Raw genomic sequence first — 55833 nt, 5'->3', positions numbered from 1 at the left:
CAGCAGCGCCAGCGTTCCGTCGGCGATGAAGAGCCGCGTCGGCAGACGCGGAAGCACGCGGATCTCCTCGCCGAGAGGCATGACCGCCCTCGCCTGGTCGAGGAATCCGGGCCGCTCGAGCACGGCGCCCTCGACGATGACGCGGTAGCGCACGCCGCGGGCGAGGGCGAGGTCCTCCTCGTCGTTCTCGCTGCCGTCGACCAGCGCGACCTCGCGCAGCACGAAGGCATCGACCCGCTGCTCCGCGGATGCCTGCAGCTGGCCCAGCCGCTGGCGCACCGCGTCGGGCCCGAGCACGACGTCGACGACCTCCGGCACGTCCCGCTGCACCGCGCCACGTCGGTAGAGCTCGCTCAGCTGCACCAGCACCTCGTGCGCCTCGGTCAGACTCCGTTCGCGCTCGAGCAGCATGGGCCGCAGGGCGAGGGCCGGGGGCGAGGCGACCACGCGATCCGGCGCGGACGCCTGCCGCGCGAGCAGGCCCCGTCGCTCCAGCTCATCGACGATGGCGGCGATGCGCGCAGCCGGAAGCGGCACCGCGCGGGCGATCTCCGGAACGTCGGCGGACGGCGTGGCGAGCAGCACGCGGTAGACCGCTGTGTGCTCGTCATCGAGTCCGATCGCCTCGAGCACGGGCATTCCCATCCGGCGTGCCATGGCGAGTCGCGGCCATTGGCACTTCTTCGCCACCACGATATCGAACCGATGTGAAACCGTGCTGGGTAAGCCCACGTCTTCCGAGAGGTTCCCCCGTGCCCGAAATCCCCCGCACCCCGCTGCTCAGCGGGACCCACATCAGCAGTACCAGCGTGCAGCGCCGTACGCGTACGATCGTCGCCGCCATCGGCGGTCTGGCGATCGGGGTGGCAGGCGTCGGTCCCGCCACGGCCCCGGCGTCGGCGTATCCCGCCACCGCCACCGGCGCTCCCCCCACCGCATCGGCGGCCGTCCCCGCGCCCGTGCACGGGGGAGCACGCACCGTCACCCTGATCACCGGCGACAAGGTCGAGGTCACCGAGCTGGCAGACGGCAGCAGGGCCGTCGAGATCGACACCGCCGTCGAGGGCTCGGTGGTGGAGACGGCGACTATGGGCGGCGAACTGCACGTGCTGCCCCGCGCCGCCATGCCCTACCTCGCCGCCGGCCTGCTCGATGACGACCTCTTCAACGTGTCGCGGCTTCTCGAGTACGGCTACGACGACGCCTCCGTGGATGCAACCCCCCTGATCGTCGAATACACCGACGGTCCCGCTCCCTTCGGCGCCCCGCTCCCGGGCGTCGAGGTCGGCATCCCGCTCGAGAGCGTCGGCGGCGCCGCGGCGACGGCCGACCACGCTTCCGCGGCCACCACCTGGAGCGCCCTGACGAAGACGTCGGGTGCCGCGCCGTTCGGTTCCGCGGTCGCCCTCGGCGGTGGTCTCCAGGCGATCCATCTCGACGGCAAGGTGCAGTCCACCCTCGACTCGAGCGTGCCCTGGATCGGCGCATCAGAGGCCTGGGAGCGCGGACTCGCGGGCGAGGGAGTCACCGTCGCGGTTCTCGACACCGGCTACGACGACACGCACCCTGACCTCGCCGGCCGCGTGCTTCCCGGATCGAAGAGCTTCGTCCCCGGCGAGGCGGTCTCCGACGACGTCAACGGGCACGGAACGCACGTCGCCTCGACCATCGCAGGAACGGGTGCGGCGAGTGGCGGGACCCACCGCGGGGTCGCTGACGGCGCCGACCTGCTGATCGGCAAGGCCCTCGACTCGAACGGCTCCGGCCAGGACTCGTGGATCATCGACGCCATGGAGTGGGCGGGTCAGAACGCCGACATCGTGTCGATGAGCCTCGGGTCCTCGCAGGCCGACGACGGCGATTCACCGATGTCCCAGGCGCTGAACGCGATCTCCGAGCAGACCGGGGCTCTCTTCGTCGTCGCGGCGGGCAACAATTACGCCCCCGAGACGATCGGATCACCCGGCTCCGCTGCGCGAGCACTGACGGTGGGCTCGGTCTACGACCCGACCGGCGCGCTGTCGGAGTTCTCGAGCCAGGGTCCGCTCGCCTTCTCCGGGGCGCTCAAGCCCGAGATCGCCGGACCGGGCAGCGACATCACCGCGGCCCGGTCCGCCGACAGCCCCGGCGAGGGCAGCTACGTCGGGATGAGCGGCACCTCGATGGCCACTCCGCACGTGGCGGGCGCCGCCGCGATCCTCAAGCAGCGGCATCCAGAGCTCACGGGCGAGCAGTTGCGCGCGGCCCTCATGAGCTCGGCCGCCGACACGGGCCTCACCTCGTACCAGGCGGGCACGGGTGTCGTCGACGTGGAGAACGCCATCGACGCACGGGTGGTGGCATCCGGTTCGGGCGATTTCGGCATGCTCTCGTGGGGCGAGGCGGCCGACCCGGTCATCCGTCCCGTCGAGTACACGAACCTCGGCCCTGACGACGTCGTGCTCCAGCTGAGCGCCACACTGCACGGCGCCGCCGACGGCGTCCTCTCCGTCGACGTCGACGAGGTCGCCATCCCGGCGGGCGAGACCCGCACGGTGACGATGACGGCCGACCCCGCCGCGGTCCCCGCGGGTTCCCAGTTCTCCGGCGCGCTGGTCGCTTCGGTCGACGGGACTCCCGTGGCCCGCACCGCACTCGGGATCATCGCCGAGGCGGAGCGGTACGACGTCACCGTCAAGGCGACCGGCTTCAACGGTCAGCCGATCTCGGCGTTCGGCATGATGTACCACCCCGAAAGCGAGTACTTCGAGCCGTTCATGGTCGACGGAGAGCTCACCATGCGGCTTCCCGCCGGGCGCTACTCCTTCATGTCCTACCTCGAGACCGACCTCGAAGCGGACAGCAAGGTGACGGCGCTCGTCGGCGACCCCGACCTGGTGCTCGAGGGCGACACCGAGGTGGCATTCGACGCGCGTGCGGCCAAGCCCGTGACGGTGGACGTGGGTGAGGATGGCCTGGAAGCGGCCTTCACGAAGATGTCGTACCGCGCCGACGGGTTCACCGGCAGCATCTTCGGGGCGCCGTGGAGCGACGCCCTCTACGCGCAGCCGCTCGAGGCGCCGAATGCCGACGAGTTCGGTTTCACGACCCGCTGGCGGCTGCAGCAGCCCATGCTCGCCCTCACTGCCGGCAAGGAGCGGCTCGACCTGCTGGTGCAGGCCGGATCGACCTTCCTCGACGGCGAGATCAGGACGAGCGCGGTGGATGCCGGGACCGGCAGCGCCGAGGACTTCGCGGCGCTCGGCACGACCGTGAAGGGCAAGGTCGCCGTCGTGACGCGTTCGAGCGAGGTCTCGCCGAACCAGCAGGCGGTGAACGCCCTCGCGGCCGGCGTGCAGGGCGCACGGCTCCTCGGCTCGATCGCGGCGCAGAAGGTCACGATCAAGGGCGTCGGCGAACCCACCGCTCGCGAGGTCTTCGACATCGCGAACAACACCGAGGGGTCCATTCCTGCGGACCTGCACTTCGCGCCGACGGACCTGGCGCGCATCGATACGACCTACCGGGGCGATGCGGGCGCCCTCGTCGGCGAGTTCCGCTACGACTACGCTCCCGGCGTGCAGTTCGGCGAGGGTCTGGCGATGCGCACGGAGCGCGGCCTGACGCGCACGGAGTGGGTGAACACCGGGGAGGTCGAGTGGTACCAGTACGCCATGGCGATGGCTCCGGGCTGGGAGGTCCGCGACGTACGCCGCGCCTACGAGCCGGGTTCGGTCTCCGAGGAGAGCTGGTTCGGTGCGATCGTGCGCCCCTACGCGGGTCCCGGGTACTGGGCCTCCGCTCGTCACGGCGGCTTCGCACAGCTGAACATCCCGTCGTGGAGCGATGGCGGGAGCCCCACGCACACCGGGGCGTACGACCTTTTCGGTGGGCAGACGAATCGCTCGCAGCTCACCGAAGTATGGGTCGACGGACAGCTGAAGGCGTCGTCGGTCTGGCAGGCGCCGGGGGTTTCGGACCTGCCGGAGGGTGAGAGCGCCTGGCGCGTGCGCAACACCGCAACGCACGACGGGGCCAGCCTCGACTCCTCCCCGAGCACGCTGACCGAGTGGACGTTCTCCTCCACCGGGTCCGTGGACGATCAGCATTCGCAGCTTCTGCCCCTGCTGCAGGCGTACTACGACGTTGAGCTCGACGACGCCGGCACCGTAGGAGCCGGGCGAAAGAAGGGCAGCGGCATCCCCCTCCGTCTGGAGGTCGGACACATCGCGGGCACCGTCGGCAGCGCAGAGGTCACGGAGGTCACCCTCGAGGCTCGCGTCGCGGGCGGCGCCTGGAAGCCGATCACTCTGGCGGCCGGCAGCACCGACGCCCCCTCCGGGCCCGTCGACCCCGGAGAGGATGACTTCGTGGAGTCACGCGCGTTCGTATCCGCCTTCGAGACGTCGCTGAAGGTGCCGGACGGCGGCGCCTGGATCGACCTGCGGCTGAGCGCCGAGGATGCCGCGGGCAGCACGTTCTTCCAGGAGATCGAGCGAGCCTTCCAGGCCGCTCCCGCGAAGAAGGGCGGCAAGCCGGGCGGTGGGCACTGACAGCGGCGCACCGGTTCGCGGGGTGACCGTGGCCGGCCGATCACGACGATCGGCCGGCCCCGCCCATCCTCGCGGCACCACCGGAGGGTGTCCCTCCACCCGCGGCTAGACTGGGGGAATCCCCTGTTCCGATCCAGGATCCGCCATGCCCACCGCCCCCGAAGCACCCGCGCGCTTCGCCGCACACCACGTGCAGCTGCTCCGCGCCGTATTCGCGGCCCTTGCGGCGGTCATGATCACGTTCTCGCCCGACCACTCCGCGGCCGTCGGCCTCTCGGTGTTCAGCGGCTTCGCCATCGCGACGGGCCTCGTCTGGCTCATCTCCGCATGGCTCATCGCTCCCGCCGGAACGCGCTGGATGCCGATCACCATGGGGGTGCTGACCATCGTCGCGGGAATGATCGGCGGGATCGTTCCCCTGCGATCGCCCGAGCTCTTCTTCGCCGTCGTGATCGCCTGGGCGCTCACCACCGGCTCCGTCGAGACGGTCGCGGGATGGCGGGCGCCTCGCGCGCTCCGCAACGACGGCGTAAGACCGGCGGATGCCGACCCAACGGTCGCGGGTCGCGCCGCCGCGCGCGACGCACTCACGGTCGGCATTCTCACCGTCGTGCTCGGGATCGCGCTTCTCGTCGTCCCCGGCCAGTACGTGCTGGACTACTACATTCCCGACGCCGACCAGACCTTCACGCTCACCGGCATCGCCATCGCGGTCGGCGTCTTCGGCGCCTACGCGGCTATCGTCGCCGTCTATCTCGCGATCGCGGGCTTGTCGCCCCGGCGGGATGCGCCGGTCATGGACCAAGCGCCCGCGGCGACATCTGCTCCTCGCCCCGAGGAGGGTGCATGAACGACAAGCCGAACCGGCGCGACCTGCTCCGGCCGCTGCACCTGCTCGCGATCGCCTTCGGGTGCGCGGCGTTCGCCGGCATCGTCACGGCCGTGACCACCGGCGCGGTCCAGGGCAAGGACGTGGGACCCCTCGCACTCATCGTCGCGGGCATCACGTTCATCGTCGTGCTGCTGGGCCTCGCGATGCTGATGCTCGCCGTAGACCCGGCTCAGGTGCAGAGGCCGGTGGATCGACCGGTGCTGATGCCCGAAGAAGACAAGCCGGACGACGGCAAGCCCGACCAGAAGGTCTGACGCCGGGGTCATCGCCGCGCCACCGCGGCGCCGGCCCCTCGCAGGCTTTGCGGCTCAGTCGCGCATTGCGAGCGTCGACGCCAATCCGGTGTACGTCGCGGGCTTCAGCGCGAGCAGGCGCTGCTTCGCCGCGTCCCCGATCTCGAGGCCCCCGATGAACTCCGCGAGCTCGGCCGCCCCGACGCGCCGGCCCCGGGTCAGCTCCTTGAGCAGCGCGTAGGGGTCGCTGATGCTCGAGCGCCCCGCGACGACCTCGGCGCGCACGACTGTCTGGATCGCCTCACCGAGCACCTCCCAGTTGGCATCGAGGTCGGCCAGCAGCACGTCTTCGGCAAGCGAGATCTCGCCGAGCCCGCGGTGCAGGTTGTCGAGCGCGAGCAGCGAATGACCGAATGCGACGCCGATGTTGCGCTGGGTCGTCGAGTCCGTGAGATCGCGCTGAAGGCGGCTGGTCACGAGGGTCGCGCTGAGCGAGGCGAACAGCGCGCCGGAGAGCTCCAGATTGGCCTCGGCGTTCTCGAATCGGATCGGATTGATCTTGTGCGGCATGGTCGATGATCCTGTGGCGCCCGCGACGGGGATCTGCGCGAAGTAGCCGAGCGAGATGTAGGTCCAGACATCCGTCGCGAGGTTGTGCAGGATGCCGCCGGCGTGGCGCACACGATCGTAGAGCTCGACCTGCCAGTCGTGCGACTCGATCTGGGTGGTGAGGGGGTTGAAGGCGAGGCCGAGCGACTCGACGAACTCCCGCGAGAGCTGGGGCCAATCGGCATCCGGCGCCGCCACGACGTGAGCAGACCACGTTCCGGTTGCACCGGAGAACTTGCCGAGGTACTCGGATGCCGCCAGCTGCGCCGCGACGCGCTCCAGGCGCCACGCGAACACCGCGATCTCCTTGCCCATGGTCGTCGGCGTCGCCGGCTGTCCGTGCGTGCGGGAGAGCATCGCGGCATCCGCGTGCTGCTCGGCGATCGCCCGCAGCGCTCCGGTGACGGCGACCAGCTTCGGCAGCCACACCCGCTCCACGGCGCGCTTGACCGTGAGCGCGTAGGCGAGGGAGTTGATGTCCTCACTGGTGCAGGCGAAGTGCGTCAGCTCGGCGACGGCGTCGAGCCCCAGGGTCGAGAGGCGGTCGCGCACGAGGTACTCGACCGCCTTCACGTCGTGGCGCGTCACGGCCTCGCGCTCGGCGAGCCAGTCGATCTCGGCCTGGCCGAAGTCGACGTAGGCCGCGCGCAGGCGAGCCTTGTCGGCCTCGGCGAGGGGTGCGGTGCCGAACAGCGAGCGATCGGTCAGGGCGATCAGCCACTCCACCTCGACCTCGACGCGCGCGCGATTGAGCCCCGCCTCGGAGAGGTAGTCGGCGAGCGGCGCCACCGCGGCGCGATAGCGCCCGTCGAGGGGGCTGAGCGGCTGAGGGGGCAGAGAAGTCACGGGGGTCCTCCGGGTCGGGCGGCGGACGGCCGGATCGCGGGTTCGAGCTGCCGGAAGAGGCCCCGGCTGGCGCTCTCGATCATACCGAGCACCATGTCGAACATCGCGGCGTCGGCGTAGTAGGGGTCCGGGACGTCGAGCGCCCCGTCGGCGGTGGCGTCGAAGTCCAGCAGGAGGGCGATCTTGTCGGCTTCCGCCTCGTCGCGCGCCCAGCTGCGCAGGATGCGGGAATGGCTCCGATCGAGGGCGATGACGAGGTCGTTGGCGGCGAAGGTGACGGAGTCGAACTGCTTCGCGCGGTGGCGCGTGCCGTCGTAGCCTCGGCGATCGAGGGCGGCGATCGTGCGGGCGTCGGCGCGTTCCCCGACGTGCCAGTCTCCTGTGCCCGCGCTGCTCGAGACGATGCGGTCGCCGAGGCCCGCGGAATCCGCGAACCGGCGGAAGACGACCTCGGCCATGGGCGAGCGGCAAATGTTTCCGGTGCACACGAAGACGACGCGGAACAGGGCGTCGTCGGGCACGGTCATCACTCCATTGTGCCGGGGCGGGACCTGATCGTCTCCTGCACAGTGTGACGCAGCCCTCCGACATCGCACAGGTGACGTCGGCGATCCCAGACGCGAGGCGGTGGCGAGCAGACTCGTCCGGTGTCTTCCCTGGTCCATCCCCTGCTGCTCGACGCCGAAGTCGGGGTCGCGCTCCTGCGCAATTCGCGCGACGAGCTGGAGTCGTGCGCACGGCTGGCTCGTACGCTGGCCGCCGACGTGAACTGGCAATCCGGTGCCGTCCGACACGTGTACGAGCGGATGGACGGCATCGAGCGGCGGCTCGAGCAGCTTGCGGCGGGGGCGGATGCCGCCATCGCCGACATTCACGCCGAGCGGCGGAGATACGTCGCCGGCCTCGCGCTGCTCGGCGCATGAGCGACGACATCGACATCCGCGCCGGTGGCGTCGTCGCGGTCGACACGGAGACGCTTCGTGCCGTCGCGGCGCGGCTGGACGGCCTCGCCGAGAACGTCGAGAGCACGGCGGAGGCCTTCCGGCGGGCGACCCGATGCGCGGTGGAGGCGGCCGGCATCGCGAACGACATCCATGTGCTCGGAGTCGGGGCCGACACTGCGGCCACCGAGTGCCGCGACCTGGCGACAGCGGTCCGCTCGTCGGCGGACGTCTACGAGGTCGTCGAGCTGACCGCGTTGCAGAGCGCCGCCGCCGCAGCGGGGGACGAGACGGCGGCGGCACGACACGAGGCCGCCATCGACGCGATCGGCTGGCGCAATCCGGATGCGGTCCGGCAGGGCAGGCTCGACATCTTCTGGAGGGGCCTCACCTGGGCGTCGGCGCTCACGCTGCAGGCAGCCGGCGTGACCACGGCAACAGGGCAACCAGGGTTCGCCGCGCTCGGGCTGCTGGCCGGTCCCCTCGTCGGCGGCCTGGCCGCGGCCCGCTCGGGCACCGTCCGCGCGGGTTCGCAGCTCGCGGGGCCGCCCCCCGCGGTCACGGTGCGCGCGCTGCCCCCCACGGCTTCGGCCGCCGGTCAGCCGCCCGCCGCGCCGAAGGGCCTGGCCGACGCGGCCGCTCGGATCCCGGGTGGCAGGCAGGCCCGCGTGCGGGTCGAGAAGTACACGATGCCGGGCGGCACCCGCCAGTTCGCCGTTTACGTCGCGGGCACCCGATCGCGGGCCCTCGGCGGCGCCGACCCCTTCGACAACCTGTCGAATGCCCAGGCCTACACCGGCGAGCGATCGGCGTCCTACCAGGCGGTGCAGCAGGCGCTGCGGGCCTCGGGCGCCACGGACGGCGATGTGGTGCACGCCTTCGGGCACTCGCAGGGCGCGATGATCGCCGGACTGACGGCGGTGGAGGGCGGCTTCGACGTCCAGACGCTGGTGTCGTTCGGGTCCCCCGTCGAGGCCGAGGTGCCGGCGTCCACCCTCAACGTGTCGTTCCGGCACGTCGATGATCCGGTTTCCGCGCTCGCCGGCGGCGGGTCAGGCGCCGGCACGGGGGCGGTCGGCAGCTTCACCGTGGAGCGCATGGGCGACCCGCTTCTCGGGATGCGGGATCTCGAAGCGCCGGCGCATGCCATGGACGGCTACATCGAGACGGCAGCGTTGGTGGACGCCTCGGCCGACCCCCGCGTGGATGGGGTGCGGGATGTGCTCAGGGAGCTCGGCGGAGCGGCATCCGTCGAGGTCGTGGAGTACGCGGCCGAGCGCTCGTAGGCACTCAGTCGTCGTCGCGCTGCGGACGGAGGATGATCCCGAAGATCCAGTTGATGATCGTGATGAGCAGCGCGGCGAGCACTCCCCACCAGAAGTCGCCGATCGTCAGTCCCCAACCCCAGAAGCTCGTGATCCACGCGGTCAGCCACAGCAGGAAGCCGTTGATCACCAGTGAGATGAGGCCGAGCGTGAGGATGTACAGCGGGATCGCGATGATCTTGACGATCGTCCCGATGAACGTGTTTATGATCGCGAAGACGGCGGCAACGATCAGCAGCGTGAGCACGTACTGGAGCGTCTCGCCCGGCGGGAAGGCCGTGACGGTGACCGTCAGCGCGGGGAGGAGGGTGCAGACCCAGATGGCGAACGCGTTGATGACGACCCGGATGAGGAAGCGCATGGGCGTCATCCTCCCACGACGCTGGAGTCGAAAAGGAAAGAGGCTCCTAGACTCGGACGGTGAGCACGCCCGAGCCCGTTCTTCCCCGCATCCGCCCGGAGATCGCCGCGCTGCCCGCCTACAAGCAGGGCCGGCAGGCGGAGGGGGACGCGTTCAAGCTCTCCAGCAACGAGAACCCGTTCGACCCGCTGCCGTCGGTGCTCGAGGCGCTCCGCACCTCCACCTCCATCAACCGCTATCCGGATGCCTCGGCGGGCCGGCTGCGCGCCCGCCTGGCCGCCCGCTACTCCGTCGAACCGGACGGCGTACATGTGGCCGCGGGCAGCGTGTCCATCCTGCAGCAGCTCGCGCTCGCCACATCGTCGCCCGGCGACGAGCTGATCTACGCGTGGCGCTCCTTCGAGGCGTACCCCAGCCTCGCGCTGGTCGCCGGTGCCACTCAGGTTCAGGTGCCGCTGACTCCGGACTCGCAGCACGACCTGCCGGCCATGGCGGCTGCGGTCACCGAACGCACGTCCTGCATCATCGTCTGCACCCCGAACAATCCGACCGGGCCGATCGTTCCGCAGGGCGAGTTCGAGCAGTTCCTCCGGGAGGTGCCGCCGACGGTGCTGGTGATCCTCGATGAGGCCTATGCCGAATTCGTCACGGACCCGCACGCGGTCGACGGCCTCGGCACCCGGCTCTTCGAGAAGCATCCGAACGTGGTCGTGCTGCGCACCTTCTCCAAGGCGTTCGGGCTCGCGGGCCTCCGCATCGGCTACGCCATCGGGCACCCGCGCGTGCTCGACGCGGCACGCAGCACCGGCATCCCCCTCTCGGTCACGGCGCAGGCGGAAGACGCTGCGATCGCGAGCCTCGACGCCGAGTCCGAGCTGCGGGAACGCGTCGCCGCCATCGCGGAGCGTCGCGATCGCCTCGCCGCGGGCCTCAGAGAGGCGGGTTGGCGGGTGCCGGAGGCACAGGGCAACTTCGTGTGGCTGCCGGCCGGTGACCAGACGCTCGAGATCGGCCAGGCCTTCGATCAGGCGGGGCTGATCGTTCGCCCCTTCGCCGGCGACGGGATCCGCATATCCGTCGGGGAGCATGAGTCTGTGGAGAGGGTCCTACGGATTGCGGCATCCGTTGTCCGCAACCTCCCGGAGGCTCATCCCGGGCGCGCGTTAGCGTAGGAAAATGACGTCCCCGGCCGACTCCGACCTCGTTCGCGTGCTCGCGGCCGACGGCACGCTCGCCCCGACCGCCGCCGCAGAGCCCTATCTCGACATCATCGAGGCCCTCCCCGAGAGTGCGCTCGAGCGCTTCTACCGCGACATGGTGAACGTCCGCGCCTTCGATCGGGAGGCGACAAACCTGCAGCGGCAGGGCCAGCTTGCCCTCTGGCCGCCGAGCTACGGGCAGGAGGCGGCTCAGGTGGGGTCCGGCCGGGCGGCCAAGCCCCAAGACCATCTCTTCCCGTCGTACCGGGAGCACGTCGTGTGCATGATCCGCGGCGTCGACCCGGTGGACATCATCCGGCTCATGCGCGGGCTGACCCACGGAGGCTGGGATCCCACCGAACCCAAGAACGGCAACACGCACATCTACACGCTCGTGCTCGGCTCGCAGACGCTGCACGCCACGGGGCTGGCGATGGGCTTCGCGTTCGACGGCAAGAGCGGCGCGGGCGATCCGGAGAAGGACGCCGCGGTCATCGTCTACTACGGCGACGGCGCATCCAGCCAGGGCGACGTGCATGAAGCGATGGTCTTCGCAGCCAGCTACCAGACGCCCCAGGTGTTCTTCCTGCAGAACAACCACTGGGCCATCTCCGTGCCCGTAGCGACGCAGTCGCGCACCCCGCTGTACGAGCGGTCGAAGGGCTACGGCATCCCGACCCTGCGCGTCGACGGCAACGACGTGCTCGCCAGCTACGCCGTCTCTCGCGTGGCCCTCGACGAGGCGCGCGCCGGCGGCGGTCCGCGGGCGATCGAGGCGCTGACGTACCGGATGGGCGCCCACACCACGAGCGATGACCCGACCAAGTACCGCACCGACGTCGAGGAGCGATCGTGGGCCGAGCGCGACCCGATCCTCCGGATGCGCGCGTATCTCGAGGCTCGTGGGGCGTCCGCCGCGTTCTTCGAAGAGTCGGAGGCCGAGGCCCGCTCCATCGCGGACGACGCCAGGGCCCGCACGATGAAGCTCGAGACGATCGACCGCTCGCTGATCTTCGATCACGTGTACAGCGAGCCGCACCCGCGCATCGATGAGCAGCGAGCGTGGCTCGACGGCTACGAGGCCTCGTTCGGGGGAGACGCCTCGTGACGACCTCCATGCCGATCAGCCGCGCGCTCAACGCGGGCCTTCGCCGTGCGCTCGCCGAGAACGACCGCGTGCTGCTCATGGGCGAGGACATCGGCCCGCTCGGCGGAGTCTTCCGCGTGACCGAGGGGCTCCAGGCGGACTTCGGGGATCGCCGCGTGCTCGACACCCCGCTCGCGGAGTCCGGCATCGTCGGCACAGCGATCGGGCTCGCGATGGCGGGATTCCGTCCGGTGTGCGAGATCCAGTTCGACGGCTTCGTCTTCCCGGCCTTCGACCAGATCACCTCGCAGCTCGCCAAGATCACCAACCGGCACGAGGGCGCGCTCCGCATGCCCATCGTCATCCGGATCCCGTACGGCGGGCACATCGGCGCGGTCGAGCACCACCAGGAGAGCCCCGAGGCGTACTTCGCGCACACGCCGGGACTTCGGGTCGTCAGCCCGTCGACGGCGAACGACGCGTACTGGATGATCCAGGATGCGATCGCGAGCGATGATCCCGTCATCTTCCTCGAGCCCAAGAGCCGGTACTGGCAGAAGGGCGACGTCGACGAATCGGCCCGCGCCGTGCCGCTGCACGCCAGCCGCATCGTCCGCCGCGGCACCGACGTGACGCTGGTCGGTCACGGGGCGATCGTGACGACGCTGCTGCAGGCCGCCGCGCTCGCCGAGTCGGAGGGCACCAGCTGCGAGGTCATCGACATCCGCTCGCTCTCGCCCGTCGACTTCGGGCCGATCCTCGACTCCGTGCGCCAGACTGGCCGCATGGTGTACGTGCAGGAGGCGCCCCAGTTCGCCAGCCTCGGCAGCGAAGTGGCCGCCACTGTGATGGAGAAGGCGTTCTTCTCGCTCGAGGCGCCCGTGCTGCGTGTGTCGGCCTTCGACGCCCCGTTCCCGCCCGCGAAGCTGGAGGGTGCCTTCCTGCCCGACGCCGACCGGGTGCTCGAGGCCGTCGACCGCGCCCTGGCGTACTGAGCGACACTTCACCGCAGGCGCCATGCGTCGCACCACCGGAAAGGAAACCCGGATGAGCACCCAGACCTTCCATCTGCCCGACGTCGGCGAGGGACTCACCGAGGCCGAGATCGTGTCATGGCACGTGTCGCCCGGCGACACGGTCGCGGTGAACGACGTGCTCGTCGAGATCGAGACCGCGAAGTCGCTGGTCGAGCTGCCGTCGCCGTTCGAGGGTGTCGTCGGGGATCTGCTGTTCGGTGAGGGAGACACGGTGGATGTCGGGGCCGCCATCATCACGATCGAGGATGCCGGGTCGCCGGCCCCCGCGGACATCCCGGTGCACGGCAAATCGGACATCGAGGGCGGCGGCGCGGTGCTCGTCGGCTACGGCACGGGGGGTGCGGTGCAGTCTCGGCGACGCAAGCCGGATGCCGCCGCTCAGACCGCCACAGTGAAGGCGTCCGTCGGGGTCGTGGCGAAGCCCCCGATCCGCAAGCTCGCCCGTGATCTGGGGGTCGACCTCGCCGCCGTGCAGCCCAGCGGCCCCGCGGGAGAGGTCACCCGCGACGATGTCGTCAAGCACGCGTCGCAGGCGAGCGTCTTCCGCAACATCGAGACGCCGGAGTGGGGCCAGGTGCGCGAGGAGAAGATCCCCGTCCCGCCGGTGCCGCGCCAGGCGCCGCCCGCCGCGCCGGCGGCTCCCGCGGCATCCGTTTCCGCGCCTCCGGCCGGCTCGACCGCCGGTGAGAACCCTCGCGAAGAGGCGATCCCCGTGCGCGGCGTTCGCAAGGCCGTGGCATCCGGAATGGTGCAGAGCGCCTACTCGGCACCCCACGTGACCGTCTGGGTCGACGTCGATGCGACGCGCACGATGGAGCTCGTCAAGCGACTCAAGGCGTCCCCGGACTTCGCGGATGTGCGGGTCTCGCCGCTGCTGATCATGGCGCGTGCCGTGATCTGGGCGGTGCGCCGCACCCCGCACGTGAACGCCGCCTGGGTCGACACCGACAACGGCGCCGAGATCGTCCTGCGTCACTACGTCAATCTGGGAATCGCGGCGGCGACGCCCCGCGGTCTGCTGGTGCCGAACATCAAGGACGCGCAGGACCTGAACCTCCGCGGGCTCGCGAAGGCACTGGAGAAGCTCACGCTCACGGCGCGCGAGGGCAAGTCCACGCCCGCCGACCAGTCGGGCGGCACGATCACGATCACGAACATCGGCGTGTTCGGGATGGATGCCGGAACGCCGATCATCAACCCCGGCGAGGCCGGGATCGTGGCCCTCGGGACGATCCGCCAGAAGCCGTGGGTCGTCGACGGCGAGGTGCGCCCGCGCTTCGTCACCACGGTCGCGGGCTCGTTCGACCACCGCGTTGTCGACGGCGACGGAATGTCGCGCTTCATCGCTGACGTCGCCTCGGTGCTCGAGGAGCCGGCGCTGCTGCTCGATTGAGCGCACGAGATCGGTGGGCCGTTGGCCGGCGCCCGGCGTGTCGGGGGGGCACCGATGCTCTCTCTGAACGTTCTCAAGTCTGCGTGTGTCCAAGCGCAGACTTGAGTACGCGAATCGTCGACAGCTGCGCTCCGGAAACGGGCGGACGGTTCCGTCCGGCATACAGGCTCGCGCGATTTGAGAACGATTATCAATAGACATACGCTGGAGGAATGAACTTCCGACCGCTGATCGCTCTTTCCGCCGTCGCCGCTTCCGGACTGGTGCTGGCCGGATGCGCGACGGGCGACGCGGGCGCTGCGGAAGCCGACGGTGCGGTCGAGGTCGTCGCGTCCACCGACGTCTACGGCCAGATCGCCGAGGAGATCGGCGGCGGTCTCGTCGACGTCACCTCGATCATCTACTCCGCCTCGCAGGATCCGCACTCGTTCGAGCCGAGCGCTCAGGACCAGCTTCTCGTGACCACCGCCGACCTCATCATCGAGAACGGCGGCGGCTATGACGCGTTCGTCGATGCGCTCATCGAATCGAGCGGCAGCGACGCGCAGGTGATCACCGCCGCGGAGTTCTCGCACGACTACCCCGGCAATGACGGCCACACCGAGGACGCCGCCGCTGAAACGGCGGAGACCCACGACGCCCACGCCGAAGAAGACGGCGCCGAAAACGTGCACGAACACGAGCACATCGAGGGCTTCAACGAGCACGTGTGGTACGACCCGCACACCATCGAGCAGGTAGCCGAGGCCATCGCCGCCGAGCTGTCGGGACTGCTGCCGGAGGAGGCATCGACCTTCGAGGAGAACGCCGCGGCCTTCGTCGCTGAGATCGCGGATCTCGAGGCATCGCTGAAGGAGGTCGGTGCCGTCGCGGGCGGCGCGCAGGTCTTCGCGACCGAGCCCGTTCCGGCCGCCCTCCTCGCGGCCGCCGGGCTCGAGAACGTCACGCCGCACGAATTCAGCGAGGCGGTGGAGGAGGGCCAAGACGTTCCGCCCGCGACCCTGCTCGCCTCGCTCGACCTGGTCAACGGCGGCGATGTGCGCGTCGTGATCGCGAACACCCAGACCGGTGGGGCCGAGACGACCCAGATCTTGGGCGCCGCCGACGCGCGAGGCATCCCCGTGCTCACGTTCTCCGAAACGCTTCCGGACGGGCAGACTTACATCTCGTGGATGCAGGAGAACGTCGAGGCGCTGGCGGGCGCCCTGCAGGAGTGACGCCCAGCGTGCCCGCGCTCGAGCGTCCCGCTCTCGAGATCACGGATGCGGCCCTGCGACGCGACGACCGCGAGCTGTGGTCGGGCCTTGACCTGCAGGTGCAACCCGGTGAACTGGTCGCGGTGCTCGGCCCGAGCGGCTCGGGAAAGACCACCCTGCTGCGCGCGATCCTCGGCCTCGAGCCGCTCAGCGCCGGCTCGATCTCCGTACTCGGCGACCCCGTCCGCTCGCAGGGCAGCCGCCGCGTCGGCTATGTGCCGCAGTCCCGGCCGCTGCCCCGGGACACGGCGCTTCGCGGCCGCGATCTGGTCGCCCTCGGTGTCGACGGCCACCGCTTCGGGCTGCCGTTTCCTCGTCGAGGCGACGCCGCGCGCGTAGAGGCGCTGATCGACGCGGTCGGGGCGCGGGGGTATGCCGATCGGCCCGTCGGCCTGCTGTCGGGAGGCGAGCAGCAGAGGCTGCGAATCGGACAGGCGCTCGCCGACGAACCCGGTCTGCTGCTGTGCGACGAGCCCCTGACGAGCCTCGACCTGGCCAACCAGCAGGCGGTCGTGGGACTCATCGACCGGCACCGCCGCGAGCGGAACGCGGCTGTTCTGCTGGTCACCCACGACATCAATCCCGTGCTGAGCAAGGTCGACCGCATCCTCTACCTCGCCCACGGCGCGTTCACGCTCGGCACCCCGGATGAGGTGCTCAACTCCCGCGTCCTGTCGGAGCTGTACGGCGCACCCGTGTTCGTGCTGCGTGCCGGCGACCGGCTGGTCGTGGTCGGTGCACCGGATGCCGAGGAGTCGCACCACCATCACGACGAGGTGCACGAATGAACCCGAACGACGTGTGGGACGCGATGTTCGGCGGCCTGCCCGTCTACGGCCAGATCCTCGCGCTGGTCTCGAACTCGGTGTGGGCGGGCGCCGTGCTGGGCCTCGTCGGGGGTCTCGTCGGGGTGCTGGTGATGCAGCGCGACATGGCGTTCGCCGTGCACGGCATCAGCGAACTGTCCTTCGCCGGGGCGGCCGCGGCCCTGCTGATCGGCGTCGACGTCGTCACAGGATCGATCGTCGGGTCCCTGATCGCGGCCGCGCTGATCGGGTGGCTGGGCGCGCGCGCCCGGGACCGTAACTCGATCATCGGCGTGCTCATGCCGTTCGGCCTCGGCCTCGGCATCCTGTTCCTCTCGCTCTACAGCGGGCGCAGCTCGAACCGCTTCAGCCTGCTCACCGGGCAGATCGTGTCGGTGCAGACCGGGCAGCTCGGCTGGCTGATCGGCATCAGCGCGCTCGTGCTGCTCGGGTTGCTGGCGATCTGGCGGCCGCTGCGCTTCGACTCCCTCGATCCCCAGTCCGCGGCGGCGCGCGGCGTGCCCACCACCGCCGTGTCGCTCGCGTTCATGCTCCTGCTCGGACTGATCGTCGCCGTCGCGGTGCACATCATCGGCGCGCTGCTGGTGATGGCGCTGCTCGTGACGCCGGCCGCGGCGGCGATGCGGGTGGCAACGGGCCCCCTGTCGGTGCCCCTTCTCTCGGCACTGTTCGGCTTCGTGTCGGCGGTGGGCGGCATCCTGATCGCCATCGCGGGTACCCTCCCGGTCAGCCCCTACATCACCACCATCTCCTTCCTCATCTACGTCCTCTGCCGGGTGATCGCCTCCCGCCGCGGGCGCGTCCGTCCCCTGTCTGCCGGCGCCGAGGCGGCGTCCAGGGTCGCCGCCTAAACTTCTGACATGGCTCAGCGGAACACGTGGCAGCGCGAGCGAGTGCGCGATGCGCTCGCCGATGCGCGTGGATTCGTGAGCGCCCAGAACCTGCACGCCTCGCTGCGCGAGGACACGGGCATCGGTTTGGCGACCGTGTACCGCACCCTTTCGGGGCTGGCCGCCGCCGGTGAGGCCGATTCGCTGCAGAGCCCGGACGGTCAGGCGCTCTACCGCGCGTGCGTCAGTCCCGGCCACCACCACCACCTGATCTGCCGGTCCTGCGGCCTGACCGTCGAGATCGAGGCGAGCGAGGTCGAGGCGTGGGCCCGCCGCACCGCCGCCCAGCACGGCTTCACCGACGCGGAGCACGTGGTCGACATCTTCGGCCTGTGCGCCGCCTGCACGAAGGCACGCGAGGGAGCGTGACCCGGCTCAGCACGGCCGAGCCCGGCGCGGGCGCGGTCACCACGCCTCGGCGCGCCGCACCAGCGGTCGCTCTCGGTCTCGGGATCGTCGCGGTCGCCGTGCTCTTCGCGATCGATCGCCTCGCCCCGACGCTGTTCTCGGCGTCGCTGCCGACGCGCGCCCAGGACGGGATGACCCTCGCGATCAGCGTGCTGATCGAGTCGCTGCCCTTCGTCGTGCTGGGTGTCGCGCTCTCGATCGTGGTGCAGGTGTGGGTGCCGCCAGGCGTCATCGAGAGATGGATGCCCCGGCGGGCATGGGCCCGCCGGGCCGTGCTGTCTCTGCTCGGGATGCTGGTGCCCGTGTGCGAGTGCGGGAATGTGCCCTTCGCGCGGGGCCTGCTGATCCGCGGGTTCTCGGTGCCGGAAACCCTGACGTTCCTCATCGCGGCGCCGATCGTGAACCCGATCGTGATCCTCACGACGCACCAGGCGTTCGGGTGGGATGGCGGAATCCTTGTCGCGCGGCTGCTGGGCGGATACGCGATCGCGAATCTGATCGGCTGGCTCTACAGCCGTCATCCGGATCCTGACGGGCTGCTCACCGACCGGTTCCGCGCGACGTGCGATCTCGTCGTGAACGAGCCAGGCGGCCGCGGCCGCCGCAGCCTCACCCAGTTCATCATCGAGCTGCGGGCGGTCATGCCGGCGCTCATCATCGGCTCCGCCCTCGCGGGAGCAGTGCAGGTTCTCATCCCGCGTGACACGCTACTCGCCATCGGGTCGAATCCGGTGCTCTCGATCGCCGCGATGACGGCACTGGCCATGACGGTCGCGATCTGCTCCAACGTCGACGCCTTCTTCGCCCTGTCGTTCGCGTCGACCTTCTCGCCCGGCTCACTGGTCGTGTTCCTGCTCGTCGGCCCGCTCATCGACATCAAGATGCTCGCGCTCATGCGCACCACCTTCACCACGCGCGCCCTCGCGGGCATCGTCACCATCGTGCTGCTCTCGGCGTTCGCCATCGGGATCGGGGTGAACCTTCTTGCGTAGGGCCGATTGGATCGCGACCCGCTGGCTCGGCGTGGGCCTCACGGCCTGCCTGGCCGTCGTGACGCTCGGCCTGGCCGCCGGAGGGCAGCTGGGGCTCTACATCAATCCCGATTCGGCGTGGTTCGCGGTGAGCATGGCTGTCGTCGCCCTGGTCGGGGCGGTCGGCTCGTTCCTCGTGCCGCTCGGCGCGGAGGCGGACCACGGGCACGAGCACGGCGATGCTCCCGCGGTGCACGGGCTGCACGCGCACGACCACGGTTCCGCCGTGGAGCACGACGAGCACACCGGCGCCCACCACAGAGACGACGAGGAGGCCCACGACGCCCTCATCGCCCCCCGGCGACCCCTGGCGATGGTCGCCACGGTCACCGGTGGCGTGCTCGCCTCCGGCATCACGGTCGCCGCTCTGGTGCTTCCCCCCGCCTCATTGTCGGTCGAGCTGGCCATGGCCCGGGATGTCGGTGCCCCGCCGCTGTTCGGCGGCGCGGACTCCATCCAGCTCGCGACCTCCGGCGACACGAGCGAGTTCGGGGTCGGTGAGTGGGCCACCGTGTTCGCGACCTCGACGAATCCCGACAACTTCGACGGTGAGACCGTCGCGCTGACCGGATTCCTGACGCCGGATCCCGACGACCCGGACTCGGTGCAGCTGACCCGCCTCGTCATCACGCACTGCGTGATCGACGCCCAGCCCGCGACCCTGCCCGTGGTCGCCGCCGGCTGGGAGGGCGATTACGAGGTCGGCGATTGGGTGGAGCTCGAGGGCACGGTGCGGACCGCTGCCGACGGCACGCTCGTGATCGAGCCGGGCGCCGTGAACCCCATCCCCGAGCCGGGCGACCCGTATGAGTACTGAGGCGGGTCCGGCCGGATCCAGCCGGCGCTCCCGGGCAAGGGCCCGGCGCACGCGCGGCTTCCTCGCCGCGTTCGCCCTCGTGATGGCCGCGCTGATCGCCGTGGTCGTGACCGGAGCCGCATTGAGCCTCTCGCAGGGGCCCCGGCTCACCAGTGTGCAGGTGGACCCCGCCGCGGCGGCCGCGGCATCCGGTTCCCGCATGATCCTGACGGCGAACCAGGCGCTGGATTCCGTGACGGCCGATCAGGTGAGCGTCGAACCCGACGTCCCGTTCACCGTGGACGCCTCCGGTCGGAGCGTGGGGGTGCGCTTCACGGTGCCGCTCTGGGACGACACGGAGTACACGGTCACGGTGTCGGACGTCGAGGCGGTGGGCGGGGGACCGACCGCGGACCTGACGTCGAGCTTCCGCACACCGGCGGCGGAGGTGTTCCTGCTGCAGCGCAGCACGAGCGGGGACGACGCCATCTTCCGCACCGACCTGACGGGCGAGCGCGCGGTGCCGGTGTTCACGCATCCGCACATCGAGGACTTCCGCGCCAGCGGCGATCGGCTGGTCGTCTCGGTCGTCGAGGACGACGCATCCGTGGTGCTCGTCACCGATCTCGCGGGGGAGAACCGGCGCGAGCTCCGATTACCGGGAGACGGGATCATCACCGCGCTGCAGGTCTCCGGTCGCGGCGATCTGGTCGGCTACACGTATTCCGACCGCGCGCTCGATGAGGACAGCGGCCGCGAGAGCGTCATCTTCACGCAGTCGCTGCGGCAGGCGGATGCCGAACCGCAGCCGCTGGAGATCGCCAGGGAGGCCCCGAGCGTCGTCGACTGGCTCTTCGTGCCGGAGGCGACGGCCGCACTGCTGATCGACTTCGCGGGAGACCTGCTGCTCACCGATCCGGCGACCGACGGCGACCCCACCGCGCTCGGCGCCGCCCTGACGATCGACGGCATCACGGTGGGCACCTTCCAGGCGGTGGTGGAGCGGATCGACGGGCTCAGGGTTCTCGACCTGACCGATGCCGGCGAAGAGCCGCTCGTCCCGGCCGAGGGGGAGGAGTCGCTCGGTGTGGCCGGGTCCGTCACGCCGATCCCCGGTGGCGGCACCGTGCGGCTGTACTCCGAGCGGGATGCCGCCGGCCTGCCGATCGAGCAGTCGGTGGTGCACGTCTCGGACGAGGGGGCGGTGCTCCCGCTGCTCGAGGTGCCCATCTCCGACGGGGTGCTGCAGACCTGTGTCGCGCCGAGCGGGCGGTACGCGGCCGTGCTCGTGGCGCCCGATCTGGTGTCGAACCCGTACGACGGGTACCTGCAGCCGCTCCCGCACAACCTGGAGACGCACATCATCGAGCTCTCGACCGGTGACGGGGTCGTGACACTGGCGGGGTCGGCCATCTCGTGGTGCGCGGTGGGTGCGTCGTGAGCGAGGTCCGCTCGGCCACGCGCGCCGAACTGGCCGGGCTGCCCCTCGAGGTGGCGCCACGGCTGCTCGGCGGACACCTCACGACCGTTCTGCCCGACGGCACGGTCACCGTGCGGATCACAGAGGTCGAGGCCTACCACGGGCTCGGAACCGGCGCGGTACCCGACCCCGGCTCCCATGCGCGCATGGGCCCCACCGCCAGGAATGCGGTGATGTGGGGCGAGCCGGGGCATCTCTACGTGTACCTCAGCCACGGCATCCACTCGTGCGTCAACGTCGTCTGCGGGCCGGAAGGCACCGCCGGCGGGGTGCTGCTGAGGGGCGGCGAGGTGATCGACGGGCGGGATGTCGCCTTCCGGCGGCGCCCGGCGGCCCGCGTCGAGCGCGACTTGGCGCGTGGACCGGGTCGGCTCGGGGATGCCGTCGGTCTGCGTTATCCCGTGCACAATGGCGTCGACGCGCTCAAAGGGCCGATCGCCCGGCTCGAACTGCGCGATCCCCCCCACGTCGACATCGCGACGGGGCCGCGGGTCGGCGTCGCCGGCGTCGCGGGGACGGCGGCGTTCCCGTGGCGCTTCTGGATCCCGGGGGATCCGACGGTGTCGCCGTTCCGGTTCGGGCGGGGAGCGGGCGAGCTCGCCGCCGAGTCGGCAGGGCGTCAAGGCGACACGCCGCCCGTGCTAGACTGACTCTTTGTCTGCGCGCCTTCCACGCGCGCAGTTCGCCCACACTCCCCACCTTTCCGTCCCTGAGTTCGTCGAGGGTCGCGGTGGCGTGTGGACAGACAAGGGATCTTGGGTGAGGCCGTCCGGCCTCACGGTATTAAGGAGAAATCACTATGGCAGCAGTGTGCCAGGTGACTGGAGCTGTTCCCGGCTTCGGTCACTCGATCAGCCACTCGCACCGTCGGACGAAGCGCCGCTTCGACCCGAACGTGCAGAAGAAGACGTACTTCGTTCCGTCGCTTGGGCGCAACATCAAGCTCAACGTGTCGGCCAAGGGCATCAAGGTCATCGACGCCCGCGGCATCGAGTCCGTCGTCCGTGACCTTCAGGCGAAGGGTGTGAAGCTCTAATGGCCAAGAAGGCTCAGGACGTCCGTCCGATCATCAAGCTCCGCTCCACGGCGGGCACCGGGTACACCTACGTGACCCGCAAGAACCGTCGCAACAACCCCGACCGCATCGTGCTGAAGAAGTACGACCCCGTCGTGCGCAAGCACGTTGACTTCCGCGAGGAGCGCTAAGAATGGCCAAGAAGAGCAAGATCGCTCGCAACGAGCAGCGCAAGGTGATCGTCGACCGCTACGCCACCAAGCGCGCCGAGCTGAAGAAGGCGCTCGTCGACCCGACCAGCACCGACGAGCAGCGCGAAGCCGCTCGCATCGGCCTGCAGAAGCTGCCCAAGAACGCATCGCCCGTGCGCGTGCGCTCGCGCGACGTCATCGACGGACGCCCCCGCGGTGTCCTCACGAAGTTCGGCGTCTCGCGCATCCGCTTCCGCGACATGGCCCACCGAGGCGAACTGCCCGGCGTGACCAAGTCGAGCTGGTAAGCGAGCCAAAGGGCACAGTCGTCCTGGTAGACACCAGCAGCACACGTCGAAGAGGCGGATCCCCGTTACGGGGGTCCGCCTCTTCTGCGTCCGGGCGCGCTTGCGTGCGCCCCGGGGCGGCGACCACGACGTCCGACACCCGTCACTCCCGCCACAGCAGCCACATCCGTACCGGCGACACGCCGACCGAAACCGTCATAACCCCCGGAAATCCGCGGAATTCCGCCGAACGTTGATACATTCGAGGCGGTCGATCGACCAGCCGGGGAGCGTCCGTTCTCCGGTCCCGCAAGATACTGCGGCATCATCGTCGCCGCTGGAGGACCACCATGGCCGACAAGTCCATCACCAAGACCGAGCTCGTCGCGAGCATCGCAAGCGCCACGGGCCAGAGCCAGGCCACCGTGTCGGGCGTTCTCGACTCCCTCTTCTCGACCGTCTCCGAGGCTGTCGGCAAGGGCAGCAAGGTCTCGATCCCGGGCTGGATCGCCTTCGAGCAGGTCGCCACGTCCGCCCGCACGGGCCGCAACCCGCAGACCGGTGCGGAGATCAGCATCCCCGCCGGCAAGCGCGTCAAGGTCACTGCGGGCTCGAAGCTCAAGGCAGCCGTCAAGTAAGCAGGACGGTCGCCGAAAGGGGGATGTCGCTCGCGACATCCCCCTTTCGCGTGCCCGGGCGGCGCCCCCGACCGCCGCGAAGGGACCCGAAGTGCGGGATACGGACGCCGGAACCCGCGGATTGCGTCCTTTCGCGAGAGGTGGATGCCGGGGACTGGACGCGGCGAGCACTCAGGCCGCGGAGCCTAGGCTTGAGGGGTGAACTCCCGCGCGCTGCGGGCCGCCGGGCCCGCGATCCTGATCGCCGCGGCATTCGTGACCCTGATCTGGGGTCTTGTCGTAGGCGGGGGGGCGGCGGCGCTCGTTCTCGGTGACCCCGGGCCGGTCGTCCGCTGGGGCCTGCCCGCGGCGAAACTCGCCGTCAACCTCGGCGCGGCCGGCATGGTCGGCTCCCTCGTGCTCGCCCTTTTCGCGCTCAAGGCCGGGGATCGCGAGTTCGACACGGCCCTGGACACGGCATCCGTCAGCGCAGCGGTGTTCACCGTCGCCGCGGGCGTGACCGGCTTCCTCACGTTCGTCAACGCCTTCGACGCGAGCCCGAGCCCCGACGCCGTCTTCGGCGCGCAGCTCGGCCGGTTCCTGCTCGAGACCGAGCTCGGCCGCACCTGGCTGATCACGACCATCGCCGGCGCCGCGCTCACCGTGCTCACGTTCGCGGTCCGTTCGTGGACCGCCACCCTCTTCGTCGCGATGCTGGCCGTCGCGACGCTCGTGCCGATGGCGACCCAGGGACACTCGGGCGAGGAAGCGAACCACACCGCCGCCGTGATGGCGCTCGTGCTGCACACCGTCGCCGCGGCGGCATGGCTCGGCGGCCTGCTGCTCGTCGTCGTGGTCCGCCCCGTCGTCTCCCGCGACCGCATCGCCGTGGTCCTCACGCGCTACTCGAGCATCGCCCTCGTCGCCTTTCTCGTCGTGGCGGTCTCCGGCTACGCCCGGTCGGCCATCAGCGTCGGCGCCTGGGACCAGCTCGCCACCCCGTACGGGCTGCTCGTGCTCGTCAAGGTCGCCGCGCTGCTCGTGCTCGGCGCGCTGGGCGCCTGGTACCGGAATCGGCTCATCCGGAAGATGGGCGAGGATGCGGGACGCCGACGCTTCTGGATCCTCATCGCCATCGAGTTGGCGTTCATGGGGATCGCGAGCGGTGCCGCGGCCGCGCTCGCGCGCACCGCTCCTCCGGCATCCAGCGCGCTCCCCGAGATCGGCACGCCGGCGGAAGTGCTCACCGGGGCGCCGCTTCCCCCCGAGCTGACGCTCGGGCAGTGGTTCGCGGCGTGGGACATCGACCTGCTGTGGGCGTTCGCCGCGGCCTTCGGCATCTTCTTCTACCTCGCGGGTGTCTGGCGGCTGTCCCGCCGAGGCGACTCGTGGCCGCTCTATCGCACCGTCCTCTGGGTTGCGGGCCTCGTGCTGCTGTTCTGGGTGACCTGCGGTCCCATCAACGCCTACCAGGACTACCTCTTCAGCATCCACATGGTCGGCCACATGCTGCTGTCGATGGCGATCCCGCTGCTGCTCGTCGCGGGGGCGCCCGTCACCCTCCTGGCCCGGGCGGCGAGAAAGCGCGACGACGGCACGCGCGGCGGCCGCGAGTGGGTGCTCTGGGCCGTGCACTCGCCGGTGTCGCGTGTGCTGACCCATCCCTTCGTCGCGGCCGGGCTCTTCGTCGGCTCGCTCTGGACGTTCTACTACACCGATCTGTTCCGGTGGTCGCTCTACGATCACCTCGGCCACGAATGGATGACGGCGCACTTCCTGATCACCGGGTACCTGTTCGTGCTCTCCCTGATCGGCATCGACCCGGTGCCCTATCGCCTGCCCTACGCGGGGCGGCTGCTCGTGCTGATCGGCGTCATGGCGATGCACGCCTTCTTCGGCATCGCGATCATGATGCAGAGTGGCCTGTTCGTCGCCGAGTGGTTCGGGTCGATGGGGCGCACGTGGGGTGCGACGCCCCTCGAGGATCAGTACGTCGGGGGCGGGGTCGCATGGTCCGTCGGCGAACTGCCGACCCTCATCCTCGCGATCACCGTCGCGATCCAGTGGAGCCGGAGCGATGACCGCGCCCAGCGCCGACGCGACCGGCACGTCGACCGGACCGGCGACACCGAACTCGAGGAGTACAACGCCAAGCTGGCCGCGCTCGCCGAGCGCGATGCACTTCGGCAGCCTCAGCAGCCGGCCCGCTAGGGGCTGGTCTCGCCGCCGACGCTGATCGACGCCGTGCCGTCCGGAAGCACCTTGATGACGCCCTCGACGGTGAAGGGGACGTCCTCGCTGACGTGGCTCACCTTGCCGTCGAAGAGAGACCGGATGTCGACCTCGATGTGCGCGACGGCATCGGTCGGCGGGATCTTCCAGTCCGCGCCGTCGGGAGCCACCTGCACCGCCGGCTGGCGCGTGATCGTCCAGGTGGGAGGCTCATCGATGCGGTTCTGCACGTAGTACCCGAACGGGCATCCCGTCGGCAGCAGCACCTGCTCAGTGGTGCAGTTCGTCAGGAACTCCTCGACCTTCCGCTGCACCACACCCACGAACTCGTCGGTGGGCTCGGCCTGCAGATCGACGGGAACATAGGCCTGCGGAGCATCGGCGAGCACGTTCACTCCGGGCGTCTCCGAGATGCTGGTGTCGACCGCGACCCCGTAGAGGCCCGGCGAGAAGACCAGCAGCGGCACGGCATCCAGCGGCGCGGCTTCCACGCCGTCCGGGGAGACCTGCCGCTTGTCGAGCTCGAACCCGTTGACCTCGAACCGCATCGATCCGCGCACGGTGAGATCGATCACCGCGAGTGGACTCTTCGCGAAGCGCCACGAGGGAAGCACGCCGATGAATCCGTTGCTCTCCACCGCGAACGTGGATTTCGCCGGGAAGCCGCCGGCCGAGTACGAGACGACGACCTCGGTGATCTCCCCCTCGGATGTCTCGGAGACGATCTCGATGTCGCTGATGGGGGCGAGCGCAACGTGGCGCAGCAGCGCGTCGGAGGCGGATGTCGGCAGCCCGGCATCCTCGAGCTGAGCGGTGTCGATCGCGACACCCGGCACGAGCAGCGCGTCGGCGGCGCGCCCGTCCGCGAGCATGCCGACGTAGCGCTCGACGAACGCCGCCGGACTGTACAGGGCTCGATACAGGGCGACGCCGGCGACGACGAGCCCGGCGAGCAGCAGCCCGACGATCACCCATATGGCGGCGAGCTGCAGGCCCAGTCGCGGGCGCCGGGGAGGCGTCGCCTGCACGGATGCCGCGGCCTCCGCGGGCACGGCGGATTCGGGGGCCGTCGGCACGACCTCCGGCACCGCGCTGTTGGCACCCTGGCTCACCCGGCCAGTTTAGGGAGACGCCCTGAAGAGTTGCCCACCGTCGTCGCGCGACGACGCGGAAACCGCCGCCCGCCTACGATGGGAGGAACGCCGTCGCCCCGTGAGGAACCCGTGAACACTCCCCCTCTCTCGGCGGAACAGGAGGCCCTGTTCCGCCTCATCGAGGACACGCGGGAGCATGTGTTCGTGACGGGTCGCGCCGGCACGGGCAAGTCGACGCTCCTGCAGCACCTGGCGTGGAGCACGTCGAAGCAGATCGCGGTGTGCGCGCCGACGGGGGTCGCTGCCCTGAACGTGGAGGGTCAGACGATCCATTCGCTGTTCCGCCTGCCCATCGGGCTGATCGCTGACACCGAGATCGACCAGTCCGACCCCACCCGCAAAATCCTGAACGCCATCGACACCCTCGTGATCGACGAGATCTCCATGGTCAACGCCGACCTGATGGACGGAATGGACCGAGCGCTCCGGCAGGCGCGCGGCCGGCGCGCCGAGCCGTTCGGAGGGGTGCAGGTCGTGATGTTCGGCGACCCGTATCAGCTGGCCCCTGTCCCGCCCCGCGGAGACGAGCTGCGGTACATCCAGGACCATTACCGGTCGTTCTGGTTCTTCGACGCGAAGGTGTGGGCCGGCGGTGAGGCCTCGGACGGGATTCTGGATGTCGGGCGCCACGGCGCCGAGCTGCACATCCGCGAGCTCGTCGACATCCATCGCCAGGCGGACGACGCGTTCAAGGCGATGCTCAACGCCGTGCGACACGGCGTCGTCACGGCAGAGATCGCGGGGATGCTGAACGGCGCCGGCGCCCGCACGCCGCCGGATGACCCGGAGTCGCCGATCATCACGCTGGCCACCCGCAACGACATCGTGAACAGCATCAACCGGCGGCACCTCACCGCCCTGGCCGGCCGTGAGCAGACCGCGAACGCCGAGATCAGCGGCGACTTCGGCCGCGGTGAGGCCGGCTACCCAGCGGATGCCGAGCTCAAGCTCAAGGTCGGCGCACAGGTGATGTTCCTGCGGAACGACACGGGCGCCTTCGGAGAACCGCCCCGGTGGGTGAACGGCACGATCGGCACCGTCACCCGCATCGCGGGCGGGACCGTGCGGGTGGATGTCGACGGCCACGAGTTCGACGTGGAGCCGGCGGTCTGGGAGAGGTTCCGGTACGCGTACGACCCGGGGTCCAAGAAGCTGACACGCGAGATCGTGGCGGAGTTCACCCAGTTCCCGCTGCGCCTCGCATGGGCCGTGACGATCCACAAGTCGCAGGGCAAGACCTATGACCGAGCCGTCATCGACCTCGGGTCGGGGGCCTTCGCGCCCGGGCAGACCTACGTCGCGCTGAGCCGCCTGACCTCGATCGACGGGCTGTACCTGTCGCGTCCCCTGCGCCCGAGCGACATCCGCGTCGACCCCGACGTGCAGCGGTTCATGCGCGGCCGCGCCGCCCCGGTGCAGCCGCGTATCGGGGCAGGCTAGGCGACAGAGGCGCGCTCCGCGCGGCTATGCCACGGTCGGCGAGCGTCGCGAGTTAGGCGACAGCCGCGCGCTTCGCGCGCTCGAGGTCTTCGAAGAGCTCGGTGTTGAAGCGGTAGGCGAGCAGCACCTCGTCGATCACACGCTCCTTCTCGGCGTCATCCCACGGCACGGCGTCGAGCTGCTCGCGGTAGACGTCCTTGAAGGCCTTCGGGTTCGCGATGTCGTCGAAGAGGTAGAAGCCGATGCCGTTCGTCTCGAATCCGAAGCGGCGCTGCATGAGCCGCCCGATGAACAGACCGCCCGAGAGGTCGCCGAGGTAGCGGGTGTAGTGATGCGCGACGAATCCGCCCGCCCAGGCTGCGCCGACCTGGTTGATGCGGGCGACGTACCGTCTGGTGCTGGGAAGCGGTTCGAGTCGCGCACGCCAGTCGGCTCCGAGCAGGAACTCCAGATCGGCCTCGAGCGCCGGCAGCCGCGTCAGCTTGTCGCTGATGAAGACGGCCGCCACCGGATCCCGCCGCATCCGCTCGGTCGCCGCCTCCAGCGCCTCGTAGATGAAGAAGTGCTGGGTGACGAGGGCGATGTAATCGTCGCGGCTGCCGCGCCCCTGGATGAGGTCGGTCATGAAGCCGGCGCTCTCGCTGCCGGAGTGCGCGCCGCTGGAGCGATCGCGAAGGGCCGACGAGAAGGCCACGACGTTGGTCATGGCCACATCTTAGGGTGCCCTAACCTCTCCTGCCTAGCGGGCGATCACGCGTGGCGTCGAGGCTCGACCGACAGGCGCCTGCATGCCTCTTCGTAGAGCGCCACGATCTCCCGCCGCACCTCGGGTCGCTCGGCGATCGGCGCGTTCGGCCACGGCACCCGCAGGCCGACGGTCGCGGCATGCACGGTGGTCATCCACTCGCCACCCCGCTCGTCGAAGCCGGTCATCACCGCCCCGGAGGCACCCGGATCGCCGAAGGCCCGGGCGATCAGCAGGTTGTCGTCCGAGTGCTCGCTGTTCATGTGCCGGAGCACCGCGCTCACCGTGCTGTCTTCCAACGCCGTGCCGTCCTCGAACGCTCCGCCCACTCGTCCAGCGTACGCGCGCCCGGCGGGCTCGTCCCGGGTGAGCGCATAGACTCGATGAACGACATCGGGGGGTGACATGAGGGCAGGACAGGCGCGACGTCGCGCCACGGCCGGTCTCGTCGGCCTCACGGCTCTCGCGCTGGCACTCGCCGGGTGCGCCCCCGAGTCCTCCGTGGCGATCGAGACGCCCCCTCAGGTGGATGGCCCACTGCCCGAAGAGGTGCGAGCCCCGCTCGAGGCATCGGTCACTCACGCCATGGCCGCCGCCGGCGCGACGGGTGCGCTCGTGGGTGTGTGGGTTCCGTGGAGCGGAACCTGGGTGACCGGGCTCGGCACCGAATCGCCCACAGGCTCCGCACCCATCGACACCGACATGGTGTTCCGGGCGGCGGACGCCACCCGGCCGATGACGTGCGACGTGCTGTACGGCCTCGCCGCGGAGGGCGTCGTGGGGTTCGACGACAGCATCTCCGACTACGTCACCGGCGTGCCCGACCTCGAAGACATCACGCTCATCGAGCTGTGCAACGGCACGTCCGGCCTCGGCGATTTCCAGGGCACGCTGCAGAGTCAGTGGATCACGAACCCGGAGCGCGTGTGGGGCGCGCGGGAGCTGACGAGCTTCGGGCTGGGATACTCGAAGCCCATTCCGCCCGGGTCCCAGTACCGCGAGTCCGACACGGGCTACGTGCTGCTGGGTCTGGCGCTGCAGCGCGCGACGAACAAGAGCGCGGCCCAGCTGCTGAACGAGTACGTCTTCGACCCGCTCGACCTCCAGAGCACCACGCTGCCCCGGGCCACTCCCTCGGCCCCCTCGAGGTCTGAGCCGGTGCTGAAGGGGTATCACTCCCTGCGGGGTCCCGACGGGGTGATCAACTGCGCGGAGCCGCTCGACATCACGACGATGTCCTCGAGCATGGGCTTCACGGACTCCGGTGTCACCTCCACCATCTCCGACCTGGGGCGGTACGCCCAGGCGCTGGCATCCGGCGCGCTCGCCCGCGAGGGCCAGCCCGATCGCTGGGCGAATCCCCTTCCGGTCAGCCCCGACGGTCCGTCGTGGCTGCAGGCGACCGGTGGCGCGTTCCTCGCAGGATCGCTGGTCGGGCAGCACGGCTGGGTGCCCGGCTATCTCACGAGCGTCTACTCCGACCCCGAGACCGGGATGACGGTCGCCGTGGTGCTCAACAACAGCGCCGCAGGCAGCACGCTCGCGGCATCCCTCGCCTGGGAGCTCGCCGCGATCGCCTCCAAGGCGCCGGCGGCAAGCGGCGAGACGGCTCCGCAGTTCGGCCTGCCGTGGACGGCGGAGCAGTACCACGAGGCGATCGCGCAGGCCGCGGTCTGCCCCCTGCCGGCCCCGTGACATCGAGCCGTCTCGATCCTCGGTCCACCATGTCGGAGACTCCGGCGAAGGACGCTCGGAGAGTCGACAGCGGGTTGCTGGGCGTCTCGACCCAGGGCGACCCGGTCCGCTGGTGAGCCGGACACCCGGATTCGCCGTCACGCTCGTCGTGGTCGGCCTCGCGTGCCAGGAGGTCGGCGCGTCGATCGCCGTGCTGCTCTTCCCGACGGTCGGGCCGCTCGGCATGGTGCTGCTGCGGCTCGTGTTCTCCGCGATGGTGCTCATGGTCATCGCGCGCCCCTCCCTGCGCGGACACGGGCGCGCCGGCTGGCTCGCGGTCGTCGGCTTCGGTGCCGTGCTCGCGCTGATGAACGGCCTCTTCTACCTCGCGCTCGAGCGCCTGCCGCTGGGCGTCACCGTGACGATCGAGGTCCTGGGGCCGCTCACCCTGTCAATCGTGGTCGCGCGTCACCGCTCGGCCTGGCTGTGGGCGGGGCTCGCGCTGCTCGGCGTGCTCGCCCTCGGCGGCGGTGGGTGGGACCGGCTCGATCCGGTCGGCGTGCTCTTCGCACTCGGCGCGGCCGCGAGCTGGGCCTTCTACATCCTGGCATCGGCGCGTGTGGGGCGGGCGTTCCAGAAGCTCGACGGGCTCGCGCTCGCCATGGTCATCGGGGCGGTGCTCGCCCTGCCGTTCGGCATCATCGACGCCGGATCAGCGCTGCTGCGCCCCGAGATCCTCGGGCTCGGCGCGGCCGTCGCGCTGCTCTCCTCGACCATCCCGTATGCGCTCGAGCTGATCGCTCTGCGGCGCCTCGCGGCCGCCGCGTTCGCCATCCTGATGAGCCTCTCGCCCGCCACGGCATCCCTCGCCGGCTACCTCATCCTCGGACAGACGCTCACGTGGCTCGAGCTCGCGGGCATGGCGCTTGTCATGGTCGCCAGCATCGGTGCGGTGCGGGCCGCGAGCAGGGCGGATGCCGACGACCGCTCCATCGCGCGGGATCGGGCTGCCGAGGAGGAGACGCCCCCGCTGGCCGAACCCATCGCCTGAGGACGGATGCTGCAGTCTGGGCGGCCGGACCGAATACGCCGTAACGTGTGCCACAGGCATCCGATCGACACGGCCGTCGGTCGCCGCCGCGAAGGGAGATGCACCGTCATGTGTCGCTGGCTCGCTTATCGGGGGGAATCGCTGCAGCCCTCCACGCTCATCCTGGACAGCGCGCACTCGCTCGTGGCGCAGTCGCTGAACTCACCGCTCGGCGCCGAGACGGTGAACGGCGACGGGGTCGGCTTCGGCTGGTACTCCAGTGGGCCGGATGCCGCGGGTAGCCCCGCGCTGTTCCACAGCATCGAGCCGGCCTGGCATGACCAGAACCTGCGCGAGATCACGCAGGCGGTGCGCAGTCCGCTGTTCTTCAGCCACGTGCGAGCGGCCGGCGGCCCGCCGATCCAGAACACCAACTGCCATCCGTTCCGCTACGAGAACTGGATGTTCATGCACAACGGCTTCCTCTCGGGATTCGCGGAGGTGAAGCGCGACCTGACGTTCGCGATCGACCCATCGCTCTACCCGCACGTGCGCGGCACGACCGACTCCGAGGTGCTGTTCCACCTCGCGCTGACGCTCGGGCTGCGCGAGGACCCCGTGAAGGCGATGCGGGAGACGGTGCGGAAGGTCGAGAGCGTCGGCCGCGACCACGGGGTGCCGTTCCCGATGCAGGGCACGATCGCCGTGTCGGACGGCGACACCGTCTGGACGTTCCGGTATTCGACGCAGGGCCGCTCGCGGTCGCTGTTCCATTCGGCAGACATCCCGACGCTGCGGCACCTGTACCCGGATGCCGAGCGGCTGGAGCTCTTCGGCGACACCGCGCACGTCGTGGTGTCGGAGCCCCTCAACGACCTCCCCGGCGCCTTCATCGAGGTGCCGGAGTCGACGCTGGCGATCCTGGATGCCGAGGGCTACCGGCACGAACCGTTCCTCGAGGCGGCCTGAGGGCCGAAGCATAGGGGTACTCCGCCCCGATCGGCACCCCTCGTTCGCGAGCGCACCGGCTCATAGACTCCTCTGAACCGCGGCGCCGACGGCGTCCGCGTGGAGCAGACCGGAGAAGAGCATGCGTCTGGGAATGATCGGCCTCGGCCGGATGGGCGGGAACCTGGTGCGGCGGCTCATGCGCGACGGCCACGAGCTGGTGGTCTTCGACGTGACCGAGCAGGCGGTCGCCACGCTCGCCGCGGAGGGCGCCGAAGGCAGCGGCAGCGTCGAAGAGCTGGTCGGGAAGCTGCAGGCGCCACGGGTCGTCTGGCTGATGATCCCGGCGGGCTTCACGGGCAAGGTCGTGGAGCAGGTCGCGGCGGTGCTGGAGCCGGGCGACATCATCATCGACGGCGGGAACTCCAACTACCGGGAAGACGTCAGGCGCGCGGCGACACTCAAGGAGCGCGGCATCCATTTCGTGGACGTGGGCACGAGCGGCGGCGTATTCGGGCTCGAGCGCGGGTACTGCCTCATGGTCGGCGGACCCGACGAGGCGGTCGAGTTCATCGAACCGATCCTGAAGACCATCGCCCCGGGGCAGGGCGAGATCCCGCGCACGCCCGGACGCGAGGGCGACCACGCACCGGAGGAGCAGGGCTACCTGCACTGCGGCCCGTCGGGAGCCGGTCACTACGTGAAGATGGTGCACAACGGCATCGAATACGGGATCATGGCGGCGCTCGCCGAGGGCCTGAACATCCTCGACAACGCGGATGCCGGCATCCGCGAGTCGGAGCACTCTGCCGAGATCGCACCGCTCGAGGAGCCCGAGTTCTACCAGTTCACGATCGACACCCCGAAAGTCGCCGAACTCTGGCGTCGCGGCTCCGTGATCTCGTCGTGGCTGCTCGACCTGACCGCGGCGGCGCTGCAGGCCAACCCGACCCTGGACGGACTGGCGGGTCGCGTCTCGGACTCGGGCGAGGGCCGATGGACGATCAAGGCCGCGGTCGACACGGGCGTGCCGGTGCCGGTGCTGGCGGCCTCTCTGTTCGAACGATTCGCATCACGCGGTGAAGACCACTACGCGAATCAGCTGCTGTCGGCGATGCGCCTGCAGTTCGGCGGGCACCAGGAGCTGCCGGCCGGCGACGTGCTCGAGGCGGGCAGCCGCAAGGCGGACTCCGACACGGCCTGACCGAAGCGGTGCGGGACCCTCTTACGCACGTGTGCCGCGGCCGCTAGGGTGTGGGCGACCCACGAATGGAGGCGTGCCGTGACCGAACCGTCGTCCACCTCCAACGCCACGGTGAACTGGCTGGCGATCGTCGCGCTCGTCATCGGTGCAGTGAGCATCTTCTTCAACCCGTACCTGCTGACGTCCGTGGTCGCGATCGTGCTGGGCGTCGTCGCCCTGGTCAGCGCGCGGAGGACCGGCAATCAGCGGCCTTACGAACTGATCGCGATCCTGGGCATCGTGGCGGGAGCAATCGGTGCGGCGCTCGTGATCGTCAGCAACACGATCAGCGCATCCTTGTAGCGGGCGACGCGCGCGAGGAATGCCTACTCCGCGTGCGGCGAGGTTAAGGGCGGCCCGCTGGGTTGCATACGCCGCACCAGGAGCGCCTCCAGTGGCAGCAGCGCCACCCACAGCAGCGGCGTCCACGACACGACCAGGAAGGCGAGCGGGATGCTGAGGGCGAAGCCGCACGCATCGAGCAGGCCGCGGGCGACCTCCAGCCGGTGTGATGCCTCCGAGTCGCCCGGGCGGAGCAGGTTCCGGCGTGAAGCTCGAGCACCACGAACATCACATTCACCGCGCTGAGGACCGCGGCGTAGAGCACGTACGAGAGCGGCTCATTCGCGTAACCGCCGAGCACTTGGTGTGGGAGTGGGAGGAGCGCGACCAGGCCGAGGAGCACGAAATTGCGCCACTGGATGCCGGCGTCGATGCGCTGCACTCGGGAGAAGAAGCGCCGGTGCCCGATCCAGGCGCTGGCCGCGACGGCGAAACTGAGCGCCATGATCGCGACTCTCGGAAGAAGCTCACCGATAGCGGCTGTGTACTCATCCGACGAAAGCCCCGGCGGAACGACGATGCTGACCACCAGCAGCGTCATGGCAAGACCGAACACCGCGTCGCTCAGGGAGAGGACACGGCCGAATTCCAGTGGATCCTCGTCGCGATCGATCACATGGCCCCCTCAGCCCGACTTCCACCCTCTCGCGCGGTGCCGCGAAATGTCCATGGGGCGAGCAGAGACGCTCCACCGGGCTCCCCTGCTCATCGGCTCCCCGCGCGAGCGGTGACTTGCCGCGTTCTGAGTGCCAACCCCGCCCAGGACCCTTTCACGTGGTGGACACCGGCGCCCGGATGCTCCAAAATCGACGCGAACCCGGTCGCGCTCTGGAGGGTCCGCGAAATGGAGTATGAACAGGTCCGCGAATTGCTTCTGCACCAGTGGACATATACGGGAGGACCCAACGAGGCCAGGGCATCGGAGCTGTACCACGAGGACGTCGTGCTCGAGTTCCCCCAATCCGACGAGTGGTTCCAGGGAAAGGCGAATCAGCAGGGCTGGCGGGAACGCTACCCCGCGAAGCTCGATTTCCAACCGAAGGAGATCAGAGGCGCCGGCGACTTGTGGATTGCGGAGGGGCTGCTCAGCTACGACGGAAGCGAGCCGCTGCACTACATCAAGATCATGCAGTTCCGGGGCGACAAGGTGGCCCGAGAAACGCTCTACTTCGCGGACCCCTTCCCGGCGCCCGAATGGCGCAGGCCATGGGCGGCGGACGGGCCGCGACCCCAGCGCCAGCATGACCTCCCCGCGCACGTCATCGGCGGCAACTGAAGCGATCCGCCCTGCCGTGGGGGTTTCATCGCGCTGTCACTCGCGCGGCTTCGCGCCAGTAGTAGAACAGCAGCACAGCCGCGACCCCGGCCAAGGGGTGCCAAGCGATCGCGTGCGGCTGCCAGACCGACGCGGGGTCGCACAGGCGACCGCCCGTCTGGGAAAGCACCCAGAAGACGATGGCTATGCCGATCGTTGCGAGCGCCGCGAACCACCAGAGTGCTCCCGACCAACGCTGGGGAACCCGCCCACGGAGACGTCTCGACCAGACCAGAAGCTCCAGCGCCATGTAGACGCAGACCTGTGCCGCGATGAGCACCACTGAGGTTCCGGGCCGATCGAGCACGGCGTGGGTGATGGAAGCCACCGCTGCCACTGACAGGAAAAGTGCCCAGAAGAGCGGGACGCTCGCACGGAGCCGGTACGCCGCGAAGGCGACGAGGAACGCAGTGAACAGGTACATCGACACGGCGTCCACGATTCCTCCCCACCTCGTGAGCGATCCGTGGAACCACATGCTGCCGAGGCCGAGGAAGAGGACGACGAAGACGTAGACGTCGGGAATCGCTCCCGGTGCGAACACGGGGCCGCGATGCCGGCGGTCGACAGAGACTTGTATGGCTACCAGAGAAGCGGTGGCGAGCGCATAGAGATTGAACCAGGTGTTCGACGGCTGCCGCACGCCGCCCGCACCGGTCTGAACGGCGCCAGGATCGAAGGCCTCGCAGAAGCACGCGTTCGGATTCGTGAGCGTGCAGGGGTCAGGGTCGCCGGGCCAGCCCAGCCAGACGAACATGAGGAAGGGCAGCAGTACCGCCGGCGCCGCGACGGCGACGACCCAGTAACTTCGGTAGCTGGTGCTGGACTGGACCATGGCCGCTCCCCGCGAGTCTGTTGCGCAGAGACTACTCTCGTGTCCAGTCGGAGACCCGTCGTGCCACGAGCCTGCGGGTACTCCGCACATGCACTTCTGGCTCACCGGCATGGGGCCACTGCTCGTTCATCGACCGCGTGAGGGCGCGCGCACCCTGCCCGGACCGGCGTGCGCATGCACAACGGCGGATCGCCTCGGCGACACGCCGGACGTTCCGCGGTGTTGCGGCGTGTCGCCGATGATCCCCGCCGTTGTGCGCGGCGGGCGGCGGAGGTTGGAGAAGGGTAGAGGGGAATCGACCGCGGTGGCGGCGACGACGGCGTACTCCGCGTGCGCACCCGGTGCCCGTCACGGTGACCTACGAGCTCGCAGACCTCGGCTCTCCCTATGAAGGCCTGGGCCGAGGCGCAGATCTCTGAGGTCAGAGAGGCGCGGCAGAAGTACGACGAGTCAGCATGAGCCACTCGACGCCCGCAGCCGCCCCCTGCCGCCGCTGACCATTCCCAGCCCCGGCTGGTGTTGTGTCGGCGGCCCGCGTCAGTACTCGACGGGAGCGGGCCCCAGGCGCTCCAAGAGCTCAGACATCGCCGCATAGGCGTTATCTCGGTACGCGGTGATCTCGGCGATGCGCTCCGGCGGCGTGGCGAGGAATCCGCCTCCCGATTTCAGGCCGAGCCGACCCTGCGAGACCCGTTCTTCGAGCGCGACGGGCGGCGCGAAGCGGTCCGGGTACGCCTCTTGGAGGGAGCGGTAGCAGAACGCGTAGACGTCGAGGCCCGCGATGTCTGCGATCGCGAACGGTCCGAAGAAGGGCAGGCGGAAGCCGAACGTCGTCCGAGCGATCCGGTCGATGTCCTCCGCGGACGCGATGCCCTCCTCCACCAGCCGGCACGACTCGGTGAACAGCGCGTACTGCAGGCGGTTCAGCACGAACCCGGTGACGTCCTTGATCTCGACACCCACCTTGCCGCAGTCCTCCAGGAGGCCGAGCACCGTCGAGACCGCGGCGGCGCTCGTGCCGGCGTGCGGAATCACCTCGACACCGGGGATGAACGTCGCCGGGTTGCTGAAGTGCACGCCGAGGAAGCGGGCAGGGTGCTCGACCGCCTCCGCCAGACGGGCGATGGAGATGGTCGAAGTGTTGCTGCCGATGACCGCATCGCTCCGGGATGCCGCGCTGATGCGCCGCAGGATGTCCTGCTTGACCTCCGGGATCTCGGAGACCGCCTCTTCGATGACATCGGCATCCGCGACGGCCTCTTCGATCGAGGCGCTCGCGGAGACATGGGCGGCGATCCGCTCGGCCGCGTCCGCCGGGAACAGACCCCTCGACGCGAAGTCGGCCGCTTCGACGATGATCCGCTCTCTGCTGGCGACCGCGTGCGCGGCCGATTGATCGGCGAGCGACACCAGCCGCCCCGACAGCGCGACGACCTGCGCGATCCCGCCCCCCATGTATCCCGCGCCGACGACGGCGACTGTCTGGCTCATGTGTTCTCCTGTTCGATCGTCGTGATGAGTGCGACCTTGGCCGCCGAGGGCGACGCGGGGTCGAAGCGATGGTTGAGCCACTCGTCGACGAGCTTCTTGGCCAGCTCGAGGCCGATCACCCGAGCGCCCAGCGTGAGCACCTGCGCATCGTTGCTGAGGATGGAGCGCTCGACGGAGTAGCTGTCGTGTGCGGTGACCGCGCGGATGCCTCTCACCTTGTTCGCGGCGATCGCCACGCCCAGCCCCGTTCCGCAGATGAGCAGGGCGCGATCGGCTTCGCCGTCGGCCACGCGATGGGCGGCTTCGACGGCGACGCTCGGATAGGGGGTGTGGACGCCGACGGCAACCCCGACATCGACGACCTCCTCCACGCGGGCGTCGGCTGCCAGCATGTCGCGAAGCGCGTCCTTGTAGACGAGCCCCGCGTCGTCCGCGCCGACGATGATCCTCAGGCCCATGACTGCTCCTCTCCGATCGTCGAGACGATCAATGCGAAAGACGTGGCGCCGGGGTCGGGGTGGCCGACGCTCTTCTCGGCGAGTGGTCGTGCACGGCCCAGGCGTGGACGCAGCCGCGCGGTCGCGGCCGCCGCCTCTGTCGCGGCGGCGGCGGCGGCGCTCACTGACGCACCGAGATCGGCCCCCGCGGAGATCTGCCCCCGCAGCGCCTGCTCGAACGGGATGATCGCGTCGAGCATCGTCTTATCGCCCAGCGTCGCCTTTCCGAGGCGCTCGATCGAGGCTCTCGCCGCCGACACCGCATCCGCTATGGCCGTCGCGTCGAGTGCGGATGACGTTTCCAGCACCCCGCCCATGCTTTCCAGCGCCGCTCCCCAGAGGGCACCGGATGTGCCCCCGGCTTCATCGGACCACGCAGCTCCCGCGCTCTCGAGCGCGGAACCCACGCCCCCTCCGCCCTCGACGTCGGCTCTTGCGGCGCGTAGCGCGGCACCTAGGCCGCGCGCCATGCCCACGCCATGATCGCCGTCTCCCGCCACCGAATCGAGAGCGCCCAGCGATTCGACGTTCGCGTCGACGGCCTCCCGCGCGACGGTCAGCAGCCGCACGACCACTGCCGCTGCCTGGTGCGACTGCGCCGAGGCCTCGCGGTTGCGCGGCGGATCGCCGGAGGGTGCGACAAGGGGCGCCGACTCTGCACCGCGCACCGGGACATCCGAGAGCTGGGCCGGCGCACCCCGTCGGAGAGCCGGGCTCTGCACCGGCGCCAGCCAGAGGGGCTCGAGTTCGTCATCCAGCCAGAGAAGAGTGACGGATGCTCCCGCCATATCGAGGCTCGTGACCAGCTCCCCGCAGAGCGGTGCCACCATCTGAAGGCCGGCGGCGTCGAGCTCAGCGGCCACGAAGCGGAACAGCACGAAGAGCTCCTCGTACTTGACCGTGCCGAGCCCGTTGACCACGACCGCAACGCGGGTGGCCCTCGTGTCGGGCCTGTCGTCGAGCAGCAGTCCCACCAGCGTGTGCGCCAGCTCGTCGGCGCGCTGCAGCGGAACGTCGCGGATGCCGGGCTCGCCGTGTATCCCCAGTCCGATCGACATCATGCCCTCGGGCACCGTGAAGAGCGGGCGATCGGCGCCCGGCAGCGTGCAGCCGGCGAAGGCGACCCCTATCGTGCGGGTGCGCTCGTTCGCCGCGACGGCGAGTCGCTCGACCTCGTCGAGCGTGTCGCCTCGTTCCGCCGCGGCGCCGGCGATGCGGAAGACGCACAGGTCCCCGGCGATCCCGCGCCGCCTTGCCGCTTCTTCGGCGGGCGCGCTCGCGATGTCATCCGTCACGAGAACGGTCCGGGTGTCGATGCCCTCCGCCCGCAGCAGCTGCTCCGCCTTGCCGAAGTGAATGACATCCCCTGCGTAGTTGCCGTAGGAGAACAGCACGCCACCGCCGGCGTGCACCGCGCTCGCGACGCGAAACGCCTGCGCGGCGGACGGGGAGGAGAAGATGTTTCCGCACACGGCGCCCGCGGCGATGCCCGGTCCGACGTAGCCGGCGAAGGCGGGGTAGTGACCCGATCCACCGCCCACCACGACCGCCACGCGTCCTTCCGCAAGAGGTGCTCGCCTGATCACTCCGCCATCCACGCGCTGCAATTCGTCGGCGTGCGCCAGGACGAGGCCCGCGAGCGCGTCGTCGACGAACGACCCGGGTTCTGCGAAGATGCGCGTCATCGCGCCTCCCCGAACTGCTGGCGCACCCGGCTCGTGCCGACCGGGCCTGGCCTTCGGGGGAGCACGCGGCGCCGCAGGTAATCGCGGTTGGCCGCACTCATGCTGAGGCCGTCTCCGCCGTAGTGCTCGGTGCAGATGACCCCCTGGAACCCACTCGCCACCGCAAGGGCGACGCTTTCGCGGTAGTCGATGATCCCGCTCTCGAGGTAGCTCGGAGCTGTCGTCACAGTGCCGTTCGTCGCGTTCTCGTCGCGGGTGTAGTTCTTCACGTGCCAGAAGTTCGCGTAGGGAAGGGTTGCGCTCATCACGGTCCGCCAGTCTTCGACCGGCTCGTGCAGGCGAATCAGGTTGCCGACATCGGGGTTGAGGCCCACGACATCGAGGCCGATGCTCTCGACGAGGCGGACCGCCGATCGTGCCGAACCCAGCAGCGTGTGCTCGTAGAGCTCGAGCGAAAGCAGCACACCGACCTCTTCGGCATGCCGCCCGAGTTCCCGGAACCTGTCGACAGCGAGTCGCCAGACATCCTCGTCGTCGATCACGTCGCGATGGCCCTGCGCGGTCCAGAACCAGAGCTGCGAGCGCTGCTCTTCGGTGAGCGGGCGATGCAGACCGACCGAGACGACACCGACGCCGAGTTCCGCGGCGAAGTCCAGTGTGCGGTGGCTGTAGGCCAGGTTCTCGTCGCCGCTCACCTCGTCGATCACGCTTCGCCGGATCGCGGAGAGCGAGACCGCCCCCAGGTCTGCCTCGCTCAGCGCCTCGCGCAGATCTTTCCTCTGGCCCGTGCGGAGGTCGCCGTACGGCAGCCATGAGTCGGTGAGGTCGACGAGGTCGAACTCGGCGTCGCGCACGGTGGTGAGGGAGCGAAGCCACTCCTCCCGGTCGGACGAGGCGCCGTCGAGTCGCCCCGGACCCAGCGAGAGGAGGGATGCCGCAATGGGCCAGTCGTCTTTGGTCAGACTCATCGATCTCCGCCGTCGTCCGTTGGGGCATATAGTGCATCACGCATCGTGCATGATCCTAGAGAGCACGATACACCACACGACCCTCGCACCTTCATGAGATGTCGGCCATCTCCCCGAGGGCACGGTGGCGTACACCGGTGAGATGGGCGTGCATCCCCTCCGAGGCAGCCTTCGCGTCCCCGCGCACGATCGCGGAGCGGATCGCCGCATGCTCGGCGATGGTCGCTTCGGCATCCGTCACACCGCGCCCCGAGAAGAGCCGGAATCGCTGGAACTGCCCGCCGAGAGCCTCGTACGCCTGTGCGATGAATCGGTTCCCGGTGCCGGCGATGACGGCGAGATGAAACGCCCGGTCGGCGTCGTAGTACTCCCGGACGTCGTCGAAACGCCCCCCGCGCGGCGCGGTCTCCAGGGCCTCTTGGGCGCTGGTCAGGAGAGCTTCGATCCCCGATTCCGCCGTGCGCGCTGCTGCGGCCGCAGCCGCTCCCGGCTCGATCAGCAGGCGGGCGTCCATCAGGTCGCCCAGTTCGCCCGCGGTGAGGGCGGGCGCCACACTGTAGCCGCGCAACGCGAACCGCCGCACCAGTCCCGTCGCCTCCAACCGGGCCAGCGCCTCGCGTACCGGACTCGATGACACCCCGAAATCTCGCGCGAGACCGTCGATGCTCAGGGGCTGCTCCGCATCGATGTGGCCGTCGACGATCAGCTGCAGCAGCTGGTCGTGCACGTCGTCCGCGATCAGACGAGGCGTGATCCTGACCGGGCTCGCGCCGCGTTTGGGGTCGGTCGGCATTGCGTCATCCTACGCGGCGGCGCCACTCCCGCTCCCGCGCCGCCGTGCCCCCGGGATACAGCATCCGTAGTCCAGGTCGCCCCACGCATACGGCAGCAATGTGTTCCGGTCCGCGTCGGTCAGGTGCCGCAGCGCTTTGGCCAGCCGTCGAGTCAGTCGCTCGGCGTCGATGCGAGCGCCCGCCTGATCGATGAGGTCCGGCGCCACCTTGGCCGCGACATCCGCGGGCATTCGCTTCCGAGCCACCCACGTTGCATGAGCGTCAGCCCCCACGGCGGGGGCGATGATTGCGCTCACGAACTGCTTTCAAGGTTCCTCACCCGTCCGCTCGCGCCGCTTGCGCCCCGCCGGCTCATGGCGCCGGCGCCTCGACGGCGGCGAGCTTGCCCCAGATGCGGCGAAGGGCGCGGAGGTCCTCGGCGGAGAGGCGGTCTTCGAAGTGTCGGCGGATGGAGGCGACACGCGTGGCGTGGGCGCGCAGCAGCCCGCCCCAGGCGGGGCCGAGCTCCCACTGGGTGACCGGACAGGCGCTGACGGTCTCCGGCGGCTGAAGCCGTTCGCGCGCACCGTCGTCGAGCCCTGCGGCCCCTCGCCTCGACGAGCCATGACACTCTGGGGCAGCCGGATAGCTGCGCTTGTTCGCCATCGAACGAGGGTTCCGCTCCGATCATCTGGAGGTTCGCCGTGCTGAACGAAGTATCGCTGTCCTACTCGTCGTGGAAGGAGACGCGAGAGACGCTCCACCGCTACCTGCAGCTCGTGGGAAAGCTGCGCCTGGCGCTCAGTCCGCGCAGGAATCACTGGTGGAACGTGCCGTTCCACCTCACGGGGACCGGGTTGACCACCAGACCCATGGGCCGCGAACCGATCTTCGCGGTGGATTTCGACTTCCTGGATCACCGGCTGATCGTGACCGCCGATGACGGCGGCCGAGCGTCGTTCTCCTCGCGGACCGAACTGTCGCGGAGTTCCAGCGGGGACTGGAGCAGGCGCTCTCCGCGGTCGGCGTGGACCCGGCGCCGATCGACGCTGTGCGGCCTTTCGCCCTCCCCGACAGCGAGCGGCCCTTCTCCGCCGACACCGATCATGCGGACTACGACCGTGATGCTGTGACGGCCTATTGGAGAATGCTCGCCGAAGTCAACATGGTGCTCGAGGAGTTCAGCGGGCGTTTCTCCGGCAAGTCGAGCCCGGTCCACCACTTCTGGCACTCCATGGACATCGCCATGACGCGATACTCCGATGCGACCGTTCAGCACGACGAGAACGCGGGCGCCGTAACCCGTGAAGCGTACTCGCGACACGTCATCAGCTTCGGATTCTGGTTCGGTGACGAGAGCTACCCCGAGCCGGCGTTCTACTCATACATCTCCCCGGAGCCCGAGGGCATAGCGGCCTCACCCCTCCCGGGCGGCGCCGAGTGGCTCCCCCGTGGATCCTCGCACCTGGCCACTCTGTCGTTGGGCGCCGCCCAGACGTCGGGCGACGTCGCCGCGACGGCCCTGGAGTTCTTCGAAGCGGCCTACCAGAACGGTGCCGCCGCAGCCGGATGGGATATCGAACGCTACGCCTCGCCGAATGGCGTGACAGACCCGGGAAGAGGAGCGGGGTGACACCACCGCCAATATAGATATTGGCGCTATCGGATACTCCAGGTATCTGATACGGTGTGGCCATGACTTGGGCATCACCGTCGCGGGGCACCTCGTGAAGATCTCGCAGCTCAGCGACGCCACGGGCATCCCGCTCGCCACCATCAAGATGTACCTTCGCGAGGGCCTGCTTCCGCAGGGCGAGAAGTCGAGTCCGAACCAGGCCGACTACGGCGACGAGCACCTTCGCCGGCTGAAGCTGGTGCACGGTCTGCTCCGCGTCGGCGGACTCAGTGTGGCCGCGGCGCGCGAGGTGGTCGCCGCGGTGGAGTCCGACCGCTTCCTGGTGGACATCTTCGGGGTCGCCCAGCGCGCGGCGAGCTCGTCCGTGGATGCCGACAACGTCACCCCGGAAGCGATCGCCGTGGTGCAGACGATCACCGCGGGATGGCACACCGACCCACGCGGCCCGGGTCAGATGCTCGCCGCTGCGTCGATCGCGGCCTTCGAGGCCTCGGGCCAGCGCAACGCCGTGCGTTGGTACGAGCGCTACGCGGAGGCCGCGAGGCTCATCGCCGAAGCCGACCTCGATCTCCTCGACACGCGCCAGACGCGCGCCGAGAAGGCCGAGACGGTCGTTCTCGGGACCGTGCTGGGCGACACTCTGCTGGCCGGACTGCGTCGTTCGGCTCAAGAAGACCTTTCCTCCTCCCGGTACATCTCACCGTCGGGCGAAGACCGACCATCGCCCGATCCATCAGCCAAGGAGACCCACTCGTGACCGCCACGCTCGATTCCCCGTCTCGAACCCTGCTCACGCCGCCCCAACCGGTGCAATGGCACCGCCCGCTGCTCGCCCTAGCGGCGCTGATGGCGCTCGTCTCAGCGTTCGCCCTGGTAGCCCGATTCATCGATCCGGTGGAGGTGACGGGGCTGAATCAGTGGGACAAGCCGTTGAAGTTCTCGCTGTCGATCGTCCTCTACGCCGTGACGTGGTCGTGGCTCATCGGGCAGCTGCAGCGCTTCCGTCGCGTCGCATGGGTCGCCGGCACGGTGATCGTGATCAGCTTGATCGTCGAGATGATCGTGATCGTCGGTGCCGCCGCAGTGGGCACGACAAGTCACTTCAACGTCTCCACGCCGCTGAACGCCTTCGCTTGGACAGTGATGGCCGCCGCCATCAGCGTGCTGTGGCTCGCGACCTTCGTCGCAGCGCTCCTGCTGTTCTTCAGCCGGCTCGGTGACTCGGCTCGCACCGTCGCAATCCGCACGGGAGCCGTCCTGTCCCTGGTGGGTCTCGGGCTCGGGTACCTGATGACCGGTCCGACGTCGGCGCAGCTGGCCGACCCCCAGGGCGTCGTCGGCGCGCACACCGTCGGGCTGCCCGATGGCGGAGCGGGCCTGCCCATCCTCGGCTGGAGCACCGTCGGGGGCGATCTGCGGATTCCTCACTTCGTCGGAATGCACGCGCTGCAGGCGATTCCCCTGGTCCTGATCGCCCTGGAGCTGCTCTCCCGCCGGGTGACCGTGCTTCGCGACGTCCGGGTGCGGACGGGGCTGGTGTGGGTCGCGGCGGCGGCGTACGCCGGCTTCATGGCTCTGGTGACCTGGCAGGCGATGCGCGGCGAGTCCATCGTGGCACCGGGCGCCGAGACCCTCGCTGCGGGGCTCACCCTGCTGGCGATGGCATTCTTGGCCGCCGCGGTGGTCGTGCTGGCCGGTCGGAACCGTCTCGCAACGGAGGCGCGTCGATGAGCGCGGCGGCGGTCGGTGCCCCGGACACACGCCCCTCGCGCGGACGCCGGATCCCACGGATCCTGCTCGCCGTGCTCTACTTCAGCGCGGCCGCCATCGGTGCGATCGGCACCTGGTCGTACAACCTGGCGTTCGTTCCGACTGACGAGGTGCCGTCCTACCTGGACGGGTGGTTCGTCAACGCGGCATCCACCTCGCTCGCGGTCGACGTCATCGTGGTCGCGCTGGTCGCCTGCATCTTCTTCGTGGTCGAGGCCGTCCGGTTGAGACGAACCTGGCTGACCGTGGTCGCCGCCCTTCTCATACCGCTGTCGTTCGCGGTCGCGATCGCGTTCACCTTCCCGCTGTTCCTCGGGCTCCGCGAAGTCGTGCTGCTCAGTCGGGATCCTCGCTCGGCGCGAGGGTGAGCGAAACCCCGCCGGCGCGAACCGATGCGTCTTGGGAACGCCCGTCGCTCTGTTGATCGGGGGCGTGCTCGTGGTCACGCAGGGCCCGTGCTGCCCGCGGCCCAACGCCTGAACGATGCGGTGAGCGACTCAGTGTCGGCGCGTGTGGGCACTTCCAGCCCCGTCGCGGCGTTGAGCATCAGACCGTCTCCGACGAGACGGATCACGTGGGCGAGCGCGGGGTCGCTGAGCTCGGCAGCGAGGTAGCCTTCCCACCTCTTGGTCGCTTCGATGGCGGCGTCCATCACCGTGAGGCCGTGCTCCCCGAGGGCCCGGTGAGCCACCGCCATGGACCGGAACAAGGCGATGTCCTCGCCTTCGGGCACCGACACGGCCAGCCACGTTTCCACCGCGTTCCCGGCGGCCGCGGCGTCTCGCATCGCCTGGTCGATCTCGGTGAGGGCTTCCATGGCCAGTCCGTCCAGCAGGGCGACGCGTGTAGGGAAGTGATGCATGAGGCCGCCCTTCGAGACCTCTGCTGCCGCAGCCACCGTGTTCAGGGAAGGGACGACCCCGAGTTCGAGGAGGAGGCGCTTCGTTTCGCGGAGGATGCGGTCCCGTATCTCCATGCCTGACACTAACGCCTGATGACGGAGGGTGCCGATGCGCGGCGTTGCGACCCGGACAGTGCTGACCTTGACGCGCGAGATTTGCGGTTTATACTTTAATCATATTTATGCGACAGCTCGTCGTGGGGAAAGTAGGTCGGATGATGGATGCACTTGCAGGTCTGCGAGTACTGGATGCGACGCAGATGCTCGCGGGTCCCATGGCGGGAATGCGCCTCGGCGATCTCGGCGCTGACGTGATCAAGATCGAACCGCCCGCCTCGGGGGAGTTCAACCGCACGCACGGTTACGCCGGGGTCAATCTCAACGGGCACATGACCACGTTCCTGGCGCTGAACCGCAACAAGCGCTCGCTCGCGCTGGACCTCAAGAGCGCGGACGGCAAGGAGCTGTTCTACGACCTCGTGCGCGAGTCCGACGTGCTCATCCAGAACTTCCGCGTCGGGACCGTGGATCGCCTCGGCATCGACTATGACACACTGCACGCCATCAACCCCCAGCTCATCTACTGCTCCATCTCCGGCTACGGGGCCGATGGCCCGGGCGCCGGCCGGCCGGGCCAGGACCTCGTGATGCAGGGGTACTCCGCGTCGATGTGGTTCGTCGGGAGCGCGGAGGACCCGCCGCAGCCGGGCGGCATTCCCGCCATCGACGCCATGACCGGGCACCAGGCCGTCATCGGCATCCTGGCTGCCCTCGCCGCCCGCGGCAGGACCGGTGAAGGCCAGCACGTCGAGGTCGACATGCTGTCGGTCGTCCTCGACGCGCAGATTCAAGAGCTGGTGACCTATCTCAACACCGGTCTCAAGCCACAGCGTGGCGCCGAGCCGAGCGCGCACGCGTGGATCCCTGCCCCGTACGGGGTGCACCGGACGAGCGACGGCTGGCTCACCATGGCGATGTGCCCCATCGACGTGCTCGGCCACGCGATCGGCAGTGAGCGACTGATCGGCATGTCGTACGAGGAGGGCCTGGAGCACGCGGATGAGATCTACCGCATCCTCCGACCCATCCTGACGACGCGCACCACCCAGGAGTGGATCGAGCACTTCGACGTCTTCAACATCTGGACAGGACCGGTGTACGACTACAGCGACCTCGAGACGGACGCGCAGGTGACAGCTCGCGGTCTCATCACCGAGGTGGTCCACCCCGAGGCCGGGACCATCCGCACCATCAAGTCGCCGATCAGGCTCTCGGGCGAGACCGACTCGGTCGACTTGCCGCCGCCCCTGCTGGGCGAGCACAGCCAGGAGATCCTGACCGACATCCTCGGCTACTCCCCAGAGCGCACTCAGAAGCTCGTGGATGACGGGGTCGTCCGTTCCGCGTCGGTGCCTGCGGTGACCGCATGAGCGATGAGCAGCCGGGCATCCTGTACGACGCCGTGGACGGCGTGGCGACGATCACGTTGAACAAGCCGGAGAAGCTGAACGCCATGTCGGTGGCCATGGACAGAGAACTCAACCGTCTCGTGTTCCAGATCAACAGCGACGACGCCGTCCGGGTGGTCATCCTGACCGGTGCGGGGGAGCGTGCGTTCTGCGCCGGGAGCGATCTGAAGGACCTCGAGGGCTACGGGACCAGCTGGCAGTACCGCAACCGGTTCGACCGCAACCTGGACTACGCGATCGGCATCTACAAGATCCGCAAGCCCGTGATCGCCGCGATCCACGGGTACTGCATCGGCGGCGGGCTGGAGATGGCGTGTGCGTCCGACCTGCGCCTTGCGACCACGGCATCCACCTTCTCGGCCGGCGAGATCAACTGGGGATGGCATGGCGGATCGGGGGCGACGCAGTTCCTCACGCGGATCGTCGGGCCAGGGTTCGCGAGCGAGCTTCTTCTCACCGGTGATCGATTCGACGCCGCCCATGCGGACCGGATCGGTCTGCTCAACCATCTCTATGACGACAGGGAAGGGATGCTGGCAGCCGCCCGGTCTCTCGCGCAGAGGATCGCCGGTCACTCGCCGATCCCTGTCGAAGCGGTCAAGAAGCTGGTGCGGGTGGCGCAGTCGAGCTCGGTCGAGGTGGGTCTGGCGTACGAGAACGATCTCTTCAGCTACGAGATGCGCAGCAACGATGCGGCTGAGGGCCGCGCTGCCTTCGCACAGAAGCGCGCCCCCCGCTTCACGGGAGACTGAGGATGACGGAACGTCTTCGCACCGCGGCCGACGCCCTGCTGACGCTGCCTTTCGAAGCGTGGCATTTCGGGGACTCCATCGCATTCGAGGCCATGGTCGCCGCATCAGAGGCGCTCGGTGACACGAGGTACCGCGACTTCGCCCATGGGTTCTCCCGCGGGTGGGCCGCTGCGCGTCCGGAATTCCGGCCCCTCGACTGCACCGCGGCCGGTGCTGCCATGTGCCGGATCGTCGAGGAGACCGGCGATGATCTGCTTCGGCGTCACCTGGTGGCGCTCGGGGTCTACCTGACGGAGCGCCCCACGATCGACGGCGTGTATCAGACCTGGACACGGTCCCCGCTGCGTGAGAGCTATGGGCCCGTCCCGCTCGCGAACTGGGAGCGGGAGCTGCTGGCAGACCCGGGTCCGGGGGTGTTCGTGGACTGCCTCCACTTCGACCCTCCCTTCTTCGCGCGGCTCTCCCGGATCACCGGAGACTCGCGCTGGCTCGACGAAGCCGTCGCGCAGGCGCGGGGATACATCCGACTGCTTCAGGATGCCGAGGGCGGCCTCTTCCACCACTTCGTCCTCGAGCGCACCGGCACCGCCCACATCCTGGGCTGGGCCCGGGGGCAGGGGTGGGCCCTGCTCGGACTGCTCGAAGTGATCGAGGAGCTGCCCGACGGCGATGACCGGAGCGAGCTGGCCGCGAGCGCCCGCCGTCTGATCCACGCCATGGTCCGGGCGCAGCGGCCGGACGGTCACTGGGATGCCGTGGCGCAGCGGCGCGAAGGCGGGGTGGAGACGTCTACCGCGGCCTTCCTGGTCGCAGGATTCGCCCGCGCGGTCCGCCTCGACGTGATCCCGGCCGAGGAGGTCGGCGAGGCTCTGGAACGCTCGTTCGCTGCCACGGTGTCGAGCATGGGTGCCGACGGTACCTTGGAGGGAGTATCCGCCGCTGTCTGGGCGAGCACATCCATCGGCCACTACGATCACGTACCGCGTGGATTCACGGTCCCCTGGGGCCAGGGCCCGGCCGTCCTCGCCGTGATCGAGCATGCTCAGTGGTCGCAGGAAGGTGCCCGCGCGTGAGATTCACCGGCAAGACCGCCATCGTCACCGGGGCGGCGAGCGGGATCGGCGCCGCCACCGCCGCTCGCTTCGTGAGCGAGGGCGCGCGGGTGGTCCTGGTCGACATCGACCGCGACGGCGGGCAGTCCCGCGCCGCCGCGCTGAACGCGGCATCCACCGGAAGCGCCCTCTTCCTGGCAGGCGACGTCGCCGACCCGCTGACATGGGAGGAAGCGCGGGAGCTGGCCCACGGCAGCTTCGGGCCCGTCGACATCGTGCACTCGAACGCATACCGGCATATCGAGGGAGAACCGCGCGATCTGTCGGGCCAAGACTGGAGTCACGTCCTGGACGTCAACGTCGGAAGCCTCTATCTCGCCGCGCGCACCTTCGCCGACGACCTGACCGCGCAGCGGGGCACCCTGATCGCGACCTCGAGCGTTCATGCGATGTTCGGGCTGCCCGGGTACAGCGCCTATGCGGCGTCCAAGGGCGCGATCACGGCGCTCTGCCGTCAACTCGCCGTCCAGTACGCGCCCCGCGTGCGAGTGAACTGCGTGCTGCCCGGCCCGGTCGCCACAGCAGCCTTCGATCCGGACGAGGATCTCAGCCGCGCGGCGCGCGCGACTGTGCTCGGCCGCATGGGCACTCCGGATGAGATCGCCGCGGTGGTCGCCTTCCTCGCCTCCGACGACGCATCGTTCATCACCGGCGCCAGCGTGGTCGCGGACGGCGGATGGTCCATCACCAAGGACTCGCTCTAGTCCGTGGCCGCGATGCAGATCGACATCCGCAACGGCGCTCGGCTCACCAGCTTGACCGATGCATCCGGTTTCGAATGGCTCTGGAGCCGGCCGGATGCGCGGCGGCAGAACCCCGGCGAGGCGTTCGTCGACGTCGGAGGAGCCGAGGAGTGCTTTCCGACGATCGCGGGCGACCCCGACCACGGAGCGGTGTGGCGGCGGGAATGGGAACCCGAAGGCGCCACGGGACTGAGATGCCGGCTGCCCGATGCCACCATCACGAGGCACATCTCACGAGAGGGAGACGAGCACACGCTCCACTACGAGGTGACGGCTGAGCCGGGATACCGATTCGTCTGGGCACTGCACGCCCTCGTCGTGGCGCCGACAGAGCTTCGGCTTCTCGTGCCGGGGGGCTGGCCGACGGTCCATTGGCCGCGGGGGCTCCAGCATCCGGAGCGCCGGCAGGACTGGCCGCTCGTTCATGGGACAGACATATCGGATGTGTCGGTCAACGACGGCACCGCGGCGTTCTTCCTGCTTCCCGGCCTCGATCAGATCGAGCTCCACTGCGCCGGCCACCGTCTCGGTCTGCGTCTGGTGGTGGCCGGGCAACCACACGGCTTCGGCTTCTGGCGCAATCTCGAGGGGTACAGCTGGGACGGCGGTCCGGCGTATCGGTCGATCGGCATCGAGCCGATGCTCGGCGCCAATCCCGACATCGCGGCGGCGCAGCGCGCCCGCTCCGCTGCTGAAGTACCGGCGTCCGGGAGGCTTGAATGGGATCTGCACATCTCCACGTCGCCCGGCGGCTACGATCACCCACCAGATGAAGGCGGAATCCGATGAAGCGTTATCCCGACCGAGGTCTTCATGGCCGTGTCGTCGACGAGTTCGGTTCCCGCATCATCGGCGGCGAGCTGAAGGTCGGCGAGATCCTCGACCCCGAGCAGATCGCCGCCAACTACGAGGTGAGCCGGACGGTCGTCCGTGAGGCGATCAAGGTGCTGGCCGGCAAGGGACTGATCGGGGCCAGGCCGGGGCACGGCACCTTCGTACGGGATCGTGAGAGCTGGAATCTGCTGGACCCGGATGTGCTGCGCTGGCAGTTCAGCCGGGTGACCGATGCGGCGATGCTGCAGAAACTCGAGGAGGTCCGAGCCATGGTCGAGCCGAGCGCGGCGGAGCTGGCCGCGCGGCGGCGTACGCCTGAGGACCTGCGGAATCTGTTCGAGGCCCTGGATGCGATGGGAGCGCCCGGCGCCGATATCGCCGTGCACGACGAGCGGTTCCACGTGGGCCTGCTTGCGGCCACGCACAACGAGCTCATCGAACAGCTGAGCCTGCTCATCGGCATCGGCCTGACCGCTCGCGACCAGTTCGTGCACTCCACCTCGATCTCCATCGAGCGATCTCTCCAGATGCACCGCGACGTGGCCGAAGCGGTGCGGGCCTCGGACCCGGAACGCGCTCGGCGCGCGATGCTCACCCTGCTCGCCGCCGCGGCACTCGACGTCCAAGAGGCCGTGGACTCCACAGCCCACTGAAGCCGGTATCCCGGTGAAGAGGGTTGTGCTGTGCCACAAAGTTAGTAGTATGATCAGATTATCGAGAGTGGAGACGCACCAATGACGATGCAAACGACAACGCGTGCCATAGCCGCTCCGCTGCGGAAGCCGCCGAAGGTTGCGGTGCCCTCAGCGGAGCAGCAGAGGACGTTCTTCTCTCGTGCGGACAAGACGGCCGTCATCCTGCTTCTGGCGCCGGCGGCCCTCGGGTTCGCCGTGTTCTATCTGGCTCCCTCGGTGCGGTCGATCTACTACAGCCTCACCGATTCGAACCTGCTGAATCCGGGCGGGTTCATCGGCATGGAGAACTACGCGGCGATGTTCACCGACGCCAAGCTGGGCAACTCGATCCTGGTGACGCTGCAGTACGTCGTCATCAACATCGTCGTGCAGACGGTGCTGGCGATGGTGATCGCGGTCGCGCTGGACCGGCTGACCCAGTCGACATGGCTTCGGGCGCTGCTGCTGATTCCCTGGCTGATCCCCGGCGTGACGGTGGGACTGCTGTGGCAGTGGATGCTTGATCCCAGCATCGGGATCGTGAACGAGTTCCTGATGAGCATCGGCATCCCGGCGCAGCCGTTCCTGGACTCCGCGGCGCAGGCGATGCCCACGCTGGCTCTGGTGAACACCTGGCGTTACGTCGGATACGTGGCACTGCTGTTCTTCGCCGGGCTGCAGCTGATCCCGAAGTCGCTGTACGAGGCATCCGCGCTGGATGGTGCTGGGGAGTGGCGGATGTTCCGCTCCATCACGCTGCCGCTGCTGCGCCCGATCATCGGATTCGTGCTGATCACCTCGGTGGTGGGCTCGCTGCAGGTGTTCGACATCATCCAGGTCACCACGAAGGGCGGCCCGGCCAACGCCACCGAGGCGTTCTACCCGTACATCTTCCAGACCGCGTTCGAGAACTTCGATCTCGGCTACGCGTCGGCGATCGCCGTGTCGTTCATGATCGTCGTCGGATTGCTGACGTACGTCGGGCTGCGGTTCGGGCGCGCCAACGAATCCGAGATCGAGGGACTCTGACATGCGACGCACAGGACGCCGGCTCACCCCGGGGCGCCTCTTCGGCATCATCTTCATGACCGTCGCCGCAGCGATCACCGTCCTGCCGCTGATGTGGATGCTCAAGACCGCGTTCTCGTTCAACGCAGACCTGTTCGCCGACCCCGGAGCATGGATCCCCGAGCAGTTCACGTGGCTGAACTTCAAGCGCGTGCTCGGCTTCGCGACCCCCGAGGAAGCGGCCTTGACGGGCGGCGTGGCGAGCATCGACTTCATGCGGTACCTGGGCAACTCGCTGCTGTTCACCTTCGTGACAGTGATCGGCCAGGTGATCTTCTGCACGGCGGCCGGGTACGTGTTCGCACGAGTGCATTTCCGGGGCCGGAATGCGATCTTCGTCGCGTTCCTCGCCGGCATGTTCATCCCCGCGATCCTGGTCACCATCCCCAACTTCGTCCTCATCAAGGACCTCGGCTGGATCAACACCTACGCCGGGCTGATCGCACCGTTCCTGCTCATGTCGCCGTTCGCGATCTTCTTCATGCGGCAGTTCTTCCTCGGGTACCCGGCCCAACTGGAAGAAGCCGCCCGGATGGACGGTCTCGGCGTGTTCGGCACCTTCGCCCGCGTCGTCATCCCCACCAGCATCCCCCCGATGATCACCCTCGCCGTCATCGTCGGCGTCACCCAATGGCAGGAGTTCCTCTGGCCGCTGCTGGTCGCCAAGGCTCCCGACGCGCGCCCACTGACCGTCGCACTCTCGATCTTCAGCGACCAATCACAGGGCAGCCAGATCGACTGGTCCGGGCTGATGGCCGCAAGCACCCTCTCGGTCGTCCCGGTGATCATCGTCCTGCTCCTGATCGGCAAGCGACTCGTCGGCTCCATCCAGCTCAACGGACTGCGCTGACACTGCCCACCTCCCAACCGCACCATCCGAAGACGCAGTACCCGAACCAGCCACCACAGCAGTACCCATCACACCCAGGAGTCGAAGATGATCCGTAAGTCCACGTCCGTCGCCGTCGCAGCTGCGACGGTCGGCGTCCTCGCCCTCGCGGGCTGCAGCCCCTCCGCCGGCGGCGGCGGTGACGCCGACGGTGTCACCCTGAACTATGCACTCTGGGACACCAGCCAAGTCCCTGCCTACGAGGCCTGTGCCGCCGACTTCGAGAAGGAGTCCGGCGTCAAGGTGAACGTCACCCAGTCCGACTGGGGCAGCTACTGGACCGGACTCTCTACCGATTTCGTCGCGGGCACAGGCCCCGACGTGTTCGCGAACGTCACGAGCAACTACCCCGACTACGCCACTCAGGGCCAGCTGGTCGATCTGACACCGCTGATCGAGGAAGACGACGTCGACCTGGACGCTTTCATTCCCGTGACCCTGCAGAACTGGGAGATGGACGACAAGTACTGGGGCCTCCCGAAGGACATCGACGCCGTGGGACTCGCCTACGACACGGCAGCCGTCGAAGCGGCCGGCATCGACCCGGCCACCCTCAACGACCTCGATTGGAACGCCAGCGACGGAGGCTCCTTCGGGGAGCTCATCAAGGCGCTCGCCGTCGACGCCGACGGGAACACCGGCTTGGATGCCGACTTCGACAAGGGGAACGTGACGCGTTACGGCTTGAGGGCTTCGGACCCCAACAGCGTCACCGGCCACACCGGCTGGGGGAACTTCGCGGTCTCCGGTGGCACAGAGCTGCTGTCCCCCAACCCGTTCGGTGAGGAATGGCACTTCGGCGACGAAGCGGTCATCGACTCGATCGCCTGGTTCCAGCAGATGCAGAACGACGGATACATCCAGCCCGCCTCACTCAACTCCAGCCTCTCGACTGCTGCGCTCTTCGATGCCGGGACGATCGCCCTGGCCGTTGACGGCAGCTGGAACGCCGGCCTCTTCTCGGAGGGCAAGGCCGACATCGCATGGTCGAAGCTTCCGGAAGGTCCGAACGGGCTCCGCAGCTACACGAACAGCCTGGCGGACTCCATCAACGCCAACTCCAAGCACCCAGATGAGGCGTGGGAGTGGGTCAAGTACCTCGGATCGGCGGCTTGCCAGGACAAGGTAGCGACGTTCGGCGTGGTCTTCCCCGCCATTGCCGAGTCCACCGACAAGGCGATCGCCGCGTATGAAGAGAAGGGCGTCGACCTCCAGCCGATCCTGGACACCATCACCGACCCGGACGCGCCGGTTGCGCTGCCGGTCGCGCTCAAGTTCGCCCAGGTCAGCCAGGCGGGCAGCGCCGCGCTGCAGAACATCTTCCTGAACGGCACCGATCCGGCGGACACGCTGACGGCCCTCAACGAAGAAGTCTCGGCCCTCTACAAGTAAACCGTCCCGGCGCTGCCGAGTGACGTCTCATCGCAAAGGAAAGTGAAAGTACGCATGTCGCAGTTCAAGGTTGGAGTGGTCGGACTCGGCCAGTTCGCGCCGGAGTTCATGGATCTGTTCCAGTCGCACCCCCACGTGTCGGAGGTGTACGTCTGCGACGTCGTGGGGGAGCGGGCCGAGCGGGTCCGCAACGACTTCGGCGCCCAGCGTGCGTTCACGGACTTCAACGAGCTGCTCGACTCCGACGTCGACGCTGTCGCCATCTTCACCCAGCGATGGATGCACGGCCAGATGGCGATCGAAGCGCTCAAGCGCGGTAAGCACGTCTACTCGGCAGTGCCGATGGCGATCGAGGTGGCGGAGATCGAAGAGATCCTCCGCCTGGTCCGGGAGACCGGCCTCACCTACATGATGGGCGAGACCAGCTACTACTATCCCGCTGTGGTGTACTGCCGCAACCAGTGGCGGGCAGGGAAGTTCGGCCGGTTCGTCTACGGCGAGGGAGAGTACCTGCACGACATGACGGACGGCTTCTACAAGGCTTTCCAGTTCAGTGGTGGAGAGAACTGGAAGGCCACGGCCAGCTTCCCGCCGATGCTGTACCCCACTCATTCCATCAGCAACGTGCTGGCGGTCACCGGCTCGTACGCCACCTCCGTCTCCTGCCTGGGCTTCGTCGACACCGTCGACGACGGGGTTTTCGACAAGAACGTCTCGCTGTGGCAGAACGACTTCAGCAACGAGACAGCGCTGTTCACCACCGCCGACGGGGGCATCATGCGGATCAACGAGTTCCGCCGCGTGGGCATCGCTCCCTACCGCCCAGAGGTGCGGCTCAGCCTCTACGGCACCGACGCCGCCTTCGAGCAGCAGACCGACGCGGTGGTGTGGCAGACGCACGACGGCTACGAGGACGTCAAAGCCGAAGTGACCGCGGGCCGATCCGACGCTCCCCTGAAGTCGGATCC

At 69.1% G+C, this 55833-nt stretch carries 59 protein-coding genes and 1 pseudogene (2 of these 60 only partly in view); 43 read left to right on the top strand and 17 right to left on the bottom strand.

From position 1 onward, the window contains the following. Positions 1 to 690, bottom strand: partial view of a helix-turn-helix domain-containing protein gene (locus tag ACPW96_RS13590; RefSeq protein WP_425883720.1) — the 5' portion only. Its footprint begins 327 nt before the window's first position; the window shows 690 of its 1017 coding nt (coding positions 1-690); the start codon lies at positions 688 to 690; its stop codon lies off the left edge, out of view. Positions 691 to 752: 62 nt separating this feature from the next. Here ACPW96_RS13590 and ACPW96_RS13585 point away from each other — a divergent pair, with 62 nt between their 5' ends. The 3 genes from ACPW96_RS13585 (at position 753) to ACPW96_RS13575 (ending at position 5678) form a co-directional block, all read left to right on the top strand. Beyond that, positions 753 to 4532, top strand: coding sequence for a S8 family serine peptidase (locus tag ACPW96_RS13585; protein WP_425883718.1), 3780 nt, complete (start codon positions 753 to 755; stop codon positions 4530 to 4532). A gap of 145 nt (positions 4533 to 4677) precedes the next feature. Continuing rightward, on the top strand, positions 4678 to 5382 hold the full coding sequence (locus tag ACPW96_RS13580) for a hypothetical protein (protein WP_425883716.1): 705 nt from the start codon (positions 4678 to 4680) through the stop codon (positions 5380 to 5382). Further along, entirely contained in the window at positions 5379 to 5678 is a 300-nt protein-coding gene (locus tag ACPW96_RS13575) for a hypothetical protein (protein WP_425883714.1), read from the top strand. The genes ACPW96_RS13580 and ACPW96_RS13575 overlap by 4 nt, the downstream gene beginning before the upstream one ends. Before the next feature lie 54 nt (positions 5679 to 5732). On the opposite strand, the gene purB is transcribed toward ACPW96_RS13575, so the two are convergent. Both purB and ACPW96_RS13565 read right to left on the bottom strand, forming a co-directional pair. After that, complete coding sequence (purB, locus tag ACPW96_RS13570) at positions 5733 to 7112, bottom strand: adenylosuccinate lyase (protein ID WP_425883712.1); 1380 nt, start codon at positions 7110 to 7112, stop codon at positions 5733 to 5735. Next, positions 7109 to 7639, bottom strand: a complete 531-nt coding sequence (locus tag ACPW96_RS13565; protein ID WP_425823597.1) for a low molecular weight protein-tyrosine-phosphatase — start codon at positions 7637 to 7639, stop codon at positions 7109 to 7111. The genes purB and ACPW96_RS13565 overlap by 4 nt, the downstream gene beginning before the upstream one ends. Before the next feature lie 120 nt (positions 7640 to 7759). Between ACPW96_RS13565 and ACPW96_RS13560 the strand changes: the two genes are divergently transcribed. Then, a complete protein-coding gene (locus ACPW96_RS13560; RefSeq protein WP_425883710.1) occupies positions 7760 to 8035 on the top strand; it encodes a hypothetical protein in 276 nt (91 codons plus the stop codon). Continuing rightward, entirely contained in the window at positions 8032 to 9339 is a 1308-nt protein-coding gene (locus ACPW96_RS13555) for an alpha/beta hydrolase (protein ID WP_425883708.1), read from the top strand. The genes ACPW96_RS13560 and ACPW96_RS13555 overlap by 4 nt, the downstream gene beginning before the upstream one ends. A gap of 4 nt (positions 9340 to 9343) precedes the next feature. Here the strand turns inward: ACPW96_RS13555 and ACPW96_RS13550 are convergent, their stop codons facing one another. Further along, the gene (locus ACPW96_RS13550) at positions 9344 to 9739 is read right to left on the bottom strand and encodes a phage holin family protein (RefSeq protein WP_425823591.1); all 396 of its coding nucleotides are present in this window, start codon (positions 9737 to 9739) and stop codon (positions 9344 to 9346) included. Positions 9740 to 9798: 59 nt separating this feature from the next. Between ACPW96_RS13550 and ACPW96_RS13545 the strand changes: the two genes are divergently transcribed. From ACPW96_RS13545 to ACPW96_RS13465, 17 genes are all read left to right on the top strand, one after another. Continuing rightward, positions 9799 to 10911: a histidinol-phosphate transaminase gene (locus tag ACPW96_RS13545; RefSeq protein WP_425883707.1), complete on the top strand. Its 1113-nt coding sequence runs from the start codon at positions 9799 to 9801 to the stop codon at positions 10909 to 10911. A 4-nt stretch (positions 10912 to 10915) separates the two neighbouring features. Next, a complete protein-coding gene (locus ACPW96_RS13540; protein WP_425883706.1) occupies positions 10916 to 12046 on the top strand; it encodes a thiamine pyrophosphate-dependent dehydrogenase E1 component subunit alpha in 1131 nt (376 codons plus the stop codon). An 8-nt stretch (positions 12047 to 12054) separates the two neighbouring features. After that, positions 12055 to 13020, top strand: a complete 966-nt coding sequence (locus tag ACPW96_RS13535) for an alpha-ketoacid dehydrogenase subunit beta (RefSeq protein WP_425823629.1) — start codon at positions 12055 to 12057, stop codon at positions 13018 to 13020. A gap of 52 nt (positions 13021 to 13072) precedes the next feature. Continuing rightward, the gene (locus ACPW96_RS13530) at positions 13073 to 14455 is read left to right on the top strand and encodes a dihydrolipoamide acetyltransferase family protein (RefSeq protein WP_425883705.1); all 1383 of its coding nucleotides are present in this window, start codon (positions 13073 to 13075) and stop codon (positions 14453 to 14455) included. A 212-nt stretch (positions 14456 to 14667) separates the two neighbouring features. Next, positions 14668 to 15672 carry a metal ABC transporter solute-binding protein, Zn/Mn family gene (locus ACPW96_RS13525; RefSeq protein ID WP_425883704.1) on the top strand — a complete coding sequence of 335 codons (1005 nt, stop codon included), beginning with the start codon at positions 14668 to 14670 and terminating at the stop codon, positions 15670 to 15672. 8 nt (positions 15673 to 15680) lie between these two features. Beyond that, a complete protein-coding gene (locus ACPW96_RS13520; RefSeq protein WP_425823578.1) occupies positions 15681 to 16499 on the top strand; it encodes a metal ABC transporter ATP-binding protein in 819 nt (272 codons plus the stop codon). Beyond that, positions 16496 to 17389, top strand: a complete 894-nt coding sequence (locus ACPW96_RS13515) for a metal ABC transporter permease (protein WP_425823575.1) — start codon at positions 16496 to 16498, stop codon at positions 17387 to 17389. Before ACPW96_RS13520 ends, ACPW96_RS13515 begins: the two co-directional genes overlap by 4 nt. A gap of 9 nt (positions 17390 to 17398) precedes the next feature. Then, a complete protein-coding gene (locus ACPW96_RS13510) occupies positions 17399 to 17797 on the top strand; it encodes a Fur family transcriptional regulator (RefSeq protein WP_425823573.1) in 399 nt (132 codons plus the stop codon). Continuing rightward, a complete protein-coding gene (locus ACPW96_RS13505) occupies positions 17794 to 18828 on the top strand; it encodes a permease (RefSeq protein ID WP_425883702.1) in 1035 nt (344 codons plus the stop codon). Before ACPW96_RS13510 ends, ACPW96_RS13505 begins: the two co-directional genes overlap by 4 nt. Then, positions 18821 to 19684: a TIGR03943 family putative permease subunit gene (locus ACPW96_RS13500; RefSeq protein WP_425883700.1), complete on the top strand. Its 864-nt coding sequence runs from the start codon at positions 18821 to 18823 to the stop codon at positions 19682 to 19684. Before ACPW96_RS13505 ends, ACPW96_RS13500 begins: the two co-directional genes overlap by 8 nt. Further along, complete coding sequence (locus ACPW96_RS13495; RefSeq protein ID WP_425883699.1) at positions 19674 to 21104, top strand: Ig-like domain-containing protein; 1431 nt, start codon at positions 19674 to 19676, stop codon at positions 21102 to 21104. Before ACPW96_RS13500 ends, ACPW96_RS13495 begins: the two co-directional genes overlap by 11 nt. Continuing rightward, a complete protein-coding gene (locus ACPW96_RS13490) occupies positions 21101 to 21793 on the top strand; it encodes a DNA-3-methyladenine glycosylase (RefSeq protein ID WP_425883697.1) in 693 nt (230 codons plus the stop codon). Before ACPW96_RS13495 ends, ACPW96_RS13490 begins: the two co-directional genes overlap by 4 nt. Positions 21794 to 21942: 149 nt before the next feature. Beyond that, a complete protein-coding gene (rpmB, locus tag ACPW96_RS13485) occupies positions 21943 to 22179 on the top strand; it encodes a 50S ribosomal protein L28 (protein ID WP_425823563.1) in 237 nt (78 codons plus the stop codon). Then, positions 22179 to 22349, top strand: a complete 171-nt coding sequence (gene rpmG / locus ACPW96_RS13480) for a 50S ribosomal protein L33 (protein ID WP_013584775.1) — start codon at positions 22179 to 22181, stop codon at positions 22347 to 22349. Before rpmB ends, rpmG begins: the two co-directional genes overlap by 1 nt. Before the next feature lie 2 nt (positions 22350 to 22351). Beyond that, positions 22352 to 22657: a 30S ribosomal protein S14 gene (gene rpsN, locus ACPW96_RS13475; RefSeq protein ID WP_425823561.1), complete on the top strand. Its 306-nt coding sequence runs from the start codon at positions 22352 to 22354 to the stop codon at positions 22655 to 22657. 329 nt (positions 22658 to 22986) lie between these two features. Then, positions 22987 to 23274 carry an HU family DNA-binding protein gene (locus ACPW96_RS13470; RefSeq protein WP_425823559.1) on the top strand — a complete coding sequence of 96 codons (288 nt, stop codon included), beginning with the start codon at positions 22987 to 22989 and terminating at the stop codon, positions 23272 to 23274. Positions 23275 to 23472: 198 nt separating this feature from the next. Further along, complete coding sequence (locus ACPW96_RS13465; protein WP_425883695.1) at positions 23473 to 25464, top strand: cytochrome c oxidase assembly protein; 1992 nt, start codon at positions 23473 to 23475, stop codon at positions 25462 to 25464. On the opposite strand, the gene ACPW96_RS13460 is transcribed toward ACPW96_RS13465, so the two are convergent. Further along, positions 25461 to 26597 carry a hypothetical protein gene (locus tag ACPW96_RS13460; protein ID WP_425883693.1) on the bottom strand — a complete coding sequence of 379 codons (1137 nt, stop codon included), beginning with the start codon at positions 26595 to 26597 and terminating at the stop codon, positions 25461 to 25463. The genes ACPW96_RS13465 and ACPW96_RS13460 overlap by 4 nt on opposite strands. Before the next feature lie 111 nt (positions 26598 to 26708). Here ACPW96_RS13460 and ACPW96_RS13455 point away from each other — a divergent pair, with 111 nt between their 5' ends. Beyond that, the gene (locus ACPW96_RS13455) at positions 26709 to 28079 is read left to right on the top strand and encodes an ATP-dependent DNA helicase (RefSeq protein WP_425883691.1); all 1371 of its coding nucleotides are present in this window, start codon (positions 26709 to 26711) and stop codon (positions 28077 to 28079) included. 52 nt (positions 28080 to 28131) lie between these two features. Here the strand turns inward: ACPW96_RS13455 and ACPW96_RS13450 are convergent, their stop codons facing one another. Together ACPW96_RS13450 and ACPW96_RS13445 are read right to left on the bottom strand one after the other, a co-directional pair. Next, complete coding sequence (locus ACPW96_RS13450) at positions 28132 to 28785, bottom strand: heme oxygenase (biliverdin-producing) (protein ID WP_425883689.1); 654 nt, start codon at positions 28783 to 28785, stop codon at positions 28132 to 28134. A gap of 44 nt (positions 28786 to 28829) precedes the next feature. Further along, positions 28830 to 29153, bottom strand: coding sequence for a DUF2470 domain-containing protein (locus tag ACPW96_RS13445; RefSeq protein ID WP_425883687.1), 324 nt, complete (start codon positions 29151 to 29153; stop codon positions 28830 to 28832). Positions 29154 to 29229: 76 nt separating this feature from the next. On the opposite strand from ACPW96_RS13445, the gene ACPW96_RS13440 reads away from it, so the two are divergent. The 5 genes from ACPW96_RS13440 to ACPW96_RS13420 all read left to right on the top strand — a co-directional run bounded on the left by ACPW96_RS13440 (position 29230) and on the right by ACPW96_RS13420 (position 34022). Continuing rightward, a complete protein-coding gene (locus ACPW96_RS13440; protein ID WP_425883685.1) occupies positions 29230 to 30519 on the top strand; it encodes a serine hydrolase domain-containing protein in 1290 nt (429 codons plus the stop codon). 112 nt (positions 30520 to 30631) lie between these two features. Continuing rightward, the gene (locus ACPW96_RS13435; protein ID WP_425883683.1) at positions 30632 to 31549 is read left to right on the top strand and encodes an EamA family transporter; all 918 of its coding nucleotides are present in this window, start codon (positions 30632 to 30634) and stop codon (positions 31547 to 31549) included. Between the two features lie 108 nt (positions 31550 to 31657). Beyond that, the gene (locus ACPW96_RS13430; protein WP_425883681.1) at positions 31658 to 32497 is read left to right on the top strand and encodes a class II glutamine amidotransferase; all 840 of its coding nucleotides are present in this window, start codon (positions 31658 to 31660) and stop codon (positions 32495 to 32497) included. Positions 32498 to 32618: 121 nt separating this feature from the next. Beyond that, positions 32619 to 33680: a phosphogluconate dehydrogenase (NAD(+)-dependent, decarboxylating) gene (gnd, locus tag ACPW96_RS13425; protein WP_425883679.1), complete on the top strand. Its 1062-nt coding sequence runs from the start codon at positions 32619 to 32621 to the stop codon at positions 33678 to 33680. A 78-nt stretch (positions 33681 to 33758) separates the two neighbouring features. Then, entirely contained in the window at positions 33759 to 34022 is a 264-nt protein-coding gene (locus ACPW96_RS13420; RefSeq protein WP_425823541.1) for a DUF4190 domain-containing protein, read from the top strand. 43 nt (positions 34023 to 34065) lie between these two features. Here the strand turns inward: ACPW96_RS13420 and ACPW96_RS13415 are convergent, their stop codons facing one another. Next, positions 34066 to 34677 carry a TMEM175 family protein gene (locus tag ACPW96_RS13415; protein WP_425883677.1) on the bottom strand — a complete coding sequence of 204 codons (612 nt, stop codon included), beginning with the start codon at positions 34675 to 34677 and terminating at the stop codon, positions 34066 to 34068. Between the two features lie 228 nt (positions 34678 to 34905). Between ACPW96_RS13415 and ACPW96_RS13410 the strand changes: the two genes are divergently transcribed. Beyond that, on the top strand, positions 34906 to 35337 hold the full coding sequence (locus tag ACPW96_RS13410; RefSeq protein ID WP_425883675.1) for a hypothetical protein: 432 nt from the start codon (positions 34906 to 34908) through the stop codon (positions 35335 to 35337). A 25-nt stretch (positions 35338 to 35362) separates the two neighbouring features. Here ACPW96_RS13410 and ACPW96_RS13405 read toward each other — a convergent pair whose 3' ends face one another. The 8 genes from ACPW96_RS13405 to ACPW96_RS13370 form a co-directional block, all read right to left on the bottom strand. Next, positions 35363 to 36211 carry a ceramidase domain-containing protein gene (locus tag ACPW96_RS13405; protein WP_425883673.1) on the bottom strand — a complete coding sequence of 283 codons (849 nt, stop codon included), beginning with the start codon at positions 36209 to 36211 and terminating at the stop codon, positions 35363 to 35365. A gap of 537 nt (positions 36212 to 36748) precedes the next feature. Continuing rightward, a complete protein-coding gene (locus ACPW96_RS13400) occupies positions 36749 to 37702 on the bottom strand; it encodes a 3-hydroxyacyl-CoA dehydrogenase family protein (protein WP_425883671.1) in 954 nt (317 codons plus the stop codon). Further along, complete coding sequence (locus ACPW96_RS13395) at positions 37699 to 38160, bottom strand: ribose-5-phosphate isomerase (RefSeq protein ID WP_425883669.1); 462 nt, start codon at positions 38158 to 38160, stop codon at positions 37699 to 37701. The genes ACPW96_RS13400 and ACPW96_RS13395 overlap by 4 nt, the downstream gene beginning before the upstream one ends. Next, complete coding sequence (locus tag ACPW96_RS13390; protein WP_425883667.1) at positions 38151 to 39884, bottom strand: dihydroxyacetone kinase family protein; 1734 nt, start codon at positions 39882 to 39884, stop codon at positions 38151 to 38153. Before ACPW96_RS13390 ends, ACPW96_RS13395 begins: the two co-directional genes overlap by 10 nt. After that, on the bottom strand, positions 39881 to 40852 hold the full coding sequence (locus ACPW96_RS13385) for a sugar phosphate isomerase/epimerase family protein (protein WP_425883665.1): 972 nt from the start codon (positions 40850 to 40852) through the stop codon (positions 39881 to 39883). The genes ACPW96_RS13390 and ACPW96_RS13385 overlap by 4 nt, the downstream gene beginning before the upstream one ends. A gap of 91 nt (positions 40853 to 40943) precedes the next feature. Next, on the bottom strand, positions 40944 to 41645 hold the full coding sequence (locus ACPW96_RS13380) for a GntR family transcriptional regulator (protein ID WP_425883663.1): 702 nt from the start codon (positions 41643 to 41645) through the stop codon (positions 40944 to 40946). Positions 41646 to 41654: 9 nt separating this feature from the next. Continuing rightward, entirely contained in the window at positions 41655 to 41891 is a 237-nt protein-coding gene (locus ACPW96_RS13375; protein WP_425883661.1) for a hypothetical protein, read from the bottom strand. 106 nt (positions 41892 to 41997) lie between these two features. Beyond that, positions 41998 to 42291, bottom strand: coding sequence for a hypothetical protein (locus ACPW96_RS13370; protein ID WP_425883659.1), 294 nt, complete (start codon positions 42289 to 42291; stop codon positions 41998 to 42000). A gap of 38 nt (positions 42292 to 42329) precedes the next feature. Between ACPW96_RS13370 and ACPW96_RS13365 the strand changes: the two are divergent. The 4 genes and pseudogenes from ACPW96_RS13365 (at position 42330) to ACPW96_RS13350 (ending at position 45399) form a co-directional block, all read left to right on the top strand. Next, positions 42330 to 43258: pseudogene (locus ACPW96_RS13365) on the top strand (DUF5996 family protein). Positions 43259 to 43325: 67 nt separating this feature from the next. After that, the gene (locus ACPW96_RS13360) at positions 43326 to 44018 is read left to right on the top strand and encodes a MerR family transcriptional regulator (protein ID WP_425883658.1); all 693 of its coding nucleotides are present in this window, start codon (positions 43326 to 43328) and stop codon (positions 44016 to 44018) included. Further along, the gene (locus ACPW96_RS13355; RefSeq protein ID WP_425883657.1) at positions 44015 to 44992 is read left to right on the top strand and encodes a hypothetical protein; all 978 of its coding nucleotides are present in this window, start codon (positions 44015 to 44017) and stop codon (positions 44990 to 44992) included. The genes ACPW96_RS13360 and ACPW96_RS13355 overlap by 4 nt, the downstream gene beginning before the upstream one ends. Beyond that, complete coding sequence (locus ACPW96_RS13350) at positions 44989 to 45399, top strand: DUF2834 domain-containing protein (protein ID WP_425883655.1); 411 nt, start codon at positions 44989 to 44991, stop codon at positions 45397 to 45399. The genes ACPW96_RS13355 and ACPW96_RS13350 overlap by 4 nt, the downstream gene beginning before the upstream one ends. 74 nt (positions 45400 to 45473) lie before the next feature. On the opposite strand, the gene ACPW96_RS13345 is transcribed toward ACPW96_RS13350, so the two are convergent. After that, a complete protein-coding gene (locus ACPW96_RS13345; protein WP_425883653.1) occupies positions 45474 to 46007 on the bottom strand; it encodes a TetR/AcrR family transcriptional regulator in 534 nt (177 codons plus the stop codon). A 143-nt stretch (positions 46008 to 46150) separates the two neighbouring features. Between ACPW96_RS13345 and ACPW96_RS13340 the strand changes: the two genes are divergently transcribed. The 10 genes from ACPW96_RS13340 to ACPW96_RS13295 form a co-directional block, all read left to right on the top strand. Continuing rightward, a complete protein-coding gene (locus ACPW96_RS13340) occupies positions 46151 to 47362 on the top strand; it encodes a CaiB/BaiF CoA transferase family protein (RefSeq protein WP_425883651.1) in 1212 nt (403 codons plus the stop codon). Next, positions 47359 to 48153, top strand: coding sequence for an enoyl-CoA hydratase/isomerase family protein (locus tag ACPW96_RS13335; protein WP_425883649.1), 795 nt, complete (start codon positions 47359 to 47361; stop codon positions 48151 to 48153). The genes ACPW96_RS13340 and ACPW96_RS13335 overlap by 4 nt, the downstream gene beginning before the upstream one ends. Positions 48154 to 48155: 2 nt before the next feature. Further along, entirely contained in the window at positions 48156 to 49226 is a 1071-nt protein-coding gene (locus tag ACPW96_RS13330) for a glycoside hydrolase family 88 protein (RefSeq protein ID WP_425883647.1), read from the top strand. After that, entirely contained in the window at positions 49223 to 49969 is a 747-nt protein-coding gene (locus ACPW96_RS13325; protein ID WP_425883646.1) for an SDR family NAD(P)-dependent oxidoreductase, read from the top strand. The genes ACPW96_RS13330 and ACPW96_RS13325 overlap by 4 nt, the downstream gene beginning before the upstream one ends. Before the next feature lie 3 nt (positions 49970 to 49972). Next, positions 49973 to 50797 (top strand): hypothetical protein, encoded by an 825-nt coding sequence (locus ACPW96_RS13320; protein WP_425883644.1) that lies wholly within the window; start codon positions 49973 to 49975, stop codon positions 50795 to 50797. Continuing rightward, a complete protein-coding gene (locus ACPW96_RS13315; RefSeq protein ID WP_425883643.1) occupies positions 50794 to 51495 on the top strand; it encodes a FadR/GntR family transcriptional regulator in 702 nt (233 codons plus the stop codon). Before ACPW96_RS13320 ends, ACPW96_RS13315 begins: the two co-directional genes overlap by 4 nt. Positions 51496 to 51576: 81 nt before the next feature. Further along, entirely contained in the window at positions 51577 to 52545 is a 969-nt protein-coding gene (locus ACPW96_RS13310; RefSeq protein ID WP_425883642.1) for a carbohydrate ABC transporter permease, read from the top strand. Position 52546: 1 nt separating this feature from the next. Further along, on the top strand, positions 52547 to 53434 hold the full coding sequence (locus ACPW96_RS13305; protein WP_425883640.1) for a carbohydrate ABC transporter permease: 888 nt from the start codon (positions 52547 to 52549) through the stop codon (positions 53432 to 53434). Positions 53435 to 53521: 87 nt separating this feature from the next. Beyond that, positions 53522 to 54865 (top strand): ABC transporter substrate-binding protein, encoded by a 1344-nt coding sequence (locus tag ACPW96_RS13300; RefSeq protein ID WP_425883638.1) that lies wholly within the window; start codon positions 53522 to 53524, stop codon positions 54863 to 54865. A 54-nt stretch (positions 54866 to 54919) separates the two neighbouring features. After that, positions 54920 to 55833 carry the 5' portion of a Gfo/Idh/MocA family protein gene (locus ACPW96_RS13295; RefSeq protein ID WP_425883636.1) on the top strand. Its footprint extends 295 nt past the window's final position, so only the first 914 of its 1209 coding nucleotides appear in the window; the start codon lies at positions 54920 to 54922; the stop codon falls past the right edge of the window.

It is taken from the genome of Micromonospora sp. DT81.3 (genome assembly GCF_049847225.1).
In the GTDB taxonomy this organism is placed as follows: Bacteria; Actinomycetota; Actinomycetes; order Actinomycetales; family Microbacteriaceae; genus Microbacterium.
This window is presented reverse-complemented; position numbering and strand designations above follow the sequence as displayed.

What these genes read in the sequence shown, in the direction of transcription:
- ACPW96_RS13580 (WP_425883716.1), top strand. Translation starts at nt 4,678, where the DNA reads ATGCCCACCGCCCCCGAAGCACCCGCGCGCTTCGCCGCACACCACGTG.
- ACPW96_RS13575 (WP_425883714.1), top strand. Translation starts at nt 5,379, where the DNA reads ATGAACGACAAGCCGAACCGGCGCGACCTGCTCCGGCCGCTGCACCTG.
- ACPW96_RS13565 (WP_425823597.1), bottom strand. Translation starts at nt 7,639, where the DNA reads ATGACCGTGCCCGACGACGCCCTGTTCCGCGTCGTCTTCGTGTGCACC.
- ACPW96_RS13555 (WP_425883708.1), top strand. Translation starts at nt 8,032, where the DNA reads ATGAGCGACGACATCGACATCCGCGCCGGTGGCGTCGTCGCGGTCGAC.
- ACPW96_RS13550 (WP_425823591.1), bottom strand. Translation starts at nt 9,739, where the DNA reads ATGCGCTTCCTCATCCGGGTCGTCATCAACGCGTTCGCCATCTGGGTC.
- ACPW96_RS13540 (WP_425883706.1), top strand. Translation starts at nt 10,916, where the DNA reads ATGACGTCCCCGGCCGACTCCGACCTCGTTCGCGTGCTCGCGGCCGAC.
- ACPW96_RS13535 (WP_425823629.1), top strand. Translation starts at nt 12,055, where the DNA reads ATGCCGATCAGCCGCGCGCTCAACGCGGGCCTTCGCCGTGCGCTCGCC.
- ACPW96_RS13530 (WP_425883705.1), top strand. Translation starts at nt 13,073, where the DNA reads ATGAGCACCCAGACCTTCCATCTGCCCGACGTCGGCGAGGGACTCACC.
- ACPW96_RS13525 (WP_425883704.1), top strand. Translation starts at nt 14,668, where the DNA reads ATGAACTTCCGACCGCTGATCGCTCTTTCCGCCGTCGCCGCTTCCGGA.
- ACPW96_RS13515 (WP_425823575.1), top strand. Translation starts at nt 16,496, where the DNA reads ATGAACCCGAACGACGTGTGGGACGCGATGTTCGGCGGCCTGCCCGTC.
- ACPW96_RS13510 (WP_425823573.1), top strand. Translation starts at nt 17,399, where the DNA reads ATGGCTCAGCGGAACACGTGGCAGCGCGAGCGAGTGCGCGATGCGCTC.
- ACPW96_RS13495 (WP_425883699.1), top strand. Translation starts at nt 19,674, where the DNA reads ATGAGTACTGAGGCGGGTCCGGCCGGATCCAGCCGGCGCTCCCGGGCA.
- rpmB (WP_425823563.1), top strand. Translation starts at nt 21,943, where the DNA reads ATGGCAGCAGTGTGCCAGGTGACTGGAGCTGTTCCCGGCTTCGGTCAC.
- rpmG (WP_013584775.1), top strand. Translation starts at nt 22,179, where the DNA reads ATGGCCAAGAAGGCTCAGGACGTCCGTCCGATCATCAAGCTCCGCTCC.
- rpsN (WP_425823561.1), top strand. Translation starts at nt 22,352, where the DNA reads ATGGCCAAGAAGAGCAAGATCGCTCGCAACGAGCAGCGCAAGGTGATC.
- ACPW96_RS13470 (WP_425823559.1), top strand. Translation starts at nt 22,987, where the DNA reads ATGGCCGACAAGTCCATCACCAAGACCGAGCTCGTCGCGAGCATCGCA.
- ACPW96_RS13450 (WP_425883689.1), bottom strand. Translation starts at nt 28,785, where the DNA reads ATGACCAACGTCGTGGCCTTCTCGTCGGCCCTTCGCGATCGCTCCAGC.
- ACPW96_RS13440 (WP_425883685.1), top strand. Translation starts at nt 29,230, where the DNA reads ATGAGGGCAGGACAGGCGCGACGTCGCGCCACGGCCGGTCTCGTCGGC.
- ACPW96_RS13430 (WP_425883681.1), top strand. Translation starts at nt 31,658, where the DNA reads ATGTGTCGCTGGCTCGCTTATCGGGGGGAATCGCTGCAGCCCTCCACG.
- gnd (WP_425883679.1), top strand. Translation starts at nt 32,619, where the DNA reads ATGCGTCTGGGAATGATCGGCCTCGGCCGGATGGGCGGGAACCTGGTG.
- ACPW96_RS13410 (WP_425883675.1), top strand. Translation starts at nt 34,906, where the DNA reads ATGGAGTATGAACAGGTCCGCGAATTGCTTCTGCACCAGTGGACATAT.
- ACPW96_RS13405 (WP_425883673.1), bottom strand. Translation starts at nt 36,211, where the DNA reads ATGGTCCAGTCCAGCACCAGCTACCGAAGTTACTGGGTCGTCGCCGTC.
- ACPW96_RS13400 (WP_425883671.1), bottom strand. Translation starts at nt 37,702, where the DNA reads ATGAGCCAGACAGTCGCCGTCGTCGGCGCGGGATACATGGGGGGCGGG.
- ACPW96_RS13395 (WP_425883669.1), bottom strand. Translation starts at nt 38,160, where the DNA reads ATGGGCCTGAGGATCATCGTCGGCGCGGACGACGCGGGGCTCGTCTAC.
- ACPW96_RS13390 (WP_425883667.1), bottom strand. Translation starts at nt 39,884, where the DNA reads ATGACGCGCATCTTCGCAGAACCCGGGTCGTTCGTCGACGACGCGCTC.
- ACPW96_RS13385 (WP_425883665.1), bottom strand. Translation starts at nt 40,852, where the DNA reads ATGAGTCTGACCAAAGACGACTGGCCCATTGCGGCATCCCTCCTCTCG.
- ACPW96_RS13380 (WP_425883663.1), bottom strand. Translation starts at nt 41,645, where the DNA reads ATGCCGACCGACCCCAAACGCGGCGCGAGCCCGGTCAGGATCACGCCT.
- ACPW96_RS13370 (WP_425883659.1), bottom strand. Translation starts at nt 42,291, where the DNA reads ATGGCGAACAAGCGCAGCTATCCGGCTGCCCCAGAGTGTCATGGCTCG.
- ACPW96_RS13350 (WP_425883655.1), top strand. Translation starts at nt 44,989, where the DNA reads ATGAGCGCGGCGGCGGTCGGTGCCCCGGACACACGCCCCTCGCGCGGA.
- ACPW96_RS13345 (WP_425883653.1), bottom strand. Translation starts at nt 46,007, where the DNA reads ATGGAGATACGGGACCGCATCCTCCGCGAAACGAAGCGCCTCCTCCTC.
- ACPW96_RS13340 (WP_425883651.1), top strand. Translation starts at nt 46,151, where the DNA reads ATGGATGCACTTGCAGGTCTGCGAGTACTGGATGCGACGCAGATGCTC.
- ACPW96_RS13335 (WP_425883649.1), top strand. Translation starts at nt 47,359, where the DNA reads ATGAGCGATGAGCAGCCGGGCATCCTGTACGACGCCGTGGACGGCGTG.
- ACPW96_RS13330 (WP_425883647.1), top strand. Translation starts at nt 48,156, where the DNA reads ATGACGGAACGTCTTCGCACCGCGGCCGACGCCCTGCTGACGCTGCCT.
- ACPW96_RS13315 (WP_425883643.1), top strand. Translation starts at nt 50,794, where the DNA reads ATGAAGCGTTATCCCGACCGAGGTCTTCATGGCCGTGTCGTCGACGAG.
- ACPW96_RS13310 (WP_425883642.1), top strand. Translation starts at nt 51,577, where the DNA reads ATGACGATGCAAACGACAACGCGTGCCATAGCCGCTCCGCTGCGGAAG.
- ACPW96_RS13305 (WP_425883640.1), top strand. Translation starts at nt 52,547, where the DNA reads ATGCGACGCACAGGACGCCGGCTCACCCCGGGGCGCCTCTTCGGCATC.
- ACPW96_RS13300 (WP_425883638.1), top strand. Translation starts at nt 53,522, where the DNA reads ATGATCCGTAAGTCCACGTCCGTCGCCGTCGCAGCTGCGACGGTCGGC.